Annotated in this window: 48 protein-coding genes, 1 tRNA gene, 1 pseudogene and 1 riboswitch (1 of these 51 running past the window's edge); of the genes and pseudogenes, 27 read left to right on the top strand and 23 right to left on the bottom strand. The window is 72.2% G+C overall.

From position 1 onward, the window contains the following. A protein-coding gene (locus ACIP89_RS27495) for a dihydroxyacetone kinase subunit DhaK (protein WP_401925172.1) crosses the window boundary here: on the top strand, positions 1–236 show its 3' end. The gene continues 763 nt to the left of window position 1, outside the view; only the last 236 of its 999 coding nucleotides appear in the window; the start codon falls outside the window, past its left edge; the stop codon is at positions 234–236. 59 nt (positions 237–295) lie between these two features. Continuing rightward, on the top strand, positions 296–961 hold the full coding sequence (gene dhaL, locus ACIP89_RS27490) for a dihydroxyacetone kinase subunit DhaL (protein WP_402117296.1): 666 nt from the start codon (positions 296–298) through the stop codon (positions 959–961). Positions 962–973: 12 nt separating this feature from the next. On the opposite strand, the gene ACIP89_RS27485 is transcribed toward dhaL, so the two are convergent. Beyond that, positions 974–1,699 (bottom strand): HAD family hydrolase, encoded by a 726-nt coding sequence (locus ACIP89_RS27485; RefSeq protein WP_402117294.1) that lies wholly within the window; start codon positions 1,697–1,699, stop codon positions 974–976. Positions 1,700–2,886: 1,187 nt separating this feature from the next. Then, positions 2,887–4,125 carry an FAD-dependent monooxygenase gene (locus tag ACIP89_RS27480; RefSeq protein ID WP_402117292.1) on the bottom strand — a complete coding sequence of 413 codons (1,239 nt, stop codon included), beginning with the start codon at positions 4,123–4,125 and terminating at the stop codon, positions 2,887–2,889. Positions 4,126–4,202: 77 nt separating this feature from the next. Here ACIP89_RS27480 and ACIP89_RS27475 point away from each other — a divergent pair, with 77 nt between their 5' ends. Further along, entirely contained in the window at positions 4,203–4,775 is a 573-nt protein-coding gene (locus ACIP89_RS27475) for a TetR/AcrR family transcriptional regulator C-terminal domain-containing protein (protein ID WP_402117421.1), read from the top strand. Positions 4,776–5,070: 295 nt separating this feature from the next. Here ACIP89_RS27475 and fusA read toward each other — a convergent pair whose 3' ends face one another. The 3 genes from fusA to ACIP89_RS27460 form a co-directional block, all read right to left on the bottom strand. After that, on the bottom strand, positions 5,071–7,158 hold the full coding sequence (fusA, locus tag ACIP89_RS27470; RefSeq protein ID WP_402117291.1) for an elongation factor G: 2,088 nt from the start codon (positions 7,156–7,158) through the stop codon (positions 5,071–5,073). A gap of 432 nt (positions 7,159–7,590) precedes the next feature. Beyond that, positions 7,591–7,869: a hypothetical protein gene (locus ACIP89_RS27465; RefSeq protein WP_401925158.1), complete on the bottom strand. Its 279-nt coding sequence runs from the start codon at positions 7,867–7,869 to the stop codon at positions 7,591–7,593. 104 nt (positions 7,870–7,973) lie between these two features. Next, the gene (locus ACIP89_RS27460; RefSeq protein ID WP_401925155.1) at positions 7,974–8,876 is read right to left on the bottom strand and encodes a DUF2510 domain-containing protein; all 903 of its coding nucleotides are present in this window, start codon (positions 8,874–8,876) and stop codon (positions 7,974–7,976) included. 210 nt (positions 8,877–9,086) lie between these two features. On the opposite strand from ACIP89_RS27460, the gene ACIP89_RS27455 reads away from it, so the two are divergent. The 8 genes from ACIP89_RS27455 to ACIP89_RS27420 all read left to right on the top strand — a co-directional run bounded on the left by ACIP89_RS27455 (position 9,087) and on the right by ACIP89_RS27420 (position 15,836). Then, positions 9,087–9,827, top strand: coding sequence for a class I SAM-dependent methyltransferase (locus tag ACIP89_RS27455; protein WP_402117289.1), 741 nt, complete (start codon positions 9,087–9,089; stop codon positions 9,825–9,827). A 22-nt stretch (positions 9,828–9,849) separates the two neighbouring features. Then, entirely contained in the window at positions 9,850–10,227 is a 378-nt protein-coding gene (locus ACIP89_RS27450) for a DUF4440 domain-containing protein (RefSeq protein ID WP_402117287.1), read from the top strand. 51 nt (positions 10,228–10,278) lie between these two features. Continuing rightward, positions 10,279–11,322, top strand: a complete 1,044-nt coding sequence (locus ACIP89_RS27445; RefSeq protein WP_402117285.1) for a S66 peptidase family protein — start codon at positions 10,279–10,281, stop codon at positions 11,320–11,322. A gap of 101 nt (positions 11,323–11,423) precedes the next feature. Continuing rightward, a complete protein-coding gene (locus tag ACIP89_RS27440) occupies positions 11,424–11,834 on the top strand; it encodes an SRPBCC family protein (protein ID WP_402117284.1) in 411 nt (136 codons plus the stop codon). A gap of 145 nt (positions 11,835–11,979) precedes the next feature. Next, positions 11,980–12,711, top strand: a complete 732-nt coding sequence (locus tag ACIP89_RS27435; protein WP_401925145.1) for a FadR/GntR family transcriptional regulator — start codon at positions 11,980–11,982, stop codon at positions 12,709–12,711. A 190-nt stretch (positions 12,712–12,901) separates the two neighbouring features. Next, positions 12,902–13,669, top strand: coding sequence for a (Fe-S)-binding protein (locus tag ACIP89_RS27430; RefSeq protein ID WP_073734490.1), 768 nt, complete (start codon positions 12,902–12,904; stop codon positions 13,667–13,669). After that, positions 13,666–15,207 (top strand): LutB/LldF family L-lactate oxidation iron-sulfur protein, encoded by a 1,542-nt coding sequence (locus ACIP89_RS27425; protein ID WP_402117282.1) that lies wholly within the window; start codon positions 13,666–13,668, stop codon positions 15,205–15,207. Before ACIP89_RS27430 ends, ACIP89_RS27425 begins: the two co-directional genes overlap by 4 nt. Further along, positions 15,204–15,836, top strand: a complete 633-nt coding sequence (locus ACIP89_RS27420; RefSeq protein WP_402117280.1) for a lactate utilization protein C — start codon at positions 15,204–15,206, stop codon at positions 15,834–15,836. Before ACIP89_RS27425 ends, ACIP89_RS27420 begins: the two co-directional genes overlap by 4 nt. A 51-nt stretch (positions 15,837–15,887) precedes the next feature. Here the strand turns inward: ACIP89_RS27420 and ACIP89_RS27415 are convergent, their stop codons facing one another. The 6 genes from ACIP89_RS27415 to ACIP89_RS27390 all read right to left on the bottom strand — a co-directional run bounded on the left by ACIP89_RS27415 (position 15,888) and on the right by ACIP89_RS27390 (position 23,491). Continuing rightward, positions 15,888–17,789: a DUF2264 domain-containing protein gene (locus tag ACIP89_RS27415; RefSeq protein ID WP_402117279.1), complete on the bottom strand. Its 1,902-nt coding sequence runs from the start codon at positions 17,787–17,789 to the stop codon at positions 15,888–15,890. Continuing rightward, a complete protein-coding gene (locus tag ACIP89_RS27410; RefSeq protein WP_402117278.1) occupies positions 17,786–18,826 on the bottom strand; it encodes a hydroxyacid dehydrogenase in 1,041 nt (346 codons plus the stop codon). The genes ACIP89_RS27415 and ACIP89_RS27410 overlap by 4 nt, the downstream gene beginning before the upstream one ends. A 39-nt stretch (positions 18,827–18,865) precedes the next feature. Then, positions 18,866–19,741 (bottom strand): carbohydrate ABC transporter permease, encoded by an 876-nt coding sequence (locus tag ACIP89_RS27405; RefSeq protein WP_401925134.1) that lies wholly within the window; start codon positions 19,739–19,741, stop codon positions 18,866–18,868. After that, a complete protein-coding gene (locus ACIP89_RS27400) occupies positions 19,738–20,739 on the bottom strand; it encodes a carbohydrate ABC transporter permease (protein WP_401925131.1) in 1,002 nt (333 codons plus the stop codon). Before ACIP89_RS27400 ends, ACIP89_RS27405 begins: the two co-directional genes overlap by 4 nt. 133 nt (positions 20,740–20,872) lie before the next feature. Next, complete coding sequence (locus ACIP89_RS27395; RefSeq protein ID WP_402117276.1) at positions 20,873–22,231, bottom strand: ABC transporter substrate-binding protein; 1,359 nt, start codon at positions 22,229–22,231, stop codon at positions 20,873–20,875. Between the two features lie 102 nt (positions 22,232–22,333). Further along, entirely contained in the window at positions 22,334–23,491 is a 1,158-nt protein-coding gene (locus ACIP89_RS27390; protein WP_402117274.1) for a substrate-binding domain-containing protein, read from the bottom strand. A 138-nt stretch (positions 23,492–23,629) separates the two neighbouring features. On the opposite strand from ACIP89_RS27390, the gene ACIP89_RS27385 reads away from it, so the two are divergent. Then, positions 23,630–24,397 carry a sulfite exporter TauE/SafE family protein gene (locus tag ACIP89_RS27385; protein ID WP_402117272.1) on the top strand — a complete coding sequence of 256 codons (768 nt, stop codon included), beginning with the start codon at positions 23,630–23,632 and terminating at the stop codon, positions 24,395–24,397. A gap of 80 nt (positions 24,398–24,477) precedes the next feature. Here the strand turns inward: ACIP89_RS27385 and ACIP89_RS27380 are convergent, their stop codons facing one another. Together ACIP89_RS27380 and ACIP89_RS27375 are read right to left on the bottom strand one after the other, a co-directional pair. After that, positions 24,478–26,007 (bottom strand): amino acid permease, encoded by a 1,530-nt coding sequence (locus tag ACIP89_RS27380; protein ID WP_402117271.1) that lies wholly within the window; start codon positions 26,005–26,007, stop codon positions 24,478–24,480. 68 nt (positions 26,008–26,075) lie between these two features. Then, positions 26,076–27,083 carry a hypothetical protein gene (locus ACIP89_RS27375; RefSeq protein ID WP_401925119.1) on the bottom strand — a complete coding sequence of 336 codons (1,008 nt, stop codon included), beginning with the start codon at positions 27,081–27,083 and terminating at the stop codon, positions 26,076–26,078. 320 nt (positions 27,084–27,403) lie between these two features. On the opposite strand from ACIP89_RS27375, the gene ACIP89_RS27370 reads away from it, so the two are divergent. The 3 genes from ACIP89_RS27370 (at position 27,404) to ACIP89_RS27360 (ending at position 31,558) form a co-directional block, all read left to right on the top strand. After that, positions 27,404–28,837 carry an FGGY family carbohydrate kinase gene (locus ACIP89_RS27370; protein ID WP_402117270.1) on the top strand — a complete coding sequence of 478 codons (1,434 nt, stop codon included), beginning with the start codon at positions 27,404–27,406 and terminating at the stop codon, positions 28,835–28,837. 64 nt (positions 28,838–28,901) lie between these two features. Continuing rightward, positions 28,902–30,326, top strand: coding sequence for an NAD(P)/FAD-dependent oxidoreductase (locus ACIP89_RS27365; RefSeq protein WP_402117269.1), 1,425 nt, complete (start codon positions 28,902–28,904; stop codon positions 30,324–30,326). Next, on the top strand, positions 30,323–31,558 hold the full coding sequence (locus tag ACIP89_RS27360; RefSeq protein ID WP_402117267.1) for an FAD-dependent oxidoreductase: 1,236 nt from the start codon (positions 30,323–30,325) through the stop codon (positions 31,556–31,558). Before ACIP89_RS27365 ends, ACIP89_RS27360 begins: the two co-directional genes overlap by 4 nt. Positions 31,559–31,581: 23 nt before the next feature. Here the strand turns inward: ACIP89_RS27360 and ACIP89_RS27355 are convergent, their stop codons facing one another. Continuing rightward, positions 31,582–31,902, bottom strand: coding sequence for a hypothetical protein (locus ACIP89_RS27355; protein ID WP_371774959.1), 321 nt, complete (start codon positions 31,900–31,902; stop codon positions 31,582–31,584). 95 nt (positions 31,903–31,997) lie between these two features. Then, positions 31,998–32,561, bottom strand: a complete 564-nt coding sequence (locus tag ACIP89_RS27350) for a DUF309 domain-containing protein (RefSeq protein WP_401925109.1) — start codon at positions 32,559–32,561, stop codon at positions 31,998–32,000. 109 nt (positions 32,562–32,670) lie between these two features. On the opposite strand from ACIP89_RS27350, the gene ACIP89_RS27345 reads away from it, so the two are divergent. The 5 genes and pseudogenes from ACIP89_RS27345 to ACIP89_RS27325 all read left to right on the top strand — a co-directional run bounded on the left by ACIP89_RS27345 (position 32,671) and on the right by ACIP89_RS27325 (position 40,292). Next, positions 32,671–35,304 (top strand): ATP-binding protein, encoded by a 2,634-nt coding sequence (locus ACIP89_RS27345; RefSeq protein WP_401925107.1) that lies wholly within the window; start codon positions 32,671–32,673, stop codon positions 35,302–35,304. Positions 35,305–35,353: 49 nt separating this feature from the next. Further along, positions 35,354–35,427: transfer RNA gene (locus tag ACIP89_RS27340), tRNA-Pro, on the top strand. A gap of 383 nt (positions 35,428–35,810) precedes the next feature. Beyond that, positions 35,811–37,136, top strand: a pseudogene (gene guaD, locus ACIP89_RS27335) (guanine deaminase). A gap of 21 nt (positions 37,137–37,157) precedes the next feature. Next, a complete protein-coding gene (locus ACIP89_RS27330; RefSeq protein ID WP_402117265.1) occupies positions 37,158–38,474 on the top strand; it encodes an MFS transporter in 1,317 nt (438 codons plus the stop codon). 102 nt (positions 38,475–38,576) lie between these two features. Continuing rightward, a complete protein-coding gene (locus ACIP89_RS27325; RefSeq protein WP_401925100.1) occupies positions 38,577–40,292 on the top strand; it encodes an MFS transporter in 1,716 nt (571 codons plus the stop codon). Between the two features lie 41 nt (positions 40,293–40,333). On the opposite strand, the gene ACIP89_RS27320 is transcribed toward ACIP89_RS27325, so the two are convergent. The 3 genes from ACIP89_RS27320 to ACIP89_RS27310 form a co-directional block, all read right to left on the bottom strand. After that, the gene (locus tag ACIP89_RS27320; protein ID WP_402117264.1) at positions 40,334–41,731 is read right to left on the bottom strand and encodes a purine-cytosine permease family protein; all 1,398 of its coding nucleotides are present in this window, start codon (positions 41,729–41,731) and stop codon (positions 40,334–40,336) included. Then, positions 41,722–41,816, bottom strand: a riboswitch (TPP riboswitch). (Overlaps the previous gene by 10 nt.) A 56-nt stretch (positions 41,817–41,872) precedes the next feature. Beyond that, entirely contained in the window at positions 41,873–42,838 is a 966-nt protein-coding gene (locus ACIP89_RS27315) for a formylglycine-generating enzyme family protein (protein ID WP_402117263.1), read from the bottom strand. Then, entirely contained in the window at positions 42,835–44,058 is a 1,224-nt protein-coding gene (locus tag ACIP89_RS27310) for an ROK family protein (RefSeq protein ID WP_401927846.1), read from the bottom strand. The genes ACIP89_RS27315 and ACIP89_RS27310 overlap by 4 nt, the downstream gene beginning before the upstream one ends. Positions 44,059–44,262: 204 nt before the next feature. Here ACIP89_RS27310 and ACIP89_RS27305 point away from each other — a divergent pair, with 204 nt between their 5' ends. The 5 genes from ACIP89_RS27305 to ACIP89_RS27285 are packed head-to-tail and all read left to right on the top strand — an operon-like array spanning position 44,263 to position 50,700. Further along, the gene (locus ACIP89_RS27305) at positions 44,263–45,750 is read left to right on the top strand and encodes a sulfatase-like hydrolase/transferase (RefSeq protein WP_402117262.1); all 1,488 of its coding nucleotides are present in this window, start codon (positions 44,263–44,265) and stop codon (positions 45,748–45,750) included. Beyond that, positions 45,747–46,604, top strand: a complete 858-nt coding sequence (locus ACIP89_RS27300) for an ABC transporter permease (protein ID WP_402117261.1) — start codon at positions 45,747–45,749, stop codon at positions 46,602–46,604. The genes ACIP89_RS27305 and ACIP89_RS27300 overlap by 4 nt, the downstream gene beginning before the upstream one ends. Before the next feature lie 3 nt (positions 46,605–46,607). Beyond that, positions 46,608–47,390, top strand: coding sequence for an ABC transporter ATP-binding protein (locus tag ACIP89_RS27295; RefSeq protein ID WP_402117260.1), 783 nt, complete (start codon positions 46,608–46,610; stop codon positions 47,388–47,390). Further along, on the top strand, positions 47,387–48,418 hold the full coding sequence (locus tag ACIP89_RS27290) for an aliphatic sulfonate ABC transporter substrate-binding protein (protein WP_402117258.1): 1,032 nt from the start codon (positions 47,387–47,389) through the stop codon (positions 48,416–48,418). The genes ACIP89_RS27295 and ACIP89_RS27290 overlap by 4 nt, the downstream gene beginning before the upstream one ends. Further along, entirely contained in the window at positions 48,415–50,700 is a 2,286-nt protein-coding gene (locus ACIP89_RS27285; RefSeq protein ID WP_402117256.1) for a DUF4838 domain-containing protein, read from the top strand. Before ACIP89_RS27290 ends, ACIP89_RS27285 begins: the two co-directional genes overlap by 4 nt. Before the next feature lie 105 nt (positions 50,701–50,805). On the opposite strand, the gene ACIP89_RS27280 is transcribed toward ACIP89_RS27285, so the two are convergent. The 5 genes from ACIP89_RS27280 to ACIP89_RS27260 form a co-directional block, all read right to left on the bottom strand. Beyond that, on the bottom strand, positions 50,806–51,300 hold the full coding sequence (locus ACIP89_RS27280) for an FBP domain-containing protein (protein WP_401925095.1): 495 nt from the start codon (positions 51,298–51,300) through the stop codon (positions 50,806–50,808). Positions 51,301–51,350: 50 nt separating this feature from the next. After that, positions 51,351–51,857, bottom strand: a complete 507-nt coding sequence (locus ACIP89_RS27275) for an NUDIX hydrolase (RefSeq protein ID WP_401925092.1) — start codon at positions 51,855–51,857, stop codon at positions 51,351–51,353. A 78-nt stretch (positions 51,858–51,935) separates the two neighbouring features. Continuing rightward, complete coding sequence (locus tag ACIP89_RS27270) at positions 51,936–52,835, bottom strand: hypothetical protein (protein WP_402117254.1); 900 nt, start codon at positions 52,833–52,835, stop codon at positions 51,936–51,938. Next, complete coding sequence (locus tag ACIP89_RS27265) at positions 52,832–53,845, bottom strand: SPFH domain-containing protein (RefSeq protein ID WP_401927861.1); 1,014 nt, start codon at positions 53,843–53,845, stop codon at positions 52,832–52,834. The genes ACIP89_RS27270 and ACIP89_RS27265 overlap by 4 nt, the downstream gene beginning before the upstream one ends. A gap of 215 nt (positions 53,846–54,060) precedes the next feature. Beyond that, complete coding sequence (locus ACIP89_RS27260; protein ID WP_402117252.1) at positions 54,061–54,690, bottom strand: TetR/AcrR family transcriptional regulator; 630 nt, start codon at positions 54,688–54,690, stop codon at positions 54,061–54,063. A 165-nt stretch (positions 54,691–54,855) separates the two neighbouring features. On the opposite strand from ACIP89_RS27260, the gene ACIP89_RS27255 reads away from it, so the two are divergent. Next, positions 54,856–55,701 (top strand): phosphatase PAP2 family protein, encoded by an 846-nt coding sequence (locus ACIP89_RS27255; RefSeq protein ID WP_402117250.1) that lies wholly within the window; start codon positions 54,856–54,858, stop codon positions 55,699–55,701. After that, the gene (locus ACIP89_RS27250; protein WP_402117248.1) at positions 55,698–56,654 is read left to right on the top strand and encodes a hypothetical protein; all 957 of its coding nucleotides are present in this window, start codon (positions 55,698–55,700) and stop codon (positions 56,652–56,654) included. Before ACIP89_RS27255 ends, ACIP89_RS27250 begins: the two co-directional genes overlap by 4 nt. Positions 56,655–56,777 lie beyond the last annotated feature (123 nt).

The raw sequence follows: 56,777 nt of genomic DNA, 5'->3' as shown, positions 1-56,777 counted from the left end.
CGGTCATCGCCCTGGTCAACGGTCTCGGGGCCGTCACCCCGCTGGAGCTGTACGCGGTCCACGCCGAGCTCGGCGGCGTGCTCGACGACCGCGGTATCGAACTTGCCCGTTCCCTCGTCGGCGAGTACATCACTTCCCTGGACATGCGCGGCTTCTCCATCACCCTGCTCGCCGCCGACCACCAGATCCTGCGCCTGTACGACGCGCCCGTGCGGACCGCCGCCCTGCACTGGTGAGGCGGCGGCGGCACACGGCCGTCCTCCGACAGAGTTCCCCCGAGCACGGGAGGCACCCCATGACGACCAGCACGTCCCCCGACGCGTTCTCCACCGACGCCTGGATGCGCCGGTTCGTGGAGACCGTCCAGACCACGAAGGACCGCCTCACCTCATTGGACCAAGAGGTGGGCGACGGCGACTTCGGCATCAACCTCAGCACCGGAGCGCACTCGACCCTCCGGCGCCTCGACGCGGACCCCGCGTCCCGCAGCGACCCCGCCGCACCTCTCCACGCCGCGGCCACCGCCTTCCTGGACGAGGTCGGCGGCACCAGCGGGCCGCTGTTCGGCCTGCTGTTCCAGTCACTGGCCGTCGCGGTGGCCGGCGCAGCGGCCGCCACCACGCCGGCTCTCGCGGCCGGAGCGGCGGAGGGGCTGGCGGCCATCCGCCGGGTGGGGGACGCGGCGCCAGGCGACAAGACCCTCGTCGACGCACTGGGTCCGGCGGCCCAGGCCCTCCGGACCGCCCCGGCGGACACTCCGCCGGCGGAAGCCCTGGCCCGGGCCGCCGACGCGGCCTGGGCCGGCGTGTCCGAGACCGCGCGCCTGCGTGCGCGGATGGGGCGCTCCAGCTACCTCGGCGAGCGTGCCGAAGGCGTTCCCGATCCCGGCGCGGTGGGGATCGGGCTGCTCTTCGCCTCCGCCCGAGCAGTCGTGGAAGATCTCAGCACGCGGCTGGGCTGAAGGGGTGCCGGCCTACTCCCGCGCCCCGAGAGCCGGCCAGGAATCCACCCAGGCCGACAGATCCGGAGCGTTCAGTACCGGCACCCACAGGTCGGCCCGGGCCGCGTCCTCGGGCTGCGGGCGCGGGCCCACTCCGACCACGCGCAGCCCGGCCCGCAGGGCCGACTCGATTCCCGTCATCGAGTCCTCGACGGCGAGGGCCTGTTGCGGTGCGGCACCGCAGAGGCGGGCGGCCGTCGCGTAGACGTCCGGCCAGGGCTTCGGGCGCAGGGGCTCTCCGTTCCCCCCTCCGGAGTTGTCCTCGCTCGGGACCACGACGTGCTCGAAGTGGCTGAGCAGGCCGGCCCGGTCGAGGCTCGACTCCACTACCTGCAAAGGGCAGTTGCTCGCCACGGCGAGTGGCAGGCGGCCGGAGAGCCGGCGCACGAAGTCGGCGGCTCCGGGCATCGTGACCGGGTCCTTGGCGACCTGCACCATGAAGTGGCGCAGCAGCGAGCCGGTCATTTCCGCCGCCAGCTTGGGCTTGTCCGCCTCCTGGGCCATCAGCCGGCCGCAGTCGATGTAATGGACGCCCTTGGCCCGTTCTGCGAAGCCCGGCGCGGGGTGGATACCGAAGTCCCGGAAGACCTGGTTGCGTGCGTCCTGCCAGTGGCTTTCGGTGTCCATCAAGGTGCCGTCGCAGTCGAAGACGACGGCTTCGGGAGACCAGCCGGTCAGGGTGTTGGTGGTATCGGTCATGGTGTGCCGCTCCTGAAGGAGGCAGGCGGTCAGGCTCGTGGCGGGACCGCGGCTTCGTGGTTGTGCGTTTCCCTGAGACAGCTCGGATGGCTTGCTGCGTCCGTCGGCCCCGTCGATGTCCGGGGGTGCGCAGGCGCATTTCCGTCCGAATCGTGAAACGTCACCGCAGCCACGCTATGGAGATGTTGTTGTGTGAGGCAATCACTGCTTTGCGTGCTCGACCGCGCCGGATCCGAGGGTGTAAGGGGCCACTGGAATTTCTTTCGCGAAACGCGTTGATTTCCACGTCAATTCCGCACGGTGGAAGGTGAGTTGATGAATAAGTGCACGGGAGTCATCGCCCGGGATCCGGCGTGAATTGATTCACCCGTTTGGCAAGCCGATCGCCAAAAATTCGATTAACTTCACTCTTGGGCGTGCACGCTCGAAAGTACATAACAATACGGCGAAAGAACCGGTTATTTACCACCGGCGTACGCGGGCTCACGAAATTCTCGCATCAAACGCGAAATGAGCGGCCGCGGTGAGCCGGTGTGTCGGGTTCGAGAGGGTGCGGGCCGGCGCGTGCGGGTCCGGACCGGCTGACCGGCCCTTCAGGCCGGTGCGCTGCCCCCAGGATCTCGACGGGAGGCCGCGGGTCGCCAGGGCTTTCGATTCTTCGCGAATGCCGGTAAGCGCGCAGGGAGTGTGCGGAGCGTGCCCTCGGTCCCGGGGCCGGCCCTGCGATCCCACCGGGATGCGTCGGGACTGCGCGGCGCCACCTTTGCGCCCACCGGTCGGGAATCGACCGCTACTATCCCGGTCCCCATGGTTCGCTTGCTCATGCCTACACGGCCAGGGAATTCCGCCGTGAGTGTCGTCCGCGACGAGGAAGTCGCACGGAAGGTGTTGTGCTGACCCGAGGGCGGGCCGATGCAGAAATCGCGAGAGGGTGGGCGAGCGGACAGCGCGGCCGATGCCGAGCTGCTTATATTCTCCTCGCTCTTTCGGGGCGAGCGTGGAATGAGCGCGCGGGTCAATGCGTGGGGCGCCGGACGGTGTCGGTGGTGCCGTCGTAGCTGAGCGCCTCCGGCCCGGCGGGGACGCGGCCGGATACGCGCGGCTTTCGGCGAGCGGGCGGAAGCCGGCCGGGCAGGGGGATCGGAGGGCCGACCTCGCCCCTGGCCCCCGCGGTCCGGGACGGGCGCTCAGGCGGCGGCATAGTCGGGAAGCCGCCAGCCGCCGCCGCGGTCCTCCTTGGACAGCCGCGCGACCAGGTCGGGGATGTGGAGGAAGCAGGCCAGCGCGGTGGCGTTCTGGAAGGCGCTGATGGCATGTCTGGTCAGGGGCATGCCCAGGCGCAGGACGCGCGGATTGACCTGGCCCTGGATCTCGTCGACGAAGGGCCGCAGGACGCGCTCGTAGTCCGCGAGCGCGGCCGGCAGGTCGCCCGGTGCCCGGTTGATCTCACCGGCCAGGACGTAGGCGCCGACCAGACCGCCGGAGATCCCCATGCCGCTGTAGGGGGAGGCGCAGTGCGCGGCGTCACCGGCCAGCACCACCCGGCCCTTGGACCAGCTGCCGCTCCGCACCTGTGCGACCTCCTGGGAGTAGAAGAACGGGCTGTCCTTCATGCCCTGGACGAACCGTTCGGTCTGCCAGCCGGCATCGCTGAACCGCCCGGCCCAGAACCTCTGCTGCTCCTCGACCGGAGCCCGGTGGATCGCGGAGGCTTCCGCGGACTCCTCGCGCAACACGAAGTACACCTGCGTCTCGGTCGGGTTGTGGCTGCGCCGCATGTTCTGCCGGCCGCCCGGAACCATGTACGTGTCACGGATGCGGGTGTCGGAGGCGATGCGCGGCACGAACCAGTAGGCCATGTGGATGCCTGCACGCCAGTACGGGTCGAAGCCCTCCGGCAGCAGCGCCCGGCGGGTGCGCGAGCCCTGCCCGTCCGCACCGATCAGCAGGTCGAAGTCGCCCGAGGTCCCGTCCGAGAGGTGCGCGGTGACCTTGTCGGAGTGCTGGTCGAAGCCGTCGACGCTCTTGCCGAAGACGTACTCGGCGTCGTCCTTCGTCGCCTCGTGCAGGATACGCACGAGGTCGCCGCGCATGATCTCGTACTCCGAGGTCAGGGTCTGACGGCCCTTGCCGGAGGTGTTCGCCATGATCGTCGCCTTCGGCTTCCCGCGGGAGTCGACGAAGGCCACGCCCGCCTCGTCCACCAGTCGGCCGCGCACCTCCTCCAGCAGCCCCATCCGGGCCACCGCGTCGATGCCCTGCCCGCGCAGATCCACCTGCGCCCCCGAGGCCCGCAGCGCCGGGAACCGCTCGACGACAGTCACCTCGTGACCGCCGCGCGTGAGCCAGAAGGCCAGCGCCTGCCCCGCGACACCGCCGCCGGCCACCAGGATCCGCAGCGATTGCCTCGCGGTCTTGTGCGTCATGACCCACCTCAAAATCTATCGGTGATTGATTCCTTTTCAGATTCTTCTATCAGCGATAGATTGTCAACGTGACCAAGATGAACCGTGCGACCGTCGTCAGCGAGGCGCTGGAACTGCTGGACGACGTGGGCCTGGAAGATGTCAGCACCAGGCGGCTGGCCAGGCGCCTGGGGGTGGAGCAGCCGTCGCTCTACTACCACTTCAGGACCAAGAAGGACCTGCTGGCCGCGATGGCGGAGGCGGCCATGGCCCCGCACGCCCACGCCCCCCTGCCGGAACCCGAGGACGACTGGCGGAACTGGTTCCTGGACAACTCCCGTAGTTTCCGCCGCACGCTGCTGATGCGCCGCGACGGCGCCCGCCTGCACGCGGGCAGCACCCCGACCGGCGATCTGGACCGGATCCGCCGCAAGATGGCCTTCCTGGTTGCCTCCGGCGTGCCCGAGCTGCAGGCGCAGACGGCCATGCTGGCCGCCGGCCGCTTCACCGTCGGCTGCGTACTGGAGGAGCAGGCGGACGTGGACACGCCGGACGCGGCGGACCTGCCGGACGACGTCCCCGCGCTCGGTCACGAAGCGGCGTTCGAGGCGGGCCTCGCGCTCATCCTCGGCGGCCTCGAACAGCACACCGTCGCCCCCGACGCCCGCTGAGTGCCGGTCAGCAGGGTCGGACAGGGCGCTTCGGGCCCGACTCGTCGCGGGTGAGGCGTCCCGGATATCCGCGCAGCCCCCACGCAGCCGCAGCCCCCACGCAGCCGCAGCCCCACGTGGCCGCAGCCCCACGTGGCCGCAGCCCCACGCGGCCGCAGCCCCACGCGGCCACCGCGACGAGCAGCCACCCCACACCCGGACCGGGCCGCCGGAGACCGCTCGGCGAAGCACGGGACCGACAGGCCGGCGCCCCTCCCCGTGTGCGGGCTGCCCGCACACGGGGAGGGGCCGGGTGCTACCGGCCGGGCGCCGCGCCCGGCGCCGGAGCGTAGCCCGTGGCCCGGGTGGTGAACGTCCCCCGGCCCTGGGTGCGGCTGCGCAGCCGGGTCGCGTAGCCGAACAGCTCGGCCAGCGGCACGGTCGCCGTGACCACCGCCGCACCGGGCCGCGCGGTCGAGCCGGACACCTGGCCACGCCGTGCCGCCAGGTCGCCGAGCACCCCGCCGACGGCCTCGTCGGGCACGGTGACCGTCACCTCGGCCACCGGCTCCAGGAGCACCATCGCGCAGGCGCGCAGCGCCTCCCGGAGCGCGAACCGCCCGGCCGTGCGGAACGCCATCTCCGAGGAGTCCTTGGGATGCGTGGCGCCATCGGTCAGCGTCACCCGTACCCCGGTCACCGGATGCCCGCCGAGCGGGCCCTCGGCCAGGGCGTCCCGGCAGCCGGCCGCCACCGCCCGGACGTACTCCTGCGGAACCCGGCCGCCGACGACGGACGAACGGAACTCGAACTCCGTCCCGCCCTCGCCGTCATGACCCTCGGCCACCTCCAACGGCTCGACGGTGAGCACGACATGGGCGAACTGCCCGGCCCCGCCGTCCTGCTTGACGTGCCGGTACACCAGACCCGCCACCCCGCGCACGACCGTCTCCCGGAGGGCGACCTGCGGCCGGCCGACCCGGACCTCAAGTCCATGGGCCCGGCGGATCTTCTCGGCCGCCACCTCCAGATGGAGTTCGCCCATGCCCGAGAGCACCGTCTGCCCCGTCTCGGGGTCCGTCCGCACCGCCAGCGAGGGGTCCTCCTCCACCAGCCGCGCCAGGGCGGACATCAGCCGCTCCGTGTCGGTGTTCCGGCCCGCCTCGACCGCCACCGACACGACCGGATCGGCCACGGTGGGCGGTTCGAGGACCAGCGGGGCGCCCGGCGCGCACAGGGTGGCGCCGGCACGGGCTGCCTTGAGACCGATCACCGCGACGATGTCCCCGGCCACCGCCTCGTCCACATCGACATGGCGGTCCGCCCGGACCCGCAGGATCCGGCCGACCCGCTCGCCGCGCCGCGCACCCGCGTCCAGCACCGTGTCCCCCTTCCTGAGCGTGCCCGAGTACAGCCGCAGATACGTCAGCCGGCCCGTCGGGGTCGCGGCCACCTTGAACGCCAGCGCGGCCAGCGGAGCCGCCGGGTCCGCGGCCCGCTCCCGCACCTCGCCGCCGAGCGTGCCGCGCACGGGCGGCACGTCCAGCGGGGAGGGCAGATAGGCCACGACGGCTTCCAGGAGCGGCTCGACGCCCCGGTTCCGGTAGGCCGAACCGCACAGCACCACGACGCCCTCACCGGTACGGGTCAGTTCGCGCAACGCCTCGGCCAGTGTCTGCGCGGAGAGCGTGGACCGCGCGCAGAACTCCTCCAGGGCGACCGGGTGGAGCTCCGCCACCGTCTCCTCCAGCAGCCGCCGGCGCCGCGACGCCTCCTCCCTCAGCTCATCGGGCACCTCCCCTTCCTCGTAGGTGTCCGAGCCGTCGGCCCAGACCAGTGCCCGCATGCGCAGCAGGTCCACCACTCCGGTGAACCGCTCCTCTTCGCCGATCGGCAGCTGGACCACCAGGGGGACCGGGTGCAGCCGCTCCCGGATCGACGCGACCGCGGCGTCGAGGCGGGCCCCGGCCCGGTCGAGCTTGTTGACGAAGGCGATGCGCGGCACACCATGCCGGTTCGCCTGCCGCCACACCGACTCGCTCTGCGGCTCCACACCCGCGACCGCGTCGAACACGGCGATCGCACCGTCGAGCACCCGCAGCGAACGCTCGACCTCGTCGGCGAAGTCGACGTGCCCCGGGGTGTCGATCAGGTTGATCCGGTGGCCCGCCCACGTACAGCTCACCGCGGCGGCGAAGATGGTGATGCCCCGGTCGCGTTCCTGCGGGTCGAAGTCGGTGATGGTCGTTCCGTCATGGACCTCGCCGCGTCTGTGGGTGGTGCCGGTGGCGTAGAGGATCCGTTCGGTGACGGTGGTCTTGCCCGCGTCGACGTGGGCGAGGATGCCCAGATTGCGCACGTCTTCGAGCGAGTTGGTGAGTCGGCGGTTCAGTTCGGTACGCACGGTCCGTGGCCCTTCGGGGTGATCCGGAAGAAGAGGGCGCGATCCCCGGACGAGGAGGCCTGTGGTCAGGCCCGCGGAACCCCTGGCCGCGCTGCGCCGCGCAGCGCGCGACCGCTATGACGGCCCGTCGATGACAGTGCGGGGTTCAGGCGTTCGTCTCGGGTGTCCGGGGCCGGCCGCGCAGCCGGCGCCGGGCGGAGGTAGACACCAGGATCACCTCGTACCGCGACAGGGGAACGACGACAGCGGTGCGGTAGCGCACGGCAGGTCTCCCCTCACTGGTCACGGTGCGCGCCGCGACTGAGCGCGGCGCGCGATTCCGTTGTGAGTCTAGGCAGTTGGAGACGGCGGGGGAACCGGTTTTCCGGCTGGCCCCGCGCTGTTCGGCCGGCCGTGGCCGTCCGGGGACGGGACCGTGTCACAGGGGCCGTGTCACATCGGAAGGGAACCGCGCCCGGCGAACCGGCCGCGGGGCCGGCACGCCCTGCGGCACCGCCGCAGCGCCCCGCGGCCGCAGCCGCGCCATTCGGCCGGGGAGACGCCCGCTCCCCGGCCGCCCCGGGTGATCAGCGCGTTCACCGGGCTGTGCGGGTCCAGGGCCATCGTCCGGGCCAGCAGGACGCCGATCACCAGCGGGGCCAGGGTGACGGCCAGCGTGGTGCCGGCACGGGCGACGTGCTGGATGCGGGGGCGCGGTGCTTCGGGAGCCATGGTCCCATTCGAGCAGCGGGCGACCGGTGCGGGATCGGCCGGCGTACTCAGTCCGGGCGGCTCGGGTACTCAGCCGGGCCGCCCGGCGCCCCTCGGGGGAGTGGCTACGCGGTGGTGCCGGGGCCGGAACCCGCGCCCGAGGCGGCCTTGATGCCCTTCGTGATGTCCTCAAGGACGGACAGGGCGGGTGCCTTGCTGTTGATGTCGAAGCCCGAACGGACGACGATCAGCATGTCCTCGGCCCGGGGGGAGGGGAAGGCCAGCGACTCGACGTACCCGTCATCGCCGTTCTTCGTCACGACCTTCCAGCGCACCCGGTAGCCCTGCTGGCCGGCCACCGTGACCGCCTCGGACTTCAGCTCCTGGTGCGAGGTGATGCCGCCGTAGATCTTCTCGCCGTACGAGTCCTTCGCGTTGGTGGCGATGTCCTTCTCGGCGGTGGCCTTCGCGGTCTTGGTGCTCAGCTTCAGCGCCTCGGCCGGTACGGAGAACACCCCGCCGCGCACGCACTCCTCCTTGGGCTCCCCGGGGCAGGCGTACGAACCCGTGGTCACCCCCGCCCCCATGCCCGACTTGCCCTTCCAGCCGTCCGGGACGGGGATGCTGATTCCGCTCGCCAGGTCCGTCGCGTAACCGTCCTCGGTCTGCGGCAGCTGCTGCTCCGGGCTCTGGTTCCCGCCACCGCCGTCGGTGCCACCGCTGCCGCCCGGTGCGCCGGGCCGGCGGCTGGGTGCCTGGGAGGGCGGGTCGGACGGTGCGGTGGCCGTGCTCTCCGACTTCTTGCCGGAGTCGTCGGTCAGCAGGTACACACCACCGCCGATGGCGGCAAGCACCACCACACCGGCGGTTATGCCGGCGCCGATGCGTATCCGGCGGCTGCGGACGGCCGCCGGTGGCACGCGGAGGTGATCGGTCCACTGACTGCCGTCCCACCAGCGTTCCTGGATGGGGCCAAATCCTGTGTACCCGGGGTCTGGATGCCAGCCGGGCGGGCTCGTCTGCGTCACGGCAGCCACCGTAGCCGGGTTGCGTGAGAATCCTATGAATCAGATGGACCAGATGAATGGGGCGATCGGTCCCCGTCCGGTTCGGCCCGTCCGGAAGCCGATTATGGTCTAGACAATTGATGAGCCCGCTCGCTAGCATCCGCGACGGAGCGCGGCGGCCCGGCGGCAGCGGTTCGCCCGGTCCGTCGGCCACGGCAGGAGAGAGGGCACATGGAAGCGACCGCTCCGGACCGTCGGTTCGCAGAGGACTACCGGATCGCCCGGGAGATTCCGCGCGACGGACTCACCGCCTGGCGCGCGGCCGTCGCGGCCGAGGTGCCGTTGGCGCCGGGGGCGGTCGTGCTGGACGTCGGCGCCGGGACCGGGGCCTTCGCGGCCGCGTTCGCGGACTGGTTCGGGGCGCGGGTGCTGGCGGTGGAACCGGCCGCCGCCATGCGCGCGCTGATCCCCCGTACCGCGGACATCGAGGTGCTGGACGGCCGGGCCGAGGCGCTGCCGGTGCCGGACGGGTGCGCGGACGCGGCCTGGCTCGGCTCGGTCGTCCACCACATCGGGGATCTGGCCGCCGCGGCACGGGAGATCCGCAGGGCGCTGAAGCCGGGGGCACCGGCGCTGATCCGCAACTCCTTCCCCGGCCGGTGCACGCGGGACCTGCGGGTGCGGTTCTTCCCCGGGACCGCGCGCATCATCGACTCGTACCCGACCGTAGAGCAGACCTGCGCGGCGTTCGCCGCCGCGGGCTTCGCCCGGGTCGCGCTGCACGCCGTGCCGCAGGAGAGCGCCCCGAGCCTGTCCGGATTCGCCGACCGGATCCGGCGGGACACCGACGCGAAGCTCCGGTCCCTCACGGACGAGGAGTTCGCGTCCGGGATGCGGCGGTTGAGGCGGGCCGCGGAGCAGGAGCCGGACCGGCCGGCCGTCAGCTGGATGGATCTGCTGGTCCTGGCCTGAGCGCGCGCACTAGGCTGCCCGGATGAGTGGAAGCGATGAGGAGGAGCGGTCCGTGCGGGCCGCCGTCGAGGGCGAGCTGCGGCTGCTGGATCCGGCGGTCCGGGCCCTGCCCGACGCGGTGACCGAACTCCTCGACCCGGAGTTCACCGAGTTCGGTGCGTCCGGGCGGCGGTACGACAGGACCTCGATCCTCGCCGTCACCTCCGCCGACGCCGAGGGGACGCCCGTCGCGCCCACCGTCACCGGCATGTCCGGCAGGCTGCTGGCCCCGGGCCTCGTCCACCTGACGTTCATGACGGAGCGGGACGGGTGCGGGGTGCGGCGCAGTTCGATCTGGCGCCGCACGGATTCGCGCTGGCGGCTCTACTTCCACCAGGGCACACCGGCCAACGCCTCCTAGGGCGACCGGAATTCGCAGGACGGCGAGCCGGGTCCCCTCTAAGCTCCCGGAATGACGAACGCCAGCTATCCCGCCAAGCCCCGCCCCGGTGACCGCGTCGCCGTGGTGTCCCCCGGGTCCGGGCTCCCCGGCATCCTCCCGCTCCCGTACGAGCTGGGGCTGCGCAGGCTCCGGGAGGAGTTCGGGCTGGAGCCCGTCGAGTACCCGAGCACCCGGAAGATGGGCTCGACGCCCCAGGAACGCGCCGCCGACCTCCACGCGGCCTTCTCCGACCCCACGGTCAAGGCCGTCATCGCCAGCATCGGCGGGGACGACCAGATCACCGTGCTGCCGCACCTCGACCGGGAGCTGCTGCGGGCCAACCCCAAGCCGTTCTTCGGCTACAGCGACAACACCAACCTCCTGGTGTTCCTGGAAGACCTGGGCATCGTCGGTTACCACGGCGGATCGGTGATGGTCGAGCTGGGACGCCCGGGGGCGATGCACCCGCTGACCGCCGAATCGTTGCGGGCGGCGCTGTTCACCCACGATGCCCATGAGCTCGTCCCGGCGAAGGAGAGCGGCCGCGTGAACGGCCGCTGGGAGGACCCGCGGACCTTCGACGACGAGCCCGCCATGCAGCCGGTCGACGGCTGGACCTGGCACAACGCCGGCCGGGTGGTCGAGGGCGCGAGCTGGGGCGGCGAGCTGGAGATCCTGTCCTGGCTGCTGATGGCGGACCGGGGGATACGGCCGGCGGCCGAGTACGCGGGCCGGGTGCTGTTCCTCGAAACGTCGGAGGAGATGCCCGGCGCCGGGCAGGTGTACCGGATCCTGCGGAATATGGGGGAGCGCGGACTGCTGCGCCGGTTCCCCGCGCTGCTGATGGGGCGCGCCAAGCACTGGTCCTTCGAACAGCCCCTCGACCCCGGGGCCGGACAGCGGTACCGCGAGCAGCAGCGCGAGGCGGTGCTGCGTGCCCTGAGCGAGTACGCCCCCGACACCATGGCCGTCTTCGACGTCGATCTCGGCCACACGGACCCGCAGGTGGTCATCCCGTACGGCGGCCGGGTGCGGGTGGACGGAGTCGCCCGGCGCATCGTGGTGACGTACTGAGCCGAGCCCGTCAGGACGCCGGACGGCGCGGCCCCGCTTCGGACCGGGCGTGTCCGATCCGTTCAAGAGGGCGGCGGTGGTGATCCTCTACCGTCACTGCCATGAACAGCACCGACAGAGAATCACGCCACCTCGGCGTCCACATCGACCGTACGGCCGACGACGTCTACGCCTATGCCTCGGACCCGCTGAACCTGCCCGCGTGGGCACGTGGACTGGGAGGCTCGATCAAGAGGATCGATGGCCGATGGGTCGCGGAATCCTCCCCCATGGGCAGGGTCGTGGTGACCTTCGTGGCACGTAACGGCCTGGGTGTGCTCGACCACGACGTCACGCTGCCCTCGGGCGAAACCGTCTACAACCCGGTCCGGGTGATCAGCGACGGCCAGGGAAGCGAGGTGATTTTCACCCTTCGGCGGCAGCCCCATCTGAGCGACGCGGACTTCGAGCGCGACGCCGGCACGGTGGCCGCCGATCTGAACCGGCTCCGAGAGCTGATGGAGTCCGCGTAGCCGCACGCGATGTGCCGGACGGGGGGCGGGGTCCGGGGCCGGTCAGGTATGGTCCGACCACATGTGGTGTGTGACATAGTGGGAAAAAATGAGGACCGGACCGGTCAGCGGCGGAACGGCTCCGGCCGGGGCAAGGGAGTGGCGGATGCCCGTCGAATGGCAGCCCGTACGGCAGTCGCGCACCCATGAGCTGGTGCTCCAGAGCATCGAGCAGCGGGTGTTCGCCGGTGAGCTCAAGGCCGGCGACCGGCTGCCGCCCGAACGGGAGCTGGCCCCGGTCCTCGGCGTCAGCCGGTCCGCCCTGCGCGAGGCCCTGCGGGTGCTGGAGACCATCGGCGTCCTGGTGGCGCAGCCGGGCCGGGGACCGGACGCCGGGGCGCGGATCGTGCGCCACCCCGACGACGCGCTCGGGCGCCTGCTCCGGCTCCACTTCGCCCTCGGCAGCTACAGCCTGGAGGACGTGCTGGAGGCGCGTGTCGTGCTGGAGCGCTCCAGCTTCGAGGCCGCCGCGCGCCACGCCTCCGCCGAGGACCTGGACGAGGCCGCGGCGCTGCTCGTGCGGATGGGGGCGCCGGACGTCGGCGTGCCCGAATTCAACGACCTGGACACCAGGTTCCACGTACAGATCGCCCGCAGTTCCGGCAACGAACTGACCTCCACGCTCACCTCCGCCGTCCGGGAGTCCGTCCGGCCGCTCATCCTGCGCGCCCTGGAGACCGCGGCGGACTGGCGGGCCACCGCCGCCGCGCTCAACGCCGACCACACCGAGCTGCTGCGCCTGGTGCGCGCGGGAGAAGGGGCGCGGGCCGCCGATCTGGTGGAGGCGCACATCCGGGGGCTGCACGGAACGCTCGTCGACGAGAAGCCCGTGTCCTGAGCGGAACCGTCCTGAGTGGAACCGTCCCGACCGGGGCTTTCCCGGCCGGGTGCTGACCCGGGCGCGCCCCGCACCCTTCCGCGGGCCGAGCGCGCGTACTATGGTCCGACCATACAATGGTTCATGACTCCGTTCGGGATCATGAAAAGGATCATGACGATCACGTGCAGAGAAACGATCGGGGAGACCCATGCGCATCGGACTCTTCGCCACCTGTCTGGGAGACACGCTCTTCCCGGAGGCGGTGAAATCCACCGCGGTGCTGCTCGCCCGCCTGGGTCACGACGTGGTGTTCCCGCCGGGGCAGACCTGCTGCGGCCAGATGCACGTCAACACCGGCTACCAGCGCGAGCCCGTCCCGCTGGTGCGCAACTTCGCCGAGCAGTTCGGTGACGCCTCCATCGAGGCCGTCGTCATGCCCTCCGGATCGTGCGCCGGCTCCGTCCGCCACCAGCACGAGATCGTCGCGGAACGGTACGGCGACGCGGCGCTGCGCGCGGGTGTGGCCACGGTCAAGGCGAAGACGTACGAGCTGTCGGAGTTCCTCGTGGACGTGCTGGACGCCACCGACGTCGGCGCGTACTTCCCGCACCGGGTCACGTACCACCCCACCTGTCACTCCCTGCGCATGTTGAGGGTCGGGGAGAAGCCGTTGCGGCTGCTGCGGGCCGTCGACTCGATCGATCTCGTCGAGCTGCCGGAGGCCGACGCCTGCTGCGGGTTCGGCGGCACCTTCGCGCTGAAGAACGCCGACACGTCGACCGCGATGCTCCAGGACAAGATGCGCCACATCGCCACCACCGGGGCCGAGGTGTGCACCGCCGGCGACTCGTCCTGTCTGATGCACATCGGCGGCGGGCTCTCCCGGATCAGCTCCGGCACCCGCACCCTGCACCTGGCCCAGATCCTCTCCGCCACCCGCACCTCGCCGTACGTCCCGACGGAGGCCGCCCGATGAGCAGCACCTTTCTCGGCATGCCCGCGACGCCGCCCCGCTCCCCCTACGGGACGGGCAATCTGCGCGGCGACCGGAAGTTCCCCGCGGCGGCCCATGACGACCTGGGCAACGGACAGCTGCGCCGCAACCTCGGCAAGGCCACCCACACCATCCGCGCCAAACGTCTCAACGTCACCGGCGAACTGCCCGACTGGGAGGAGCTGCGCGACGCGGGCGCGGCCATCAAGACCGACACCATGAACCGGCTCCCCGAACTGCTGGAGGAGCTGGAGCGCAAGGTCACCGAACGCGGCGGCACCGTCCACTGGGCCCGGGACGGCGGCGAGGCCAACGAGATCGTCGCGCGGCTGGTCCGGGAGACCGGGAGCAAGGAGGTCATCAAGGTCAAGTCGATGGCCACCCAGGAGATCGGCCTCAACGAGCACCTCGAATCCATCGGCATCACCCCGTACGAGACCGACCTGGCCGAACTGATCGTGCAGCTCGCGCACGACAAGCCCTCGCACATCCTGGTGCCGGCGATCCACCGCAACCGCGACGAGATCCGGGAGATCTTCCTCAAGGAGATCCCGGGCGTCGACCCCTCGCTGGACAACGTCCCCGCGCACCTCGCCGCCGCGGCCCGCGCCTATCTGCGCGAGAAGTTCATGACGACGAGGGTCGCCGTCTCCGGGGCCAACTTCGGCATCGCGGAGACCGGCACCCTGTCGGTCGTCGAGTCGGAGGGCAACGGCCGCATGTGCCTGACCCTGCCCGACACCCTGATCACCGTCATGGGCATCGAGAAGGTGCTGCCGCGCTACCAGGACCTGGAGGTCTTCCTCCAGCTGCTGCCGCGCTCCTCCACCGGCGAGCGGATGAACCCGTACACCTCGATGTGGACCGGAGTCACCCCGGGCGACGGGCCGCAGACCTTCCACCTGGTGCTCCTCGACAACGGACGCACCGCGGCGCTCGCGGACCGGATCGGCCGCGAGGCGCTCAACTGCATCCGCTGCTCGGCCTGTCTCAACGTCTGCCCGGTGTACGAACGGGCCGGCGGCCACGCCTACGGATCGACGTACCCCGGACCGATCGGGGCCGTACTCACCCCGCAGCTCGCCGGCATGCACGCCGCGAAGGACGACCCCAACAGCTCGCTGCCCTACGCCTCCAGCCTCTGCGGGGCCTGCTTCGACGCCTGCCCGGTCAAGATCGACATCCCCTCGCTGCTGGTCGAGCTGCGCCACCAGCACACCGAGCAGGCCGGCACCACCCCCGAACAGCTCGCCATGAAGGCGGCGGCCGCGGTGATGGGCAGGCCGAAGCTGTTCACCACCGCGCAGAAGGCGTCCGGGCTCGGCCGCGTCATCGCCGGACGGGACCAGAAGATCTCCCATCTGCCGCCGCCGTTCAACGGCTGGAGCGACAGCCGGGACACCCCGGCCCCGCCCCGGCAGACGTTCCGCTCCTGGCTGGCCTCCGCCGAGGGCGCGGCGACGATGCGGGCGGCCGCCGGTGAACACACGCGCAACCAGCAGCAGGAGGAGGAGAAGTGACGACCGCTCGCGAAACGGTGCTCGGCCGCGTCCGGGACGCCCTGGCCCTCGCACCCGCCGCGGACACCCCGGTCCGCCGCGACTACCGCACCGGGCGCACGCTCCCCGACCCGGAGCGCCTGGCCCTGTTCACCGACCGGCTCGTCGACTACAAGGCCCAGGTCCACCCCTGCACCGCGGAGCGAACGGCCGAGGTCGTCGCCGAGGTGCTGCGGGAGCGGGGAGCCGGCCGGATCGGGGTGCCCGCCGGTCTCGACCCCCGGTGGCTCGACGCGTACGACGGACAGGTCCAGCGGGACTCGGCCGACATTCCGGCACCCCGGCTCGACGCCCTCGACGGCGTCGTCACCGCGTCCGCCGTCGGCTGCGCCGAGACCGGCACGATCTTCCTGGACGGTTCACCCGATCAGGGCCGGCGGGCGCTGTCGCTGGTGCCCGACCTCCATGTCTGCGTCGTCGACCTGTCGGCCGTGGAGGTGGGCGTACCGGAGGCGGTGGCCCGGCTGGTGCCCGAGCGGCCGACGACGCTCATCAGCGGTCCGTCGGCCACCTCCGACATCGAGCTCGAACGGGTGGAGGGCGTACACGGCCCGCGCACCCTGGCCGTCGTCATCCGCACGGACGCGTGACAGGCGTGTGACGGGGGAGGGGCGCACCGAGCGCGTCCCTCCCCCCACCGGCTATCCGTGCTCGACCGTCACCGGGCCGAAGCGCACCCGGGTCGTCGCCGCGTCCTCTGCCCAGCACACCTCGACCGTGTCCCCGTCCACGTTCACCCCGCTCACCACCGCGTCGAGCGCGGCCGCGCCGGGCTCCGCGGTGAGCGAGGCGAGCGCGACCAGCATCACCGTGCCCTCCGCCCCGGCGCCCAGCCGGGGCAGCACCGCCCAGGGCGTGTACGCGGTGCCCTGCGGAGCGCGTACCTCCTCCCGTGACTCCCAGCCGTGCAGGCCGTGCAGCGCGGACGTGACCTCGGACCCGGGCCCGGTCGCCCAGCCCGTCTCCTCGACCCGGGCGCCGGGAGGCGCGCCGAGCACCCGGTGCACCCGGAGCTCGTAGCGGCCGCGGACCACCGTCACGCTCTCCACCCGCAGTCCCGGCTCCGTGGCGGCGCCGCTCGCGAAGACCGGGCGGTGCCAGGAGGCGGCCCAGCCCCAGCCGTCGCCGCCGCCCGCGCCGAGCGGGCGGATGGCGCGGCGGCGGCTGCGGGCCGCGCCGACGACCACGGCCAGGTGGTTGTCCGCGGCGTTGGCGCGCGCCGTGGGCCCGGTGACCGTCGAGTACGCCTGACGGCTGTACAGCGGATCGTCCTGCGCCGCCGACTCACCCTCGTGCGGCCGGACGTGGTCGCTGCCGTGGTTGTGCAGCCGGACGATCCCGTCCGCCCGGGTCGACTGGACGAGCAGGCCGGGCGCGGGCAGCGCGAGCACCCGGTCGGGCCCCTCGCTCGGCGCGGGCTCCTCGGTCGCCGTCCACAGCGGATGGTCCTCGGGAGCCAGCAGGGACACGAAGGCCTTGGACGCCCAGTAGGGGGACGACGGGCCCGAGTAGGGCTGGAGCGTCGCCTCGTGCGGCCCGTGCCAGCCCAGGCTCAGCAGCCCGTCGGTGCCGGTCGCGCCCCGGTCCAGGAAGTAGCGCAGTGCCCCGCTGATCACCCGCCGCGACGTACCCGGCGTGAGCGGGGTGTGCCCGGTCAGCGCACCGAGCCCGACCGCCGCACCGGCCGCGAAACGGTAGGTCAGCGAGCGGCCGAAGTGGATCGGGGCCCCGTCCCCGCCGAACAGCAGCCCGAAGCTCTCCAGGTGTTCGCTCAGGCGCGCCCCGTAGTGCGCGGCGAACTCCGCGTCGCCGGAGAGGTGGGCGTCGAGCACGGGGTAGAGGTGCAGCGCCCAGCCGTTGTAGTGGTCGAAGGCGCGGCCGTCGCCGTCCGCGTACCAGCCCTGTCCCCGGTACCAGACCTCCATCAGGTCGCGGGCCCGCTCCCGGGCCCGCGCGGTCTCCGCGTCGCCCCGGCCCACCGACTCCAGGAAACCGGCCACCGAGTACGGGAACAGGTACCAGTTGTTCGCCGCGGGGGTGTGCCGCAGGGCGCCGCGCAGCCACTCCTCCGCCCGGTCCCGCACGGCCGGGTCCAGCCGGTCCCAGAGCCAGGGCCGGGTGAGCCGCAGTCCGATGGCGACCGAGGCGGACTCCACCATGGGCTGGCCGAAGACGGTGTGGTCGCGGATCAGCGGCCAGGACTCGGCGTCGTCCCGGCCCGGCGTACGGGTCCCGGCCGCGAGCCCGTCCGCGTACCGCTCCAGCCAGCCGTGCGGGTCCTCGCCGCCCGCGCCCGCGACCCGGAAGGCGGCGGCGAGGAACGTGCGCGCGTATCCCTCCAGGCCGTCGGAGCGGACCCCGGACGCGGACGGGCGTCCCGGCAGGTCGAGCATCGCCCCGCCGGGGGTGGCCCACTGCCAGGCGGCCTTGAGCAGTCCGTCCGCGGCGGCCTCCCAGTGCGCGCGGGTGTATCCGGTGACCGGGCTCTTCGCCCGGTCGTCGGCGGGGAGCTCCAGCGGGGAGTCGGGGTGCGGTCGGTTCATGCGAGGAAGGCCAGCCTTTCGCGTCGTACGGGATGGGCGAATCCGTCGCCCGCGGCCCAGCGTTCGCTCTCGCCGACGGCCAGATCGACCAGCCGCCGCCACTCGTTGCCCTGGGAACCCGCGAGGTGCGGGGTGATCAGGGCGTTCTCGCAGTCCCACAGGGGGTGTTCGGGGGGCAGCGTGTCGGGGTCCGTGACGTCGAGGACCGCCCGGATGCGGTGCTCCAGCAGGACGTCGGTCAGCGCGTCCTGGTCGACGACGGCGCCGCGCGCCGTGTTGACGAGCACCGCGTCCGGCCGCATGGACATGAGCAGTTCACGGCTGACGAGCTTGCGGGTGGCGGGCAGCAGCGGGGTGTGGACGCTCACCACGTCGCTGCGCGCGAACAGTTCACCGAGGTCCACCGGCCGGACACCGAGCGCGGCCGCCTCCTCCTCGGAGACGTACGGATCGTGCAGCAGTACCCGCAGGTCGTAGGGGCGCAGCAGCTCGATGACCCGGCGGCCGATGAGCGAGGCGGACAGGATGCCCACGGTCCGGCCGTAGTTGCCCACCTGCCGGGGGGTGGCCAGCCAGTTGCCGCGGTGGCGCTCGGCGCGGTAGTCGCGGGCCCGTTCCAGCGCCTGTTTGCCGGAGAGCAGGATCATCGCGACGGTGTACTCCGCGACCGGCAGGGCGTTCGCCGCGGCGGCCGACGACACCTCGATGCCGCGCTCCCAGCAGGCCTCTGTGATGTGCCCGCGCACGCTTCCGGCCGTGTGCGCGACGGCGCGCAGCCGGGGCGCGGCGGCCAGCGCCGCCTCGTCGAGCGGCGGACAGCCCCAGCCGGTGACCAGCAGTTCCGTGTCCGCGAGCACGGCACGGGCCCGCTCCGTGGTGAAGTCGTCGAGTACCGGCAGCGGCGCGAGGTCGCACACCCGCGAGAGCGCGTCCAGCGACGGGGCATCCAGCAGGGCGGCCGCGGCGTCCGGCTTCATCGCGACGGCTGCGCGCGGCCTGCGCCGTGCGGCGGGGGTGGGGACGGGGGTGCTTGGCATCTTTCTCCTGGTACGGGGACGGGGTGCGGACCGGTGCGGCTACTTGACGGCGCCCGCGGTGAGCCCCGACTTCCAGAAGCGCTGGAGCAGCGCGAAGGCGAGGATCAACGGCAGGACCGCGAGCAGCGAACCCATGATGACCACGGGGTAGTACTCGGGTGAGACGGTGGCGGAGCTGTTCCAGGTGTACAGACCGAGGCTGACGGGATACAGGTCCTGGTCGGAGAGCATCACCATGGGCAGGAAGAAGTTGTTCCAGATCGCGGTGAGCTGGAAGAGGAACACCGTGACCAGCCCCGGACCGAGCATCCGCAGCGCGACCCGGACATACGTGGTGAGTTCCCCGGCCCCGTCCACCCGGGCCGCTTCGAGCACCTCGTCGGGCACGTAGCCCTGGCTGAATATCCGCCCCAGGTACACGCCGAACGGGTTGAAGAGCACCGGGATGAACACCGACCAGAAGGTGTTGACCAGGCCGGTGCCGGACGCCATCAGGTACAGCGGCAGCGCCAGCACGGTCTGCGGCACCATCACCGCCGCGAGGACCAGGCCGAACAGCTTCTCCTTGTGCGGGAAGCGGTACTTGTCGAAGGCGTACCCGCAGGCGATGCTGATCAGTGCGCCGAGGGCCGCGCCCAGGACCGCGTACAGCAGGCTGTTGCCGTACCAGCGGCCGTACACACCGCCGTCCATCGCGAACAGGTCCTTGAGGTTCCGCGCGAAGGAGAAGTGGTCGAGCGAGAGCACATCGCTGCCGAACAGGGCGTCGCGGTCCTTCGACGAGGCGAGCACCAGCCACAGCACCGGCAGCAGCGTGTACAGCACGGAGATGCCGACGACCAGGTTGACGACGGAGCGGCCGAGCAGCCGGGGGCGCAGGGCGGCGGCGGTGCGGGCGGGACTCGTCGCGCTCATCGGACGTCCTCCTCGGGGGCGTTGGAGCGGTTGGTCCAGCGGGTCACGCCGTAGGAGAGCGCGATCGTGAGGACCAGCAGGACGACCGACGCCGCGGCGGCCAGTCCGTAGTTGTTACGGGTGAACGCGGCGTCGTAGATGTACATGCTGGGCGAGAACCGGGAGCTGATCATCGGCGTCGACTGGCTCAGCAGCATCGGCTCGGTGAAGAGCTGGAGCGCGAAGATCAGGGTGAACATCGCGACCATCACGATCGAGGAGCGCACCAGCGGCGTCTTGACCTGGAGCGCGGTCCGCACCGGCCCCGCCCCGTCGACGACGGACGCCTCGATGACCTCGCGCGGCACGGCCTGCAACGCGGCGTAGAAGACCACCATGTTGTAGCCGAGGTTGCTCCACAGGGCGATGTTCACGATCGACGGGACGACCGTGTGCACACCGAGGAAGTCGATCGTGATGTCGGCCTTGCCGAGCAGGTCGACCACCGGGCTCAGCCCCGGTGTGTAGAGGTAGAGCCAGATGACGGCGGCGATGATGCCGGGCACGGCGTGCGGCAGGAAGAGTCCGAGCTGTGCCCAGGAGCGCAGCCGTACCACGCCGGAGTCCAGCAGCAGTGCCAGCGCGAGCGCGCCGATCACCATGACCGGGATGTAGATGAGGCAGTACAGGACGACGGTGCCCAGGCCGCTGAGGAACGTCGGATCGGTCAGCACGGCGGTGTAGCTGCGCAGCCCGACGAAGACCCTGTGCTCGGGGCCGAAGCCGAGGCCGGGCTGGTCGTCGGCGAAGAAGCTGAGCCAGACGGCGGTGGCGACCGGGATCAGGAAGACCGTCACCAGGAGGATGAAGAAGGGGGTCATCAGGGCGCCGGCCGCGCCGAGTTCACGGCGCCGGGCGGACTTGCGGGGGGCGTCCGGGGGTGTGGCGGGGTTCGGCGACGCGGCGGAACCGGTCGCGCTCACGGGGGCGGAAGCCTGCGTGGTGAGCGGGCTGGTCATCGGTGTCACCTGCCTCTCTGCTGCTGGGATCGGGGACGGGCCGCGGATCTGCCGCTGGTACGGCTACGGGCCGCGGGGCTGCTGCCGGGTACAGGTATGGGCCGCGGACCGGCGGCCGGGTACGGGCCGCGGGTCAGCTGCTGTGTTCTGTGGTGGACAGGCCCAGCGCCCTGAGGTCGGGCATCGTGCCCCGCTGGGCCGCGCGCACGGACTCGATCACCGAGCCCTGGCCGCCGCCCAGCCGGGCGAAGCCGTCCTGCATGACCTTCTGCGTCGCGGTCATCCGGGGTCCCCACGTCCAGCCGTCCCGGATCTTGCGGGCCTCCTGGTCGAAGAGCGTGTAGATGTCCTGGCCGCTGTAGTAGGCGCGGTCGAAGGCCTTGCGGCCGACGGCGACGAGGCCGGGGGCGGCCGGGTACTGGCTGCTGGCTCCGCTGGAGAGCCGGGCCAGCAGCGCGTCGGGGTGCGCGACCTGCCACTCGATGAACTCCAGCGCGGCTTCCGGGTGGTCGCTGCTGCTGGTGACCGCGAACGTCGATCCGCCGTGGGTGCCGAGCGCCGGCTCCGCCCCGCTCCACTGGGGGAGCGGGGCGATGGCCCACTGCCCCTTCTGGCCGGGCCGGGCGTTCATCTGCGCCCCGGCCTCCCAGGCGCCGCTGAACCGGACGAGGACCTCGCCGGAGCTGAGCAGGGCGTCGTAGGCCCTGCTGTCCACCGGGCTCATGACGACCAGGTCCTCGTCGATCATCCGCTGCCAGTAGGCCGCCACGCGTCGGGTCGGCGCGTCGGCCAGCGACAGGTTCCAGGCGCCGCCGCGGGTGTCGAACCACTGGCCACCGGCCTGCCAGGCGAAGGCGGCGAACTGGAAGGCGCCGTCGGTGGCGAACGCGGAGAGCCGCCGGCCGGGCGCCTTGTCCTGCACGAGGCGGGACGCCTCCTCGAACGCGTCCCAGGTGCGCGGGACTTCGATGCCGTACTTCGCGAACAGGTCGCTGCGGTAGTGCATCACCATCGGTTCGACGTCGAGCGGCAGGCTGAAGACGCGCTTCTCGAACGTGGTGAGCCCCAGCGCCTGCGGCAGCAGCTTCTTCCGCAGCCCGTCGCTCAGCATGTCCGTGATCTCCAGGGCGACCCCGTCGATGGCGAAACCGGGGATCTGGGGGTACTCGATCGTCGCGACGTCCGGGGCGTTCCCGGCCCGGGAGGCGTTGCTGAGCTTCGCGTAACCGCCCTGCGGTCCGGAGGGGATCTGCTGGAAGTCGACCTGGATCGTGCGGTGCGTCCGGTTGAACGCGTCCACCACCTCCTTGCTGCCGCGCAGGGCGGACCAGAAGGTGATGTGTGTGGCGTTGCGGCCGGTGCCGCCGGTGCTGCTGGTCCTGCTCGTGCTCTTCGGCCCCGACGTGCCACCGCTGCAGGCGCTCAGCGCGCCCGCCAGCGGTACTGCGGCCATCGTGGCGAGCATGGATCGACGGCTCTGTCGACCGGGCATGGGCGCCTCCCGCGGCTCCTGATTGAGGACACGGGGAATCCTGTTCTCCTGATCGGTATCGGTCAATAGATCGCTCAGAAGAAAATCAAAGCGGTCAAACGGTCAGTTCGTGGTGAGAGTGACCGCCTGGGCCGATCCGCGGACCTTCAACTCCGGCAGCAGCTCCGTCCGGCGCACCGGTCCGGCCGCCCCGGCCGCTCCGGAGAGCCGGTGGAGCAGCAGCTCGGCGGCCGCCCTGCCGATCTCCGCCTTGGGCGGCGACACCGCGGTCAGCGGCGTGCTGCCGAGGGCCGCGACCACGTCGTCGTACGCCACCACCGAGCAGTCCCCGGGCACCTGCACGCCGTTCTCGGCCAGGCGCTGCACCAGCATCAGCGCGTCCACGTCGCCGTGCAGCACCGCCGCGGTGGCCCCGCGCTCGCGCAGCAGGGCGGCCAGGTCGGGCGCGTGACCGGTGCCCCCGGGGGAGACGGCGGGCGCCTGGCCCTCCACGGCCGGACCCGGACCGGGCACCGCGTCCGGTGAACTCAGCACCACCGTCCAGTCCTCCACCTCGGGGCGCTCGGCGGCGATCCCGGCGAACGCGGCACGCACCGTACGGGCCGTCGGGCTGTCGTCGCGGGCGGCCAGCACGATCCGGCGGTGGCCCAGCGCCACCAGGTGATCCACGGCCAGGTGCACCCCGTACCAGTGGTCGGAGCAGACGGAGTCCAGGGCGTGCAGCGCGCTGCCCGGCCGGGGCCGCCGCTCCATCAGCACGGCCGGCACCCCCACGTCCGCCAGCCAGCCGTAGTCCAGCTCCTCCGAGAGCGGGTGGCGCCAGCGCGGGGCGATCAGCAGCCCGCGCGCCCCGTCCGCCAGTGCCCGCTCCACCAGCGGGCGTTCGGCACCGGCCGCCTGCGGTGCGATGTGCAGCGCGATCCGGATCCCGGCCTCCTCCAGCACGCTCCGGGCGCCGTGCAGCGTCTCGTACAGGTACGAATGCCGCTCCGGCACGACGAGCGCGACCGCCCCGCCCTCACCGGCCGGTCCGTCGCCCCGCACGGCCGGCGCGGCCGCGTCGCCCGCCGGTTCCCGCAGCGGTCTGGCCACGCCGTGACCGCGCCGCAGCCGACCGGCCCGGGTCAGCTCCTCGACATCGCGCCGCACCGTGACCACGGAGACGTCCAGTTCGGCGGCGAGCACGCTGACCTTGACCGCGCCCCGGGAATCCACCACCGCCATGATCCGCCGACGCCTGAGCTCAACCGGCTCCCGCATGCTGCTGGCCCCCTGCCGTACCGCTGCGTGTTGTTCGTTTGAGCGCTTCCAGCGAGCGCTTGGAGCGCAGCATAGCCATGCCGCTTCCCCCGCCGGGCAAAGGCCGAAAATCAGGGGAGATTACGATCTGTTTTCGGCATGGACACTCTCACTCTCTGGCAACTGGCGGCGCTGGCCGCGGCATCCGCGCTCGTAGGCTTCTCCAAGACGGCCGTCAGCGGTGCCAACACGATCAGTCTCGCGGTCTTCGCGGCGGTGCTCCCCGCCCGCGAGTCCACCGGAGTGCTGCTCCCGATCCTCATCGCCGGCGATGTGCTCGCCGTGCTCACCTACCGCCGCCACGCACACTGGCCGACGCTGCTGAGGCTCTTCCCGGCCGTCGCCGTCGGCGTGGTGGCGGGCACGCTGTTCATGATGTGGGCGGGCGACGCCGCCGTACGGACCTCGATCGGCGCGATCCTGCTCTTCATGGCGGGTGTCACGATCTGGCGCCGCCGTACCGCCGCCGGGAGCGGGGAGCCCTCGGCGGACGCGGTGCCGGCGGACGCGGCGGCGCGGCTGAAGGCCCGCTCGTACGGGGTGCTCGGCGGCTTCACCACCATGGTCGCCAACGCGGGCGGCCCGGTCATGTCGCTCTATCTGCTCTCCGCCGGATTCCGCAAGCTCGGCTTCCTCGGCACCTCCGCGTGGTTCTTCCTGATCGTCAACACGTCCAAGGTGCCGTTCAGCGTGGGCCTCGGACTGATCGACGGGCGCTCGCTGCTGCTCGACGCCTGCATGCTGCTGTTCGTGCTCCCCGGCGCCTGGATCGGCCGCAGGTGCGTGGACCGGATCAACCAGACGCTCTTCGAACGCCTGGTCATCGGGGCGACCGTGCTGGGCGGCCTCCAGCTGCTGCTGAACTGACGGGGCCGCCGCGGAACCGACGGCGGCCCTCCCGGATCGCGGTGATCCCGGAGGGCCGGCGGGCGGCGAAGGCCGGGGCGTCAGATGATGCCTTCCTCGATCTCCGCCTGCTCACGGGCGTTGCCGTACGCCGAGGGCGTGCTGTACGAACGCCGCGCGACGAACCACCACACGGTGGCCAGCACCAGCACGGCGACCAGTGCGATCGAGGCGTAGTTCATCGAGTCGATCGTCACCGGGGACGACTGCGGCAGCAGGAACAGCACGGTGACGATCGAGACCCACACCACCGCGATCCAGCCGACCGGCTTCGACCAGCGCCCCAGGTGCCACGGCCCGCGCTCGAAGCGGTCACCGGCCCGCAGCTTCAGGAAGATCGGGATCGCGTAGGCGGGCGTGATGCCGATGACGTTGATCGCGGTCACGGCGCCGTAGGCGGTCGCGGAGTACAGCGAGGGGACGGCGAGCAGCCCGGCGACGACGACCGACAGCCACACCGCGTTGACCGGTGTCTGGGTGCGGGCGCTCACCTTCCGCCACAGCGCGGAGCCGGGCAGTGCGTTGTCCCGGCTGAAGGCGAACACCATCCGGCTGGCGGCGGCGACCTCGGCGTTGCCGCAGAACAGCTGCGCCGCGATCACGATCAGCAGCATGGCCGTGGCGCCGGAGGTGCCCAGCGCGTCGATCAGGATCTGGGCGGGCGGCACTCCGGTGGCGCTGTCCTGGGTGCCCGCGTAGTCCTGGATCGCGAAGGTCAGCCCGGCGAGCAGGACGAAGCCGGCCACCCAGGAGACCCAGATCGAGCGGACGATGCCGCGTGCCGCGGAGACCGAGGCGTTCGAGGTCTCCTCCGACAGGTGGGCGGAGGCGTCGTAGCCGCAGAAGGTGTACTGGGCGAGCAGCAGACCGATCGCCGCGACGTAGAGCGGGTTCTCCCAGCCGGTGTCGTTGACGAACTCGGTGAAGACGAACGACGGCGACTGGTGGTGCGAGGGCACGATCGCCAGCACCGAGACGATCACCGCGACGCCCGCCAGGTGCCACCACACACTGATCGAGTTCAGCACGCTGACGAGCCGCACCCCGAAGAGGTTCAGCACGGCGTGCAGCAGCAGGATGCAGAGGAAGATGACCATCGTCCTGCCCGGCGTGGGAGCGAACCCCCACTGCAGGTTCATCAGCGCACCGGTGAACAGCGCGGCGCCGTAGTCGATGCCGGCGATCGCGCCGAGCAGCCCGAGCAGATTCAGCCAGCCCGTGTACCAGCCCCACTTACGGCCGCCGAGCCGGTCCGCCATGTAGTACAGCGCCCCGGAGGTCGGGTAGGCGCTGGTGACCTCCGCGAGTGCCATGCCCACGCAGAGCACGAACAGGCCGACGCCCGCCCAGCCCCACAGCATCACCGCGGGCCCGCCCGTCGACATGCCGAAGCCGTACAGGGTCATGCAGCCGGACAGGATCGAGATGACGGAGAAGCTGATGGCGAAGTTGCCGAAGCCGCCCATCCGGCGTGCGAGCACCGGCTGGTAGCCCAGCTCGCGCAGCCGCTGCTCCTCGTCCTTCGGCGCGTTGGCCCCGGAACCCTTTTGGGGCGAGGTGGATATGGACATGGGGGACCTCCGTGAGCGGTGATGGTGCGGGGGACAGTGAGCGGGGAAGGGGCGGTGCGGGTGGCTGCTCAGCCGTGCGGTCCCCTGCCGGGGTCGCGGACGGCGGCCAGGGCGCGGCTGCGGGCGCGCAGGAACACTTCCTCCGCTCCGCCGGGGTCCTTGGGGCCGCGGGTGCGGTACGCCCAGGGCAGTGAGGTGAAATAGGGGCCGAGTTCCCGGAACACCGGTGCCGCGTCGGCGAATTTGAGCGCTCCCCACAGCGCGTGTGCCAGATGGTTCAGGTCGAGCAGCGTATGGCTGGGCGCGGGCGTGCGCAGGAACCAGATCTCCAGAGCGCGGACGGCGTCGCGCTCCGCGTCCTCGGTCACCCAGTGCAGGTCCAGGGCCTTCTCGTGGCCGCGTTCGCGCCGGTAGCGCTCGACCCGCACATACAGCGGGAGCACATGGAGGGCGGACCCCTCCGGTGCGGAGGAGGCCGCCCACTGAACGAAGTTGACCGCTTCGGAGAGGGAGCCGCCGGCCTTGCGCGCGTACACGAACTGGAGCATCCGGTGGTACGCCTCGCGGTTGTACGGATCGCGTTTGTCCGCCTCCGCCAGCAGGCCCCAGGGACCGGGGAACAGCATGGGCCCCGGCGGGTGCAGCCGGTGCTCCTCCAGCCGCTGGCGCTCGTCCAGCTGGGAGAGGGCCAGCAGGCACACCCAGGGCACCGGGTCGGCGGGCGAGGCGTGGGCGGCCGACCGGCAGGCCTCCCAGGCCTGCTGCCACAGCTCCTGCGCGCGGCCGTGTCGCTCGCGGTGGGCCCGGACGGCCCGCTCCACGACGACCCGGGCGTGCATCACGGCGGCCGCGACGCTGCGGGGCTCCTCGGTCAGCCAGGCCTGTACCGCGTCCGAACCCGCGGCGACGGCTCCGAGCACCTGGGTGCGCTGGGTCCACAGGGTCCAGTCCGGGGTGCTCTCCAGCAGATTGCGCATGGAGAGCCAGCGTCCCGTCCGTAAGTCCTGTAATGCGGAGCGGAGTTCGTTGTCGTGGCCGGCCGGATGGTAGACCGGCCGGAAATCACTGTTGGCCATGGACGTGCTCTGGGCATGGTGTCGGGCTCATCGATCCTCAAGGACGTGGGGGGTGAAACAGCTGTTGAAATATGAACTGCCTTAAAGGGTCCGCTTGTTGTTCGGCGGTGAGTGTAGAGCCCCTTGCGCCGAACTCCCGAATGAATCGTGGATCTTATTCAAGTCGCTTCGGCAAACGGGAGGTTGGTCGTCAAGGAGGGTTCCGGGCATACGCATTTCCGGTGCTTGACTCAATCGCCGGGCTGCACCACTCTGGGATCCCGCAACCGAAGATCACGATTCCGTTCAAGCGCCGGAGCTTGCGTACCGCTGGAGAGCCGATGACAGGTCCGGTACTCGCCGTGGACCAGGGGACCTCCGGCACCAAGGCGCTGGTGATCTGCCCGGAGCGGGGTGTGATCGGTTCCGCTTCGGCTCCGGTACGCCCCCGGTTCGGCTCCGGCGGAGTGGTCGAGGCGGACCCGGCCGAGCTGTTCGATTCGGTCATCGACGCCGGACGGCGGGCCCTGGCCGAAGCGGGCGAGCCGGCCGTCGCCGTCGGCCTGGCCAATCAGGGTGAGACCGTGCTCGCCTGGAATCCGGATACCGGCGGTCCGCTCACCGAGGCGATCGTCTGGCAGGACCGGCGGTCCGCCGGTCTCTGTGCCGGGCTGGCGGCGCACGAGGAGGAGCTGAGAGAGCTCACCGGGCTCCCCCTCGATCCCTATTTCGCCGCCCCGAAGATGGCCTGGATCCGCCGCGAACTGACCCGCCGGGGGGTCGTCACCACCAGCGACTCCTGGCTCGTCCACCGGCTCACCGGAGAGTTCGTCACGGACGCCGCGACAGCCGGACGCACCCAGCTGCTGGACCTCGACCGGGTCGGCTGGTCACCCGCCGCACTGGACATCTTCGGCCTCGGGGACGAACGCCTGCCGTCGGTGGTCGACGCCGCCGGAGCGTTCGGGACGACGACCGCGTTCGGGCCCGAGCTGCCGCTGACCGGCCTCCTCGTCGACCAGCAGGCCGCCCTGCTGGCCCAGAGCGCGCTGGAGCCGGGCGCCGCCAAGTGCACCTACGGCACCGGCGCGTTCCTGCTGGCCCAGACGGGCCCGGTGCCGCGCCGCAGCTCCACCGGACTGGTCAGCTGTGTGGCCTGGCGGCTCGGCGGGCGGACCAGCTACTGCCTGGACGGGCAGGTCTACACGGCCGCCTCCGCCGTGCGCTGGCTCACCGAGCTCAAGGTGATCTCCGGTGCCGCGGACCTCGACCCGGTCGGCGGCTCCGTTCCCGACTCCGGAGGCGTCACCTTCGTACCGGCGCTCGCCGGACTCGCCGCCCCCTGGTGGCGCGGAGACCTCCGGGGTTCGGTGACCGGACTGAGCCTGGACACCACCGCTGGACACCTGGTGCGGGCCCTGTGCGAGGGCATCGCCGCACAGGTGGTCGAGCTGGCCGAAGCGGTGGCGGCCGACCTGGGGGAGCGGCCGGGGGTGCTGCGCGTCGACGGCGGGCTGACCCGCTCCGCCCTGCTCATGCAGACCCAGGCCGATCTGCTGCAACGGCCCGTCGAGGTGTCCGCGCTGCCCGACGTCACCGCGCTCGGGGTGGGCGCCGTGGCCAGGATCGGCCTCGATCCGGGACTCCCGCTGCGCCGGGCGGTGCCGGCCTGGGAACCGGCCGCGGTGTACGAGCCGAGGATCGGCCCCGAAGAGGCCGCCGAGCGGCTCGCCGGATTCCGGGCGGCCGTCGGCACCCTTCTGGAGCGCTCGTGAGCAGCGCCGGGGCCCGCCGCCCGCGCCCCGCTGGAGCGGTTGTGACGCTTGCCCGGACCGGCCGATGAACCGGACCGTCACGAGGGCCGGGCAGCCGCTCCCCGAGGGCGAGGACTACGACGTCACGGTCATCGGCGCCGGAGTGGTCGGCACCGCCATCGCCCGTGAACTGGCCCGCCACCGCGTCCGCACCGCCCTCGTCGAGGCCTCGGACGACATCGGCAACGGCACGTCCAAGGCCAACACCGCGATCCTGCACACCGGGTTCGACGCCGTGCCCGGTTCGCTGGAGGCCCGGCTGGTCCGGGAAGGGCAGCGCCGGCTCTCCGCGTACGCGGCCGGGGCGGGCATCCCCGTCGAACGCGTCGGCGCCCTCCTGGTCGCCTGGGACCAGGAGCAACTCGACGCGCTTCCCGGCCTTCTGGCGAAGGCCGGGAGCAACGGCTACCACGCGGCACGGCTGCTGGACGCGCGCCGCCTCGCCGAACTCGAACCGCACCTGGGGCCGGGCGCGCTCGGCGCGCTGGAGATTCCCGACGAGTCCGTCATCTGTCCGTGGACCACCCCGCTCGCCTTCGCCACCCAGGCGGTCCTGGCCGGCGTCCACCTGCACCTGGACTGCCGCGTCACGGCCATCGAGCCCAGTACCGGGCCCGGCCCCGGAACCCACCTCCTGACCACCACCCGCGGCCCGCTCCGCACCCGGGCACTGATCAACGCCGCCGGACTGCACGCCGACGAGATCGACCGCCTCCTCGGGCACGACGCCTTCACCGTCACACCGCGCCGCGGACAGCTCATCGTCTACGACAAGCTCGCCCGCGATCTCGTCCGCCACATCCTGCTGCCCGTCCCCACCGCCGCCGGCAAGGGCGTCCTGGTGGCACCGACCGTCTTCGGCAACGTGCTGCTCGGCCCCACCGCGGAGGAACTCGACGACAAGGCCGCCACCGAGTCGACGGAGGACGGGATCGCGCTGCTGCGGGAGAAGGGCCGCCGAATCCTGCCTCGGCTGATCGAGGAGGAGGTCACCGCCGTCTACGCGGGGCTGCGGGCGGCCACCGGCCACGAGGACTACCGGATCGAGGGGTACCCGGAGCTGCGCTACGTCGCCGTGGGCGGCATCAGGTCCACCGGGCTGACCGCCTCCATGGCCATCGCCGCACACGTCACCGGCCTCCTCGCCCGGACCGGACTCGACCTGGGCGCCCCCGTCGAACTGCCGCCCGTCACCATGCCGCCCCTGGGAGAGGCGGCAGAGCGCCCCTACCTGGACGCCGGTCTCATCGCGGCGGACCCCGCCTACGGCACCGTGGTCTGCCACTGCGAACGCGTCACGGAGGGCGAGATCCGCGACGCGCTGGACTCCGTACTGCCGCCCCGCTCCGTCGAGGGGCTCGCGCGCAGGACGCGGGCCGGCAACGGCCGCTGCCAGGGCTTCTACTGCGGAGCCCGGCTCCGCGCACTGACCGGAGGGACGCGGACATGAACCGCCGCGAGCGGACGGTCGACGTACTGGTCGTCGGAGCGGGCCCGGCCGGACTCGGCGCGGCGGCCGAACTCGCCGCGTCCGGGGTACCGGTGGAGGTCCTGGAGCGCGAGCAGAGCGCGGGCGGCATCCCACGCCACTGCCACCACGGCGGCTTCGGCGGCCGCCGGACCACCACCAGTGGCGGCGGCCTCAGCGGTCCCCAGTACGCCCTGATGTGCGCGGCCGCCGCCGAACGGGCCGGCGCCGCCCTGCGCACCGGCATCACCGTCACCGGCTGGGCCGGGCCCCGCACCCTCGACGCCACCGGACCCGGCGGACTGGAACGGATCACCGCCCGCGCCGTCCTCCTCGCCACCGGCGCCCGGGAACGCCCCCGCAGCGCCCGGCTGGTTCCCGGCAGCCGCCCCACAGGCGTCTACACCACCGGAGAACTCCAGCAGGCCGTCCACCTCCACCACCAGCACATCGGCACCCGCGCGGTGGTCGTCGGCGACGAACCGGTCGGCCACGCGGCGGCCGACACCCTGCGCGCCGCCGGAGTCGAGGTCGCCGCCCTGGTGACCGGTCGTCCGCCACAACCCCTCGCCGTGCTGCGCCGGGGCCCCGGCGCACCGGTGCTCAGCCGCACCACCGTGACCGGCCTGACCGGGCGCGGCCGGCTCACCGGAGTCACCGTGCGGCACGACGACGGCCGGACCACGACGCTCCGCTGTGACACCGTGGTCTTCACGGGCGACTGGATCCCCGACCACGAACTGGCCCGGCGGGGCGCGATCGCACTGGACCCCGGCACCCGCGGACCCGCCCACGACGCCTCGTACCGGACCGGCGTACCCGGAGTCTTCGCCATCGGGAATCTGCTGCACGCGGTGGAGAGCGCGGGCACCGCCGCTGCCGAGGGACGGACGGCCGCCGCCCCCGTACTGCGCCACCTCGCCACCGGATACTGGCCCACCGGACGTACGGCGCTCGCGGTCGAGGCCCCGCTGACGTGGATCGCGCCCAATCTCATCGGCCCCGGCGGGGACCCGCCGCTGGACAACCGCTTTGTCCTGCGCACCGGGCGGCGCCGGGCCGCCCCGCTGTTCGAGGTCCGCCAGGGCGGGCGGCTGCTGCACCGGCAACGGCTGCTGCTTCCCGCCCGGCCCGGCGTCCCGCTCCACCTCTCCGCGGACTGGCTGGACCGGGCGGACCCGCACGGCGACACCGTACGGATCCGCGTGCGCTGACCGGCCGGGCGGCGTGCCGGAGGTCAGGGAATCAGCAGCCAGTCCGAACCGATCGCCGCGACCAGCCCGATCCCCAACAGCCAACTACCCAGCCGGGTGCGGCCGTTACGGCTGAGCTCGATCACGATCCCGCACAGGATCAGCGCCAGCCCGTACACCCCGACCACCAGGACGGAGGACCGGCTCGCGATCCGCAGCCCCAGGACGACCGCCATCGCGGCCATGCCGACCGAGGACAGGACGATGCGCAGCCGTCTCGCCTGACGTGGTGTCAGCCGACGCTCCTCGGCGTCGGGTGCGGCTATCGGGGTGTCCACGGCCTGGTCCTGGTCAGAAGTGCTCATGACGCGGGATGGTAATAGCTTCGCGCGGCCCTGTTCACCGCTCTCGGTCAAGGGGAGGAAAAGGACGCGCGCCCCGGCGCCCGCCGACGTCCGGGCTAGCGGCTGCCGCCCCGCAGCCGTGGCGCCTCGGCCGCGGCGTCGACCGGCTCCGCACCCGGCCCCTCCACCCGCCCGGCAAGCTCCCGCGCCCAGCCGGTGAGCGCACCGACATCGATCCCGTGCGCCGGAGCACCACCGTCGGCCGAGTCCACGGACCGCCCGGGTGCCACGGACCGCCCGGACCCCACGGCGTCCAAGCCGTCCACGAACTCCGTGAGGGCCGCCGCGCCCCGCCGCAGCAGCCGCGCCCCGCCCGTCACGTTGCCCCGGGCGGCGTGGGTCAGTCCGACCGCCAGCTGGGCCAGCCCGCGCCACAACTCCCGTTCGGCCACGGGGCCCGACTTCCACGCGTCCTCGAAAACCTCATGGGCGTGGAACGGCATCCCGGCGTCCAGCAGCCGCTGCGCCTCCCGCACGGTCTCCAGCGGGGAGCGGACCACCCCCTCCGGCTGCCGCTCCACCCCCGGTGAGCCGTACGGCAGGGGGCGTCCCAGCCCGTCGCGGGGGCGCGCGTTGTGCGCCCTGCCTTCGGTGTCGCGGTCCCTGCGTGTCTCGTCCACCCCTCGATTGTGCCCCGCACCTGCGGCGAACTCCCCGAACCACTGTTGGTGGGCACCCGCGCACGACTACTCTCGACAGTTGTCCGTACCACTTTGGGGGAGGGTAGGCATGCAACCGTCCCGGCCGCTGTACGAGCGCGAACCGGAGATCGCCGCTGCCGCACAAGCCGTCGACGCACTCTGCGGCGCGCAGGCGTCCGGCGGACTGCTGATCTTCAGCGGTGAGGCCGGCATCGGCAAGACAGCCCTGCTGGCCGAGATCCAGGCCATGGCGGCCGACCGGTGCACCGTCTGGTCCGCACGCGGCGGCGAGACCGTCACCTCCGTGCCGTTCCACGTCGTACGCCAACTGCTCCAGCCCGCACTGGAACAGCTCCCCGCCGACGACGTACGCGCCCTCTTCGGGTCCTGGTACGAGATCGCCGCGCCCGCCCTCGGGCTCGTCGAGCCGACCGGCCCGCAGCCCGATCCGCAGGGTGTGCGCGACGGACTCGACTGGGTCGTCTCACGGCTCGCCTCCCGGCTGAGCCACCGCCCACTGCTGCTCCTCATCGACGACGCGCACTGGGCCGACGGCGAATCCCTCGCCTGGCTCGCCTCGTTCACCGCCAGGCTCGGTGAACTGCGGGTCCTGGTCGTCCAGGCGCACCGCCCCGAGGAGCTCGCCGCCCGGGAGCCCGCGCGCACCGCGGCGGGCGGGCATCCGGCACAGGTACGGGTCGCCCTGCGGGCCCTCACCCCGGACGCCACCGCGGAGCTGGTCCGCGCGGGGCTCGGCGAACACGCCGACGACCCGTTCTGCCGCGAGGTCTGGGCCGTCACCGGCGGCAACCCGTACGAGGCGGTCGAACTCGTCGCCAAGGTCCAGGACCGCGAGCTGGCCCCGCTGGAGGAGTCCGCCGGGCTGCTGCGCGAACTCGGCGCCTCGGCCCGCGGCAGCGGACTGGTCGCCCGGCTCGAACGGCTCGGCACCAACGCCAACCGGTTCGCCTGGGCCGCCGCGGTGCTCGGCACCGACATCTCCCAGGACCTCGCCGCGACGCTGGCCGGAATGAGCCCCGCGGAGGCGGCGGACTGCACGGCCCGGCTGCGCGAGGCCCGCATCGTCAGCGGCTTCGACCCGCTGGAGTTCGTCCACCCGCTGATCGCCACCGCCGTGTACCGCTCGATCCCGCCGGCCACCCGCACCGCCATGCACGGCCGCGCGGCCTGGGCCATCACCCGGGCCGGTCTCGGCCCCGCCGCGGCCTCCCGGCATCTGCTCGAAGTCCATCCGGACGACGACCACGAGCTCGTCGAGCAACTCCGCGCGGCCGCGTCGCAGCACCTCGCCGTCGGAGCCCCAGAGGCGGCCCGCCGCTGCCTGGAACGGGCCCTTGAGGAACCACCGCGCCAGGACGTGCACGCCACCCTGCTCTACGAGCTGGGCTGCGCCACGCTGCTCAGCTCGCCGCCCACCACGGTGCGGCATCTGCGTGCCGCGCTCGACCTCCCGGGACTCGCCGACAATCTGCGGGTCGACGCCACGTTCCGGCTCGCCGCCGCGCTGTCCCACAACAACCAGCTGAAGGAGGCCGCGCTCGCCCTCGCGGCCGAGGCCGGGCGGACCGCGCCGGGGCCCGGCCTGATGCGCCTCCAGGCGGCACATTTCCTCTGGGAGGGGATGCAGGCGGCCGAGGACGACGGTCCGGGCCGCTCCCGCCGGCTCGCCGCCAACGCCGACCACCTCACCGGCCGGGACAACGCGGAGCGGGCCCTGCTCACCCTGCGGGCCTTCGACGCCATGCTGCGCGGCGAGAACTCCCAGCTGGTCGTCGACTTCTGCGAACGCGCCCTGGTCAACGGCCACCCCGCCCGGGGCCTCGGCTGGACCGATACGGAATGGGGCTTCGAACTCCCCACCCTGCTCGGCATCACCTACGCCTTCACCGACCGGCTCGACCGCGCGGAGGAGCTCTTCGGCGAGGCGGTGCGCGCCTTCGAGATCTCCGGCTGGAGCGGCGCCCACCTGGCCTTCGCCCACACCCTCCTCGGCCTGGTCAACCGCCGTCGCGGGCGCCTCGCGGAGGCCGAGGGCTTCCTGCGCGAGGGCCTGCGGCTGGCCGACCGGGTCGGCAGCGGACTGCCTGTCCACTGGGATGCCGCCTGCCTGCTCATCGACACGCTGCTGGCCCGCGGCCGGGTCACGGAGGCCCGCAAGATCGCGGACCGGTACGACTTCGGTACGCCCTACCCCAGCGCCATGGTGCTGCCCGACGGACCGTGCGTCCGGGGCCGCCTGCTGCTGGCCGAGGGGCGTACGAAAGAGGCGGTCGCCGAGCTGGAGGCGGCGGGCCGGGCCCTCGAACCGCGCGGCAGGTTCAACGGCATCTGGGGACCCTGGGCCGGCGACCTGGCACGCGCGCTGGCGGAGGAGGACCCGGGCCGTGCCGCCCGGATCGCCAACTCCGCCCGGGTGCGCGCCGAGCGCTTCGGGACGGAGACCGCGATCGGTGAGGCACTGCGCTGCGTGGCTCTCTTCGCCCCTCCGGCGGAGGCCGAACAGCTGCTGGCCGAGGCGGTCCGCCACCTGGAGGCGTCCCCGTCCGGCTACGAGTTCGCACTCGCCCTCGTCGAGCACGGCATCGCGGCCCGCTCCCCGGGGGAGCTCGCACGGGCGTACAAGCTGGCGACGGCCTGCGGCGCGGAATCGCTGGCGGCCCGCGCCCAGCAGGCACGGGCGTCAATGCGGTCCACCGAGTGAGGTAATGTTTGTCCTGCGCGGCCACCCGGGACACCGGGAGGAATCGCAGCGGGACGTGGCGCAGCTTGGTAGCGCACTTGACTGGGGGTCAAGGGGTCGCAGGTTCAAATCCTGTCGTCCCGACTGGAGAGTCGAGGTCAGGGCCGGTTTCGGAGAGATCCGAAACCGGCCTTTGATCGTTTTTCGGGCCATGCGGGGCCGGCGGCTTCTGACCGTTGTCACCGGATGAGGACGTGCGGGCTCTGCGGGGCGCGTGGGGCGCGCAACGCATCGAGGTGTGCAGTGGGCGCGGTTCCGGCGACCGGGATCTCGTACGGGTCCCGGCAGGGTCCGCGCGGGGACAAGCCGCTCCCGACCGCCACCCCCGCCGCGCGGCACGAGCGCTGCGGTCGGCCTGCGGCAGGCGGTAGACGTGCGGGATCACCCGTCCGGGTTACTACCGCGTGCGGGGATCACTCGGGCGGGTGTGCACAGGGGGAGCTGCTTGCTTCTCTTCGGAGGTTTCCATGCCCGCGCACACCACAGCCGTCCGGGGTCCGCTCATCTGGTTCCGGGACGATCCGTTCCTGGCCGGCCGCGACGACGCCTTCGTGTACGAGAGCGACGGACTGCTGATCTGTGAGGGCGGTGTCATCACCGCCGCAGGCGACTACAGCGGCCTGCGCGGTCAGCTCCCGCCGGGCGTCGAGCCGGACCACTATCCGGATCACGTGATCACGGCCGGTTTCATCGACACGCACATCCACTACGTGCAGACCGGCATCATCGCCGCGTTCGGCTCCCAGCTCATCGACTGGCTCAACCACTACACCTTCGTCGAGGAGCAGCGCTTCTCCGACGCCGGCTACGCCCGGCAGATCGCGTCGTCCTTCTGCGACGAACTGTTGCGCAACGGAACCACGACAGCTCTGACGTTCTGTGCGGTATACCCGGAGTCGGTGGACGCGCTGTTCCAGGAGTCGTCCCGGCGTGGCATGCGGATGGCCGCGGGCAAGGTCCTGATGGACCGTAACGCTCCCGAGGCACTGCTCGACACCGCCCGGTCGGGTTATGAGGACTCCAAGGCCCTGCTGGAGCGTTGGCACGGCAAGGACCGCAACCTCTACGCCATCACGCCGCGCTTCGCCCCGACGAGCACCCCCGAGCAACTGGAGGCGGCCGGGACACTGTGGCGCGAGCACCCGGAGGCGCTGATGCACACGCACGTCTCCGAGAACACTGGAGAGATCTCCTGGGTGCGCTCCCTGTTCCCCGACCGGAACGGCTACCTCGACGTCTACGACCACTTCGGACTGCTCGGGCGCGGCGCTGTGCTGGCACACGGAGTGCATCTGACCGGCCGTGAACGCGACCGCTGCTCCGAGACCGGCACCGCCGTCTCGCACTGCCCCACGTCGAACCTGTTCCTGGGCAGCGGGCTGTTTCACGTGCACGACGCCAAGGACGCCAGACGCCCCATGCACGTGGGGCTGGGCACCGACATCGGAGCGGGCACCTCCTTCTCGTTGCTCGCCACGATGAACGAGGCGTACAAGGTCGCCGAACTGAGCAACTACCCGCTCGACTCGGTCAAGGCGTTCTAACTCGCCACCCTCGGCGGCGCCCAGGCCATGGGCATCGACGACAAGGTCGGATCGCTGGCGCCGGGACACGAGGCCGACTTCGTCGTCCTGGACCCCCGGGCCACCCCGCTGCTCGCGCAGCGCACCTCCCGGGTGAACGACATCGACGAGCTGCTGTTCGTCCTCGCCGTCATGGGCGACGACCGCACCGTGCGTGCCACGTACATCAACAGTGCCCTGGCCCACGACCGCGACAACGCCTCCGCCTGAGCCAGCCGACAGGAGAACGTCATGGCGAACACCACCTCCACACCCACGCCCGCGAACGGTGACGCACCCGAGTACAGGAAGCACCCGGGTGCCCGCATCCTGCACGGGCCGCACAAGACCATCGGCGGAGTGGAAGCCTGGCTCATCTGGGGCCTGTGCGCCGTCTTCGTGGTCTGGCTGTTCTCCATCCAGACCGGCTATGCGGTGGTTTCCCCGGAGATCCAGAAGACGGCCTCACTCACCGTGGCCCAGATCGGCCTCGCCGGGTCGATCTACACCTGGGCCTTCGCACTGTGCCAGTTCTTCTCGGGCGCGCTGCTGGACCGCTTCGGCTCCCGCCCGCTGCTCGCGATCGGCGTCGCCTTCGTCACCGCGGGCGCCTTCCTGTACGCGCAGACCACCAGCATGGCCACTCTGATCGCCGCGCAGATCGTCCTCGCCGTCGGCTCCTCCTTCGGATTCGTCGGCGCCGGATACATCGGCGGCCAGTGGTTCCCGGCCGCCCGCTACGGCCTGATGTTCGGCCTGGTGCAGTCACTCGCCTCGCTCGGCTCCGCCTTCGGACAGCCCGCGATCTCCTGGCAGCTCCAGCACGTCAGCTGGCAGCAGCTCCTCAACGGCTTCGGTGCGGCGGGCGTCGTACTGATCGTGCTCTTCGCGCTCCTGGTACGGAACCCCTCCGCCGGCCCCGGACAGCTCGCCCAGGCCGCCCGGCCACCGCTCGTCTCCAGCATCCTCCACGACCTCGGCGCCTGCTTCCGCAACCGCAATGTCGTCCTCTCCTCGCTGTTGGCCGGTGTCTCCTTCGGCTCAATGCTCGCCATGGGAGTGCTGTGGGGGCCCCGCGTCATGGAAGCCCGCGGAGCCGGAACCTCGCTCGCCGCCGTCCTGACCGCCATGTCCTGGCTCGGCCTCGCCGTCGGCGCGCCCCTTTTCAACCTGATGTCCGACCACTGGAACAACCGCCGTGTCCCGGCCGTCGTAGGTGTCCTGTTGCAGGCGGCCGCCGTCTGCCTGCTGATCTACCTGCCCAAGGAGACCAACAGCGTCTCCGTGGTCACCATGTTCTGTGTGGGCCTGTTCGCGGGCGCCCACATGCTCGGCTTCACCGTGGCCGGGGAATCCGTCCCCGGACGGCTCGTCGGCAGCTCGGCGGCCATCGTCAACGGCGTCTGCTTCGTCATCGGCGGACTACTCCAGGCGATCCCCGGCAAGATCCTTCCCGGCTCTCCGTCGCTCACCGACTACGGCCACGCACTGCTCATGATGCCGATCCTGCTCGTGCTCGGAGCATTCGCCGGCTTCTTCATCAAGGAGACCGCCACCCCTCGTCCGTAGGAGGCCGCTGCACCGGAGCATCAGGACTGGCCGTCGCCGGGGCCCGGGAATAGCTTGGCTCCCGTAGGCGGCCGAGGTACCTCCGACGGGCGGGATGGTCCGATGCAGAGCACAGCCGTACGCCTCGGCGGCGCCGAGGACCCACTGGGTCCGGGCTACAAGTGGATCGCGCTGTCGAACACCACGCTGGGTGTGCTGATCGCGACGATCAACCTGTCGATCATCCTCATCGCGCTGCCGGACATCTTCCGCGGCATCGGGGTGGACCCCCTTCAGCCGGGCAACACGAGCCTGCTGCTCTGGCTCATCATGAGCTACATGGTCGTCACCGCGGTCCTGGTGGTGAGCTTCGGGCGGCTGGGTGACATGTACGGCCGGGTCCGGATGTACAACCTGGGGTTCGCGGTCTTCACGCTCTTCTCCGTACTGCTCTCGGTGACCTGGACGCACGGCACCGCCGGCGCCCTGTGGCTGATCGGGATGCGGGTGCTCCAGGGCGTGGGCGGAGCGATGCTGATGGCGAACTCGAACGCCATCCTCACCGACGCCTTCCCGCCCCGGCAGCGGGGCCTCGCCCTCGGGCTCAACCAGGTCGCGGCCATCGCGGGCTCGTTCATGGGACTCGTGCTCGGCGGGCTGCTCGGTCCCTTCGACTGGCACCTGGTGTTCCTGGTCTCCGTCCCGATCGGGCTGTTCGGCACGGTCTGGGCCTACCTGAAGCTGCACGACACCGGAGTCCGCACCCCGGCCCGGATCGACCGATGGGGCAACCTGACCTTCGCGGCCGGCCTGATCGCCGTACTCTCCGGCATCACGTACGGCATCCAGCCCTACGGCGGCGACACCATGGGATGGACCAACCCGTGGGTGATCACCGCGATCGCCGGCGGACTGGCCGTGCTGGGGCTCTTCTGCCTGATCGAGACCCGGGCCGCCCAGCCGATGTTCCATCTGGCGCTGTTCCGCATCCGGGCCTTCACGGCGGGGAACGTGGCCAGTCTCCTGGCGTCCCTCGGGCGCGGCGGACTGATGTTCATCCTGATCATCTGGCTCCAGGGGATCTGGCTGCCCCGGCACGGCTACGGCTTCGAGCAGACCCCGTTGTGGGCCGGTATCTACATGCTGCCCCTGACGATCGGGTTCCTGATCGCCGGCCCGTTCTCCGGGTGGGCCTCCGACCGCTACGGCGCCCGGCTCTTCACCACCGGCGGCATGCTCCTGGCGGCCGCCACCTTCGTGGCGCTCAAGGAACTGCCGGTCGACTTCGACTACTGGCTCTTCGCCCTGATCCTGCTCGTCAACGGGCTGGCCATGGGGCTCTTCGCCTCGCCCAACCGGGCGGCGATCATGAACAGTCTGCCGCCGGACCAGCGCGGAGTGGGCGCGGGAATCAGCACCACCTTCCAGAACTCGGCCACGGTGCTGTCGATCGGCATCTTCTTCTCGCTGATGATCGCCGGGCTGGCGAGCTCGCTGCCCCACACGCTGGCCCACGGACTCACCGAGCAGGGAGTGCCGTCCGCGGACGCGGCGCGCGTCGCGTCGCTGCCGCCGGTCGGCGTGCTCTTCGCGGCGCTCCTGGGATACAACCCGGTACGCAGCCTGCTCGGCCCGGAGACCCTGGCACAGCTGCCCACCAGTCACGCCGACTACCTCACCGGGCGGGCCTTCTTCCCGACGCTGATCTCCGGACCGTTCGAGCAGGGCCTCTCCGTGGCCTTCGACTTCGCCATCGCGGCGTGCCTGGTGGCCGCGGTCGTCTCGCTGCTCCGCGGCGGCCGCTACATCCACGGCGAGACGGAGACCGCGAAGGCGTGACGTCCGCCGCGCCCCACCGTCCGCCGCGCCCGCCGGGACCGTCAGCGGCGGCGCAGCCGCAGCGGGGCGTACACCGCGAGGGCCGCCAGGAACGCCACCCCGTAGGCGAGGTCCGCCCCGTGCAGCGCCCGCGCCACCGGGCCCACGTACAGGCCGGTGCTCATGAACGGCACCGCCGTGGCGAAGGCGGCGGCGAACGCGGTGAGCGCGGGCCACCACGGCTGGGGGCGGGAGGTCTCGGCGGCCAGGTCGACGGGGGAACCGCCGCGCGCCCTCGCCCGGACGATCCAGTCGACGGCCACGATCGCGACGAACCCGGGGATCCAGTAGCCGACGAGCAGCAGCACGTTCTGGAAGCGGGCGGTGGTGTCGGCCGCGTGCATCCACAGGACGAGGGGGAAGCCGAGGACGGCGGCGAGCGCGGCGGCGACGGGGCGCGGCAGGCGGACGCCCATGGTCTGCAGCGCCAGTGAGCCGCTGTAGTCGTTCATGGCGTTGCTGCACAGCGCGGCGAGTGCCACGGCGAGCAGCCCGAACGCCCCGAGCGCGCCCCCGCCCAGCAGGGTGTCGATGCCGTGCGCGGTCTGGTCGGTGAAGACGGACGCGCCCCACAGGCCGAGCGTCTGGACCGCCACGAACGAGACGCTGATGCCGAGCAGCGTGCACCAGAACATCCGGGGCCGTGACGTGGTGCGCGGCAGGTAGCGGCTGAAGTCGCTGGCGTACGGCGCCCAGGACAGCGCCAGGCTCAGGGCGACGGTGCACGTCAGGACGGACGCGCCCGCCCGGTCCGCGCCGTGCGCGGTGCCGGTCGCGGCGGGGTGTACCCCGTCCAGGAGCTTGGTGGCGAGCACCGCGAAGGCGGCGGCGAGGACGAAGGTCATCACGGTCTGGAGCCGGTGGATCACCTCGTACCCCAGGACGCCGAGCGCGCCCTGGGCCGCCATCATGGCCAGCACTCCCAGCCAGAAGGGCCAGCCGCACAGCTGGGCCAGCGCCTCCCCGCCGAACAGCCCGATCAGCGCGTCCCAGGCGATGGACGACAGCCACTGGAGCGTGCCCGGCAGCACCACGCCGCGACCGAACGCCAGCCGGGCGAGGGGGAGTTGTCCGGCGCCTGTCTGACTGCCCCAGGTGCCCAGGTACGCGGTGGGCACGGCGCCGACGAGCGTGCCGAGCACGACGGCGGTGAGCGCCGTGGCGAAGTCCAGGCCGAGCGCGATGCCGACGGTGCCGGTGAACACCCCGGTCATGGTCAGGTTGGGGGCGAACCAGACGGTGAACAGCCGGCCGGGCCCGCCGTAGCGGCGGTCCTCGGGGACGGGGGCTATCCCGTGCGCCTCGACGCGCAGATCACCCGGGGCGGTGGGCATCCGCCCGTCGAACGCGGGCCGCGGAGCCGTGGCCGCGCGCTCGTCCTGGGCATACGGCAATGACATGAAGACATCCCTCCGCCAGTGCTAACTGGTTCAGGTTCGACGGGTGTGTTCTCAGCCCCTGTGCGGGGCACCCCGTGTCCGGTGCGGCGGCCAGGATAGCCGGGTGTGCGCGGAGCGCGACGAGGGGGGTGAAGGCGGCGGTCAGACCGTGAGCGCGCAGCGGAAGCCGCCGTGGCCGGTCGTGCTGTCGGGGGTGTTGGAGGTGCGGGCGGCGACCCGGTAGCGGTTGCAGTAGGAGCGGTGGCACAGGTGCGAGCCGCCGCGCAGCACCCGGTTCTCGCCGTGCGGCGGCCCGGTGGGGTCGGTCCGGGTCGCGGGGCGCTCCGCGCTGTGCCAGTCCGCGCTGAACCGGTCGGCGCACCACTCCCAGACGTTGCCCGAGGTGTTGTACAGGCCGAAGCCGTTGGGGGCGTAGGCCTTGACGGGTGCCGTGCCCGCGTAGCCGTCCTCGCGGGTGTCGCGTACCGGGAAGTCGCCCTGCCAGATGTTGCAGCGGTGCCGGCCGTTCGGGGTCAGCTCGTCGCCCCAGGGGAACCGCGCCCGGACGAGGCCGCCCCGGGCGGCCTTCTCCCATTCGGCCTCGGTGGGCAGCCGCTTGCCGGCCCACCGGGCGTAGGCCGTCGCGTCGTTCCACGACATGTGGACCACCGGGTGGTCCCGGCGGTCACCGACCGAGGTGCCCGGCCCCTCGGGCGCCCGCCAGTGGGCTCCGGTCACCGCCCGCCACCAGGGGGCGCCGGGCACGGTGCCCGGCAGTACGGCATGCCGGGCCTGCTGTGGGATGAAGGAGCCGAACACGTAGGACCAGCCGATGAGTTCGGCCTCGGTGCGATAGCCGGTGGCCTTGACGAAGACCGCGAACCGGGCATTGCTGACGCAGGCCGCGTCGATGTGGAACGGCCCGGTCGTGACCTCCCGCACCGGTCCCTCGCCGTCGTCCGGGAACGCGTCCTCGTCCTCGCCGCCCATCAGGAACGGCCCGCCCGGTACGGCGACCATGCCGCGCAGGAGGTCGGCCCGGCCGCGCACGGGGACGGCGAAGTCCGCCGGGGGAGCGGCGGGCGCCGTGGGGCTGTTCTCGCGGGCGGGTCCGCAGCAGGCGCTCACCGCGCGGTCCCGCTGTCGGGCGTGCCGGGCGCCGGCCGGTCGAGCAGCTCCTCCAGGTCCTGGCCGGTGGTGCGCAGCAGCAGTGCCACCCCGCCGAGCGCGGCGGCCTCCCCGCCGAGGGTGGAGCCGCGCACTTCGATGGTGCGGGGGGCGGACGGCAGCGAGAGTGCGGCCAGTTGTTGCCGGATGGGGGTGAGGACGAGGCCGTCCAGGGCGGCCGGCTCGCCGTAGACGACGATGCACTCGGGGTCCACCTGTGCGGCGAGGGCGGCGAGCACCCGGCCCGCGACGAGGGCCGCGGTCCGCACGACGTCCGCGGCGTCCGGCTGGCCCTGCGCGGCGAGCGCGACGAGCTCGGCGGCGTCGCGTGCGGTGACCCCGCGATCGGCGCAGGCGGCGAGCAGCGCGGGGACGGAGATGAGCCCCTCCAGGCAGCCCCGGCCACCGCAGTGGCAGGGCTTTCCCTCGGGGTCGCAGCTGGTGTGGCCGATCTCGCCGGCCGCGCCATGGGCGCCGTGCACCAGCGAGCCGTTGACGACGAGTCCGCCACCGACCCCCTCCGACCAGCGCAGATAGACAGCGTTGTCGAAGCCCCGGGCGGCGCCCCAGGTCACTTCGGCGAGTGCGGCGAGCCGGGAGTTGTTGTCCGTGAGCACGGGGGCGTCGAAGTGCCGGCCCAGTTCTGCGGCGACCTGCCCGGCGAACGGTGTCATCGTGCGGGGGTCGCCGGAGGCCGGGTTCTGCACGAAGCCGGGGAGGCCGAGGCCGATGCCCTCGACCGGGGCGAGGCTGATGTTCTCGCGCCGCACCAGCTCCTCGACGCCGCGGATCGCCTGCGCGGCGCGTTCGGCGGCGCCGCTGTCCGCGGGTACGGGGGCGCTGTACCGGCCGACGATCTCATGGGCGCAGTTCGCCACGACGACGTGGACGCGCTGGCGCTGGAGGTCGATGCCGATCAGCTCCGCCCCGCGGGAGTTGAGCGAGATCTCCAGGGCCGGCCGGCCGCGGCCGCGCGGCTGCCCCTGGTCGGGCGCCGGCTGTTCCACGACGGCCTTGCGTTCCAGCAGATCGGACACGATCGCGAACAGGGTGGTACGGGAGAGCCCGACCCGCTCCTTCAGCTCGCCGCGGCTCAGCGCGCCCGACCTGCGCAGTTCACCGAGTACGGCGGCTTCATTGGCCCTGCGCAGGCGCTGCAGGGCATCGGTGCGTTCCGTCATGGACGCATGGTCGATCGGGGCGGGGCTTTCTGTCAACGCGCCGGACGAATTCACACAATGTTTATTCCCGAGGGTTGACGTAAAAAAGTCGGCGTCCCTACAGTTCCGGTCAGCCGACTGCACCGGCACCTGCCGGAGCACCGCCGGACCGGCACCGGCCGGTTCCCGGCAGCACACCGAGCGACCACCGAAAGGGCGGCCCGAGTGGCTCCGCGCAACGTCCTGTTCCTGATGACCGACCAGCACCGGACCGACACCCTGGGCTGTTACGGCAACCCACTCGTCGACACCCCGGCCCTCGACGCCCTGGCGGCCGCGGGAACCCGTTTCGACCGCTTCTACACCCCGACCGCGATCTGCACCCCGGCCCGCGCCTCGCTGGCCACCGGCCTCCACCCCTTCCGCCACGGGATGCTGAACAACCCCGAGCGCAACGGCGGGAGCAAGGACGAGCTCTCCGACGAAGACCCCACGCTGTGGGGCCAGTTGACGGACCTTGGCTACTCGGTGGGCCACGTCGGCAAGTGGCACATCGGCCGCGAGCGGGGCCCCGAGTCCTACGGCCTGGACGGCGAGCACCTGCCCGGCGCCCTCAACCCCGTCCACCACCCCTCGTACGAGAAGTGGCTGGAGGACAACGGATTCCCGCCCTTCGCGGTACGCGAACCCGTCTTCGGGACCGCCGCCAACGGCACCGGGCGCGGACACCTCATCGCGGGCCGGCTCCAGCAGCCCGCGGAGGCCACCATGGAGGCCTTCCTCACCGACCGCGCACTCGGCCTGCTGGACCGCTACGCCGGCGAATGGAAGTCGAGCGGCAAGCCGTTCATGCTGTCCTGCCACTGGTACGGCCCGCATCTGCCGTACCTGATCCCCGACAGCTACTACGACCTCTACGACCCCGACGACGTCCCGCTCCCCGCCTCGATGGCCGAGACCTTCGCCGGGAAGCCCGAGGTGCAGCGCCAGTACAGCGCGTACTGGTCCTCGGACGGATTCGACGCCGCCGCCTGGCGCAAGCTGATCGCCGTCTACTGGGGCTACGTCACGATGATCGACCACCAGGCCGGCCGGCTCATCGAGGCGCTCAAGGAACACGGCCTGTGGGACGACACGGCGGTCTTCTTCACCGCCGACCACGGTGAGTTCACCGGCGCCCACCGGCTCAACGACAAGGGCCCGGCGATGTACGAGGACATCTACAGGATCCCCGGCATCGCCCGGATTCCCGGCGCCCCGGCCCAGGTCCGCGACGACTTCGCCAGCCTGATCGACCTCAACCCGACCATTCTCGAACTGGCCGGAGCACCTGTGCCGGACCAGTGCGACGGCACCAGCCTGCTGCCGCTCCTGCACGGGGCCGACGCGGGGGAGACCCGCGACGAGATCGTCGCCGAATTCCACGGCCACCACTTCCCCTACTCGCAGCGCATGCTCCGCGACCGGCGCCACAAGCTGGTCCACAACCCGGAGAGCGTGCACGAGCTCTACGACCTGGAGACCGACCCGCACGAACTCCACAACGTGTACGACGCGCCCGCCTACGCGCGGGTCCGGCGCGACCTCACCGTGCGGCTCTACCGCGAGCTGCTGCGCCGCGGCGACCCCGCGTACTCCTGGATGAGCTACATGGCCGACATCGGCGGCGACCGGGCGGCGGACGTCGACGGCGTCGCGGAGGAAGTGGCATGAAGACCCCGGCCGAGGCCCCCGTGGAAGACCGGGGAGAGCGCGCGGCCCCTGAAGGCGCGAAGAGCTCCAAGCGCGCGGGGAGCGCCGTGAAGAGGCCGCGCGGCACCGGCCGCCCCGCCAGCGTGCTGCTCGCCCTCGCCTCCGCCGCGCTCGGCCTGCTCGCCTGGACCGCCCTCGCGAACAGCGGTATCGACGGCTTCCCCGGACCGGTCGTGGTGGCCCGCCGCGCGGGCCGACTCATCGCGGACGGGACCCTGTTCACCGACGCGGGCGCCAGCCTCAAGCGCGTCCTCATCGGCTACGTGCTCGGTGTCGTCCTCGCGGTCCCGGTCGGCTTCCTGATGGGCTGGTACCCGGTCGTCCGCGGGCTGATCGAGCCCTGGCTGCAGTTCTTCCGGATGGTCCCGCCGCTCGCGATCATCCCGCTCGCCATCGTCCTCATGGGCATCGACGAGACCCCGAAGATCTTCGTGATCTTCCTGGCCTCGTTCCTGTCGTCCGTCGTCTCCACCTTCCAGGGCGTCGTCGCCGTCGACGTCACCCTCGTCAACGCCGCCCGGGTGCTCGGCGCCCGTGACCCGCAGGTCTTCATCGGCGTCGTCGTGCCCGCCTCCACCCCGTTCATCCTGGTCGGCATGCGGATCGGGCTCGGCGCCTCCTGGGCGACCGTCGTCGCGGCCGAACTCATCGCGGCCCAGGGCGGACTGGGCTTCCGGATGCAGCAGGCCCAGCTCTACTACGACCTGCCGACCATCTTCGTCCAGCTCATCGCGATCGGCGCGATCGGCCTCGCCATGGACCGGCTGCTGCTCCTCGCCGAGCGCCGGCTCACCCACTGGCAGGAACGGCGGTAAACCATGCCCACCATCAACTTCCGTGACGTGAGCCGCGACTTCGCGGTCAAGGACGGCGGCTTCCTGGCGCTCGACCGGGTCTGCCTCGACATCGAGGACGGGGAGTTCGTCACCGTCGTCGGCCCCTCAGGCTGCGGCAAGAGCACCCTGATGAACATCGCCGCCGGACTCCTCGACGCGACCGGCGGCGAGGTCACCGTCGACGGCGTCCCGGTCCGAGGTCCGGCCCCGGAGCGGGGCGTCATCTTCCAGCAGTACGCGCTCTTCCCCTGGATGACCGTCACGGCCAACGTCGAGTACGGGCTCAAGGTCGCGGGCGTCGGGAAGGCGGATCGCCGGCGCCGGGCCCGCGAGGTCATCGAACTCGTCGGCCTCACCGACTTCGCGGACTCGCTGCCCAAGACCCTCTCCGGCGGCATGAAACAGCGCTGCGCCATCGCCCGCGCCTACGCGGTCGACCCGAAGGTCCTCCTGATGGACGAGCCCTTCGGCGCCCTCGACTCCCTCACCCGGGTGCGGATGCAGGAGTCGCTCCTGGAGACCTGGGGCCGTGACCGGCGCACCGTCATGTTCATCACCCACGACGTGGACGAGGCGGTCTTCCTCGCCAACCGCGTCGTCGTGATGGCGGCCCGCCCCGGCCGCGTCCACACCGTCATCCCCGTCACGCTGCCCTACCCCCGTACCGAGGAACAGCGGCTGTCCCCCGAGTTCGCCGCGCTGCGTGCCCAGGTGTGGCACGCCGTCCACCATCAGCCCGCCCCGCTCGAAGGAATCGCGTCATGAAGTCGATCCGTGCCGTCGGCCGCCGTACGGCCGGCCTGCTCCTCGCCCTGGCACTCGTGTCCGTCGCCACCGGCTGCGGGGGCGACTCCTCCCCGGACGGCGCGGACGGCGGACCGCGGAAGGTGAGGTTCGGCTACATCGCCGACTACAGCGGTTCGGTCGCGCTCGCCGTCGCCCAGAAGCGGGGACTGTGGAAGAAGGCGGGCATCACCCCGGAGCTGAAGGTCTTCACCAACGGACCGCTCCAGGTCCAGGCACTCGGCTCCGGCGACCTGGACTTCGGCTATCTCGGCCCCGGCGCACTGTGGCTGCCCGCCTCGGGCCGCGCGTCCATCGTCTCCGTCAACATGCTGGGCCTGGCCGACCGGGTCATCGCCCGGCCCGGGTCCGGGATCGAGAAGCCCGCCGACCTCAAGGGCAAGAAGGTGGCCGTCGCGGAAGGCACGTCCGGCGACATGATCCTCGACCTGGCGCTGAGCGAGGCCGGTCTGAAGCAGGACGACGTCAAGAAGGTCGTCATGGACGCCTCGACCGTCGTCACGGCGTTCTCCTCCGGCCAGGTCGACGCGGCGGCCACCTGGTACCCGCTGATCGACACGATGAGGAAGAAGGTCCCCGGCCTCAAGGAGATCAGCCGCACCCAGGACTACTACCCGAAGCTGACCTTCCCGAATGTCTTCGTGACCCAGCCGAAGCTGGCCTCCGGGAACCCGGAACTCGTCAAGAAGGTGACCGGGGTGCTGAAGGAGGCCGGCGACTGGACCGCCGCGCACCCCGAGGAGTCGGAGACCGTCACCGCCGACTTCCTGAAGCTGCCGGCCGGGCAGCTCAAGGGCTCCACCCAGTACGTGAAGATCCTTCCCTCCGCCGAGCTGACGAAGCTCAGCAAGGACGGCACGGTCGACGGCTGGTTCGACGAACTCGCCGCGGTGTTCGGCCGGATGGGGAAGCTGCCCGAGCCGGGCAAGGCCGAGGACTACTACCTCGGTGACCTGTACGCCGAAGCCGGAAAGGCGGACCGTTCATGAACGACTCCACACACTCCGACGGCAGCACCGCGTCCGGCGCCATGAGGCGCCGCGGATTTCTCGCGGGGGCGGCCGGCCTGGCCGGTGCGGCCCTGCTGCCCGCGGCCGCCGCCGGTCCGGCCGCGGCGGACACCGGGGCGAGCGGCGCGGCGTCCGGCGATCCGCTCCGGGTGGTCTCCGGCGGCCGGGCACGGGCCACCGTGCTCTGGTGGGGCGCGGGCAGCGCCGAGTTCGCCGCCACCGAACTGCGCGACTACCTCCGGAGGATCACCGGGGTGCGGCTGCCCCTGTGCGCCGCCCCGGACCCCGGCTCCTCCGTGCCCGAGGGCGTCACCGGCCTGGTGGCACTGCGCGCGGGAACCGGCGGCGCGGGCCCGGTCGCCGCCGGGCGGCTGGCGGACGCCGGACGGGAGCTCGACGGTGCGCCGGAGGACTCCTTCACCCTGCTCGGCGACGACACCCTCCTCCTGCTGACCGGGCGCGGCGACCGCGCTCCGCTGTACGCCGTGTACGCCCTCCTGGAGCGCACCGGCGTGCGCTTCTTCGCGCCGGGCTTCCCCGCGTACGAGGGCCACCACGAGCGGATACCGGATACCCGTCTCCTCGAACTCCCGGCGGTGCGCCTCACCGAGCGGCCGGGCTCCGACCTGCGGCGCCAGTACGCGGAGGAGGGGTTCAGCCACACCGCGGCGAGCCTGCCCCCGCTGCTCGACTGGATGGCCAAGAACCGGCTGAACACCTTCGTCTACCCGACCGACTACCTGGGCCTCGGCGTCACCACCTACGACGGGGTGCGCGATGTCCTGGTCCGTGAGGCCGCCAAGCGCTCCATCCGCGTCGAGACCGGCGGCCACGGCTACGACAGTTTCCTGCCCAGGGCCGACTACCCGCAGTTCTACGAGTCGGGCGGGCCGGTCTTCGACATCTACAACCCCGAGGCCCTGGACGCGTACGTGGCCGAGGTCGTCGCCTTCCTGCGGGAACGCCCCGAGATCACGCTCTTCGACTGCTGGCCACCGGACGTCGGCGCGTTCCAGAAGCCCGTCCTCGACCGGTACGGCACCGCGTCCAACGCGGAGTCGGTGGTGGTCAACGAACTCGCCCGGGTCCTGCGCGAGGAGCTGCCCGGCGTCCGGGTCGAACGGATCGCGTACGCGTCCACCGTCCAGCCGCCCGGCCCGCAGTACCCCTGCGACCCCGAGGTGGTGGTGGACTTCGCCCCGTACGGCCGGAACTACGACGGTCACCTGGGCGATCCCGCGGTGGGCGCCAACACCGGCCTGGCGAACGCGCTGCGGGCCTGGCGCTCCACCCACCGGGGCCCGCTCGCCATGTACGAGTACTACCGGCGATACCGCTGGCGCAGCCTTCCGGTGCACCCGCTCACCACCATCGCTGGCGACGCCGTCTTCGAGTCGGGGCTCGGTCTCAACGGCATCGGGATGTACAGCGAGCCGGCCGACTGGATCACCTACGAGCCCGTCCAGAGTCTGGTCGCCGCGCTGGCCTGGGACAGCTCACTGGACGCGGCCGGCTACCTGGACGGCTACCTGGAGGCCCGCTTCGGCGCGGCCGCGGCCACCGCGACGGGCCGTTACTACCAGCTGACCGCCCTGGACCCCGACACCCACGGGCCCGGCGTGCTCACCACCAACTACGGGCAGGCGCGGGCCGCCCTCCAGGAGGCGGCCGGCCGCACGAGGGACCCCGCGCCGCGCACCCTGCTCGACCGGCTGACCCGCAACCTCGACATCGCGCTGGCCGACATGAGGATCGGACTGGCACCGGCCGGCAGCGCCGAACTGGACGCCGCCCGCCGGGAGTACCGGGCGCTCGTGCACCGCAACCGGTTCAACGGCGTCTGCCTGCCCAACATGCAGGCGTGGGGCCGCTGGAACGGTCCGGACGGGCAGTCGCCGTACGACGACGCCCGCATCCGCCAGGACGTCGTCGACACCTACGCGAGCCCCGCCGCCGGGTTCGGCGATCCGGGGTTCCTGGTGCTGAGCCGGGGCGGTGACCCGGTGCCGCTCGACGTGGAGGCGCAGGACGTCGACTTCGCGGGCCACACCGTCCACTGGACGGCCACCGCCCCCGACGGCGTCACCCTGGAGCCGCCGGGCGGCACGCTGAGGGTGCGCGGCACCCGGGGCGCCACCGCGCGGGTCGCCGTACGGGCCGCCGCGGACGCGGCGGCCGGCGCGCACCGGATCACGCTGGAGTTCCGGCTGGCCGACGGGACCCGGCTGGTCCCCTCCCCGGTGGAGGCCGAAATCCGCTGACCGGCGAGACGAGGCAAGGCCCGGCGAGGTCCGGCACGGCCCGTCCCGGCATCCGGAAGCCGGGACGGGCCTCGCCGTCCGTCCGCCGGTGCACCGCGTCCCGGTTCAGCTGAAGAGCTTGGCCACGAACGCGGAGAGGTTGGCCGAGGTGCGGGCGATCTGCTCCTCCACCGTCAGCGACTCCTTGAACCGGGCGCCCGAGGGCACGGCCTTCTTGCCCCGGACGTAGAGCGAACAGGCCAGGTCGGTGCACATGTACAGGCCGACCGAATTGCCCTCGCGCCCCGCCTGTCCGGTCTTGCGGGCGGTCATCAGGGAGACCCCGCTGCCGGGGTGCGTGGTCAGGCAGAGCGAGCACATGCTCCGGTGCAGGAAGCCGCGCTGCTGTGAGGGGAAGCGGAGGGTGATGCCGGCCGGCCGGCCGTCGTACTCGGTGACGATGTAGCTGCGCCCGGGGGCGGACAGGTCACGCCAGCCGAGGAAGTCCAGATCCTCCCACGGCAGCTCCTCGAAATCGCGGGGGAGCGGCAGACGCTTGGCTTCCCCCTTGGAGCAGTTGACGAACGATGTGCGGATGTCCTGCTCGGTCACGGCCTTCATGACATCGACGCTAACTCTGCCTACGACCCCTAGGCAAATGATTAAATGACTTAGGGGTTCACCTGTGCACCCTCGGGCAGGACGCTCAGCCGGTGGGCGGGCGGGTGCTCGATGCCGAGATCGGGGCGCCAGGCCGCGAGGATCTGCGCAGAGGGGTCGAACAGCGGCGTCGGCAGGGCCTCTGGCCGGGTCCACTGCCAGGCGCTGATCAGATGGGGTTCGGTCACCCGCGGGGTGCCCGACTCCACCGTGACCAGGGCGGCCATCGTCACCCGGTTGATGCCGCCGGCCACGTCGTGCAGCATCGCGAAGACGCCCATGGAGTGCTCGGGGACCTCCAGGCCGGTCTCCTCGCGCAGCTCCCGCACCGCCGCCGCCGCGATGGACTCGTGCGTCGGATCGACCTTCCCGCCGGGCAGCTCCCAGCTGCCGCTGTGGTGCCGGCCGAGCAGGATGCGGCCCTGGGGATCACGCACGATCACGCCCACCCCCAGTGCGGCCTGTGCCTGTGGCGGCCGGGAGTTGCGGTCGGGGATCCGCGCCGCTTCGCTGTCCATGCTGCTCCTCCAGCTGATCGGCGGCCGGTCACCGCCAGAGGCGTCGAGCCTAAGGGCGGGCGACGGGGGCGCGGGCGCTCACCCGGCCAGCCGCAGCGAAGTCGGCGCGATGCCGAGCCGCACCGTCTGCCCCCAAGTCAGCTCCAGCGCGTCCGCCTCCATGCCGTCACCGAAGACCACCACCCGGTCGGACTCCACGGTCAGCCGCAGCCCCTGCCCGTGCCCCAGCTCGCCCGAGACCAGCGAGGTGCCGGTGACGGGCGACGGCCAGGCCTCCCGGACGAACCAGAGCAGCCGGGGGTCGGTGGGCGCCGGCAGCGTGAGCCGGCTGTGGCGTTCCTGCCACAGGGAGCGCAGCCAGCCGGTGGCGCCGGTGCCGGTGCCGACCAGTACGCCGGAGGACGCCTGCGGTTCCGCGGGGGAGTCCGTCGTGTCGGGGTCGATCCGGTAGCGAGCCGTCTGGTGCCCCGGCGGACCGAGATAGATCTCGTTGAGCGCCAGCAGCCGCTGGGTGTCGTCGGCCACCGCCTCGACCATCGTCAGCTCGTCCGCCCTGCCGCCCGGCGCCACGGCCGCCCGCAGCAGCGCCGCCGCGTCGGCGGGCCGGTGGCGGACCAGGATCCCGGGATTGCGTCCGGGATCGGTGTCGATGCCGACGACCGGCTGTCCGGAGAGGTACTTGGCGGCGTTGGCGACCAGCCCGTCCTGGCCGACCACGACCACCACGTCCTCGGGCGCGAACAGGAACCGGTCCAGATCCTGGCGCTCCACCCGGGACTGCCGCCACTGCAACGGAACGGCCGCCGCCACCTCGCTGAGCGCCTGCCGGGTCCGCTCGTGCCGCCGGGCGACCTCCTCGATGGACCGGCCCCGGCTCGTCAGGAAGAACGCCGCCTGACCGTGGGTGCCGTGCCGGGCGAGCAACTCCTCGTACTCGGTGGTGCGATGGACCAGCACCGCTCTCGGCGCCAGGCTCATGCCCGGCTCTCGGGGGCGGGCCGGCCGAGCTTGGTGAGCAGGCCGGTGAGGACGTCGGGCGAGAGGGTGAGGCTGTCGATGCGCGGCAGGTTCTCCGCGAGCCGGGTGGCGGCCAGCGCGTGCAGGGTCGCGGCCTCCACCTCTCCGTGCACCCGCAGCCAGGCCGCCTGGGACTCGGCACGGGCCGCCCCGACCTCACGCGCCGACTCCGCCTCCGCGCGGGCGAGGCGCACCTTGCGCGCCGCCTCGGCCTCCGCGCGCACACCGTCGGCCGCGGCGTTCTCCTCCGCCTCGCGCCGGGTGTTGGTGCCGCGCTGCTCGACCAGCTGCTCCTCGCGGCGGGCCAGCTCGATCTGGCTGGCCAGCTCGTTCTCCGCGATGGTCCGCTCGCGCTCGACGGCCACGGCGCGCCGTTCGTACGTGGCGCGGTCGGCCTCCTGCTGGATCTGCTCGCGGGCGGGGGTGCGCAGGGCCCGCTCCACCTCGGCCTCCGGCCGGATGGCGACGACGCGCACGGCCACCACCTCGATCCCGGTGGCCGGCAGCCGGGGCTCGTCGGCCAGCCCTGCGGCGACGCGTTCGCGTACGGCGGCGACGCCGTCGACCAGCGCGCCGGCCAGCGGGGTGCGGGCCAGTACGTCCAGCGTGTGCTGCTGGGCCGTCTCGGTGAGCAGCGTCGCGATCTGCTCCAGCGGTGCGCCGCGCCAGACGCCGGAGTCCGGGTCGACGGAGAAGTCCAGGCGCGCGGCGGCCTCGGCCGGATCGCTGATCCGGTACGTCACGGTGGCCTGCACGGTGACGTCCTGGAAGTCGGCGGTGCGCGCGTGGAAGGCCATGGCCAGCTCGCGGTCGTTGACCGGCACCTCGGAGAGCGCGGCGCTGAGCGACCGGTACCAGAAGCTCAGCCCCGCCCCGTCGTGGGCGAGGACGCCGCGCTTGTGGTGGCGGATGTGGGCCGTGGGCGCGGAGCGCAGATGGCGCCAGCCGAAGCGCCTGGTGATGTCGGCCATGGTGGGACCCCCTTGTTTTCGTCATGGAGACGATAACGGGCGTCACGTCATATCGTCAAGAGGACGAGAAGGGATGGCGGTGCGGGCGGGTACGAAAGCGGGCGGCCGGTGACCTCCGAAGAGGTCACCGGCCGCCCGGACAGTGCGCCGCCCCCGTCCCCACGGTGCGGCGCGGGCGGGCCGTCGTCATCCGCTGGGACGGCGGCCCACGTCTTTCAGGACCCGGACGCGGGAGCGCCCAGGCCGAGTGCGGGAAGGACGGCGCCCTCCACGAAGCGGACCAGGAAGTCCTCGTCCGCGCAGGGCCCCTCCAGCAGGGGCTGGGCGCGCATCACGCCCAGCAGCTGTGCGGAGACGAACTCCACGGCGGGGTTGTCCGCCGCCACCTCTCCGCGTTCCACGCCGCGCCTGACCATGGCGTCGAGCGCCGCCAGCTCCGGCAGGACCAGCGACTCGCGCAGTGCGCACAGCAGTTCGGGGCTCTGGAGCGCGGCGTGGCTCAGCGCCAGCATCAGGGGGGTGTCGCGGCCCGAACCCTCACCGATGGCCTTCGCCGCCTCGCGCAGGTCTCCCGCCAGGGTGCCCGTGTCGATCCTCGGCAGCAGTCCGCGCCGGGTGCCGTGCAGGGCGGCGACGACCAGCTCCGGTTTGGAGCCCCACTGCCGGTAGAGCGTGGACTTGCCGCAGCGGGACCGGGAGGCGACGCCCTCCATGGTGAGTGACTCGTAGCCACTTTCCCTGAGCATGTCGAGGACGGCCGTGTAGAGCTCCTGGGCCCGCTCCGGCGTGATCTTCGAGCGGCGCGGCGCGGGCGCCGTCTCCTGCCCGGTTTCCTGCGACGACATGCGCGTTCCCTCTCTGCGACTCTGCGACGAGGTCCATCGATACGCCAGTGTACCGATACGTGAGTGTTCCGATACGCCCGCGTATCGGTACACTGGCGTATCGATACGGCATGGGCTGATCCATGCCGCCGTACCACCGCTTCGTCAGCAAAGGGGCACCGGGTGATGTTCGCCGGCAGCAGGCCCGCAGATCAGGAGCCGGACAGCGCTGCCCGACCGCCCCTCGTCCGCGAGCTTCTTCTCGTCGCGGGGCTCTTCGCGATCTACAAGTTCGGCCGCCAGGCCGCCAACGGTCACGTCGATGAGGCGTTCCGCAACGCCGGACACGTCTGGGACTTCGAGCGCGCCGTGCACCTGCCCGGCGAGGGAACAGTGCAGGGGCTGCTGCTCCACAACGAGACGCTGGTCCACCTGGCGAACACCTACTACGCCACCGTGCACTTCCCGGCCACCCTGCTCTTCCTCGGCTGGCTGTACTGGCGCCGCCCCCGCCACTACGTCTGGTCGCGGCGCGTCCTCGCCGCCCTCACCGGCGCCGCACTCGCCCTGCACCTGCTCTTCCCGCTCGCCCCGCCCCGGCTCCTGGCCGCCACCGGCCTCGTCGACACCGGGCAGGTGTACGGGCCGACGGTCTACGGGGGGACGCCCGCCACCGACTCGATGGCGAACCAGTTCGCCGCGATGCCCTCACTGCACTTCGGCTGGGCGGTCATGGTCGGTGTCGGCCTCGTCGTCGCGACCCGCTCCCGGTGGCGCTGGCTGTGGCTGCTGCACCCGGCGATCACCCTGTTCGTCATAGTCGGCACCGCCAACCACTACTGGCTCGACTCGATCGTGGTGGCCGCCCTGCTCTCGGTGGCCCTCGCGGCCCTGCGCCTGCCGCGCACGGAACCGGTCGGGCACATCCCCTGGCCGGCCGCCGCGGCCGGCCCCTACGCCGTCCCCGCTGCTCTCCCCGCACAGTCCGGCGACCGCTCCCCGTCCTACGCCGCGTCCGGAGCCGGACGATGAACGCCACCCTGATCGCCGTCGCGCTGTCCCTGGTCTCCGCTGCCGCGTACGCGTCGGCCGCGGTCGCCCAGGCACGGCTCGCCGGGCGAACCGCCGCCGGGACCGGGACGCTCCGGCTGCTCGGGCGCGGGGCGTGGTGGTCGGCCGTCGGGCTGAACGCGGGCGGCGCACTGCTGCACGTGGCCGCGCTGAAGTACGGCCCGCTCACCCTGGTCCAGCCGCTCGGCGCCCTCACCCTGGTCGCCGCCGTCCCGCTGGGCGCCCGCGCGGCCGGACGCCGCGTCTCCACGACCGAGTGGCGCGGCACCCTGCTCACCCTGCTCGGCCTCGGGGCCCTGCTGACGACCGCGGGCGGCTCCGCCCCGCACCAGACCCTCAGCCTGGTCGAGGCGCTGGCCGTGGGCGCCGCAACCATGGCGGTCGTGGCGGGCCTCAGCCGTCCGGGTACCCGCCCGGGGCTGCGGCACGCGGCGGCCTCCGGCATCACCTCCGGGGTCGCCTCCGCGCTCACCCAGACGCTCACGGTCGCCGTCACCGACCACACCACGGGCCCGCTGTTCAGCTGGCGCCTGGTGGTCGTCGCGCTGCTCGTCTCGGCGTTCGCGATGGGCGGGCTGCTGCTCTCCCAGACGGCCTACCGGGGCGGCCTCGGCGCACCGCTCGCCGTGGTCACCCTGGCCAACCCCGTCGCCGCGGCGGCCATCGGCCTCGCGCTGCTGGGGGAGCACCTCCAGGGCGGGACGATCAGCCTGATCGCCGCGCTGCTGGGCTCGGCCGCCGCGGCACGCGGAGTGTTCCTGCTGAGCCGCGCACAGGCCGGGCCGGTGCCCGTCGCCGCGGCCGTGCCGGACGTCCCCGTACCGTCGCGGGTGGTCATCAGGAGCCCGCGCACGCTCCGCCCGGAGCACGGACAGCACGGACACCTCCGCAGGATCAGGGCCGGCCGGTCCTGAACCGTACGGTGAAGGTCCCGCCAGGCCCTAGGCCGTGTCCGTAAAGTCGGCGGCTCGTTACTCCGTTCGTGGTGCGTCGACATGAACTGACGGATGAGTCGTGGGCGTTGATCGCTCCGTTGC

Origin of the sequence: Streptomyces sp. NPDC088730, assembly GCF_044751215.1 — a bacterium.
In the GTDB taxonomy this organism is placed as follows: Bacteria; Actinomycetota; Actinomycetes; order Streptomycetales; family Streptomycetaceae; genus Streptomyces.
This window is presented reverse-complemented; position numbering and strand designations above follow the sequence as displayed.

Excerpts from the sequence above, each read along its gene's own strand:
- ACIP89_RS27485 (WP_402117294.1), bottom strand. The coding sequence starts at position 1,699 with ATGACCGATACCACCAACACCCTGACCGGCTGGTCTCCCGAAGCCGTC.
- ACIP89_RS27385 (WP_402117272.1), top strand. The coding sequence starts at position 23,630 with ATGGACACTCTCACTCTCTGGCAACTGGCGGCGCTGGCCGCGGCATCC.
- ACIP89_RS27455 (WP_402117289.1), top strand. The coding sequence starts at position 9,087 with ATGGAAGCGACCGCTCCGGACCGTCGGTTCGCAGAGGACTACCGGATC.
- ACIP89_RS27405 (WP_401925134.1), bottom strand. The coding sequence starts at position 19,741 with ATGAGCGCGACGAGTCCCGCCCGCACCGCCGCCGCCCTGCGCCCCCGG.
- ACIP89_RS27250 (WP_402117248.1), top strand. The coding sequence starts at position 55,698 with ATGAACGCCACCCTGATCGCCGTCGCGCTGTCCCTGGTCTCCGCTGCC.
- ACIP89_RS27370 (WP_402117270.1), top strand. The coding sequence starts at position 27,404 with ATGACAGGTCCGGTACTCGCCGTGGACCAGGGGACCTCCGGCACCAAG.
- ACIP89_RS27440 (WP_402117284.1), top strand. The coding sequence starts at position 11,424 with ATGAACAGCACCGACAGAGAATCACGCCACCTCGGCGTCCACATCGAC.
- ACIP89_RS27295 (WP_402117260.1), top strand. The coding sequence starts at position 46,608 with ATGCCCACCATCAACTTCCGTGACGTGAGCCGCGACTTCGCGGTCAAG.
- ACIP89_RS27465 (WP_401925158.1), bottom strand. The coding sequence starts at position 7,869 with ATGGCTCCCGAAGCACCGCGCCCCCGCATCCAGCACGTCGCCCGTGCC.
- ACIP89_RS27360 (WP_402117267.1), top strand. The coding sequence starts at position 30,323 with ATGAACCGCCGCGAGCGGACGGTCGACGTACTGGTCGTCGGAGCGGGC.
- ACIP89_RS27480 (WP_402117292.1), bottom strand. The coding sequence starts at position 4,125 with ATGACGCACAAGACCGCGAGGCAATCGCTGCGGATCCTGGTGGCCGGC.
- ACIP89_RS27390 (WP_402117274.1), bottom strand. The coding sequence starts at position 23,491 with ATGCGGGAGCCGGTTGAGCTCAGGCGTCGGCGGATCATGGCGGTGGTG.
- ACIP89_RS27380 (WP_402117271.1), bottom strand. The coding sequence starts at position 26,007 with ATGTCCATATCCACCTCGCCCCAAAAGGGTTCCGGGGCCAACGCGCCG.
- ACIP89_RS27395 (WP_402117276.1), bottom strand. The coding sequence starts at position 22,231 with ATGCCCGGTCGACAGAGCCGTCGATCCATGCTCGCCACGATGGCCGCA.
- ACIP89_RS27280 (WP_401925095.1), bottom strand. The coding sequence starts at position 51,300 with ATGAAGGCCGTGACCGAGCAGGACATCCGCACATCGTTCGTCAACTGC.
- ACIP89_RS27475 (WP_402117421.1), top strand. The coding sequence starts at position 4,203 with ATGAACCGTGCGACCGTCGTCAGCGAGGCGCTGGAACTGCTGGACGAC.
- ACIP89_RS27415 (WP_402117279.1), bottom strand. The coding sequence starts at position 17,789 with ATGAACCGACCGCACCCCGACTCCCCGCTGGAGCTCCCCGCCGACGAC.
- ACIP89_RS27255 (WP_402117250.1), top strand. The coding sequence starts at position 54,856 with ATGTTCGCCGGCAGCAGGCCCGCAGATCAGGAGCCGGACAGCGCTGCC.
- ACIP89_RS27275 (WP_401925092.1), bottom strand. The coding sequence starts at position 51,857 with ATGGACAGCGAAGCGGCGCGGATCCCCGACCGCAACTCCCGGCCGCCA.
- ACIP89_RS27345 (WP_401925107.1), top strand. The coding sequence starts at position 32,671 with ATGCAACCGTCCCGGCCGCTGTACGAGCGCGAACCGGAGATCGCCGCT.
- ACIP89_RS27320 (WP_402117264.1), bottom strand. The coding sequence starts at position 41,731 with ATGTCATTGCCGTATGCCCAGGACGAGCGCGCGGCCACGGCTCCGCGG.
- ACIP89_RS27425 (WP_402117282.1), top strand. The coding sequence starts at position 13,666 with ATGAGCAGCACCTTTCTCGGCATGCCCGCGACGCCGCCCCGCTCCCCC.
- ACIP89_RS27285 (WP_402117256.1), top strand. The coding sequence starts at position 48,415 with ATGAACGACTCCACACACTCCGACGGCAGCACCGCGTCCGGCGCCATG.
- ACIP89_RS27325 (WP_401925100.1), top strand. The coding sequence starts at position 38,577 with ATGCAGAGCACAGCCGTACGCCTCGGCGGCGCCGAGGACCCACTGGGT.
- dhaL (WP_402117296.1), top strand. The coding sequence starts at position 296 with ATGACGACCAGCACGTCCCCCGACGCGTTCTCCACCGACGCCTGGATG.
- ACIP89_RS27445 (WP_402117285.1), top strand. The coding sequence starts at position 10,279 with ATGACGAACGCCAGCTATCCCGCCAAGCCCCGCCCCGGTGACCGCGTC.
- ACIP89_RS27375 (WP_401925119.1), bottom strand. The coding sequence starts at position 27,083 with ATGGCCAACAGTGATTTCCGGCCGGTCTACCATCCGGCCGGCCACGAC.
- ACIP89_RS27290 (WP_402117258.1), top strand. The coding sequence starts at position 47,387 with ATGAAGTCGATCCGTGCCGTCGGCCGCCGTACGGCCGGCCTGCTCCTC.
- ACIP89_RS27330 (WP_402117265.1), top strand. The coding sequence starts at position 37,158 with ATGGCGAACACCACCTCCACACCCACGCCCGCGAACGGTGACGCACCC.
- ACIP89_RS27410 (WP_402117278.1), bottom strand. The coding sequence starts at position 18,826 with ATGCCAAGCACCCCCGTCCCCACCCCCGCCGCACGGCGCAGGCCGCGC.
- ACIP89_RS27265 (WP_401927861.1), bottom strand. The coding sequence starts at position 53,845 with ATGGCCGACATCACCAGGCGCTTCGGCTGGCGCCATCTGCGCTCCGCG.
- ACIP89_RS27310 (WP_401927846.1), bottom strand. The coding sequence starts at position 44,058 with ATGACGGAACGCACCGATGCCCTGCAGCGCCTGCGCAGGGCCAATGAA.
- ACIP89_RS27365 (WP_402117269.1), top strand. The coding sequence starts at position 28,902 with ATGAACCGGACCGTCACGAGGGCCGGGCAGCCGCTCCCCGAGGGCGAG.
- ACIP89_RS27450 (WP_402117287.1), top strand. The coding sequence starts at position 9,850 with ATGAGTGGAAGCGATGAGGAGGAGCGGTCCGTGCGGGCCGCCGTCGAG.
- ACIP89_RS27355 (WP_371774959.1), bottom strand. The coding sequence starts at position 31,902 with ATGAGCACTTCTGACCAGGACCAGGCCGTGGACACCCCGATAGCCGCA.
- ACIP89_RS27270 (WP_402117254.1), bottom strand. The coding sequence starts at position 52,835 with ATGAGCCTGGCGCCGAGAGCGGTGCTGGTCCATCGCACCACCGAGTAC.
- ACIP89_RS27260 (WP_402117252.1), bottom strand. The coding sequence starts at position 54,690 with ATGTCGTCGCAGGAAACCGGGCAGGAGACGGCGCCCGCGCCGCGCCGC.
- ACIP89_RS27300 (WP_402117261.1), top strand. The coding sequence starts at position 45,747 with ATGAAGACCCCGGCCGAGGCCCCCGTGGAAGACCGGGGAGAGCGCGCG.
- ACIP89_RS27400 (WP_401925131.1), bottom strand. The coding sequence starts at position 20,739 with ATGACCAGCCCGCTCACCACGCAGGCTTCCGCCCCCGTGAGCGCGACC.
- ACIP89_RS27430 (WP_073734490.1), top strand. The coding sequence starts at position 12,902 with ATGCGCATCGGACTCTTCGCCACCTGTCTGGGAGACACGCTCTTCCCG.
- ACIP89_RS27435 (WP_401925145.1), top strand. The coding sequence starts at position 11,980 with ATGCCCGTCGAATGGCAGCCCGTACGGCAGTCGCGCACCCATGAGCTG.